59 protein-coding genes (2 of these 59 cut by a window edge) are annotated in these 55,899 nt (G+C 71.4%); 23 read left to right on the forward strand and 36 right to left on the reverse strand.

Annotation, left to right across the window (positions count from 1 at the left end; translation table 11 throughout):
• Positions 1–229 precede the first annotated feature (229 nt).
• Positions 230–466 carry a DUF397 domain-containing protein gene (locus tag BJY16_RS06845; RefSeq protein WP_014695100.1) on the forward strand — a complete coding sequence of 79 codons (237 nt, stop codon included), beginning with the start codon at positions 230–232 and terminating at the stop codon, positions 464–466.
• A 72-nt stretch (positions 467–538) separates the two neighbouring features.
• On the opposite strand, the gene BJY16_RS06850 is transcribed toward BJY16_RS06845, so the two are convergent.
• Complete coding sequence (locus BJY16_RS06850) at positions 539–1,429, reverse strand: Sco1979 family transcriptional regulator (protein ID WP_185038257.1); 891 nt, start codon at positions 1,427–1,429, stop codon at positions 539–541.
• A 301-nt stretch (positions 1,430–1,730) separates the two neighbouring features.
• On the opposite strand from BJY16_RS06850, the gene BJY16_RS06855 reads away from it, so the two are divergent.
• Both BJY16_RS06855 and BJY16_RS06860 read left to right on the forward strand, forming a co-directional pair.
• On the forward strand, positions 1,731–2,018 hold the full coding sequence (locus BJY16_RS06855; RefSeq protein ID WP_229830402.1) for a hypothetical protein: 288 nt from the start codon (positions 1,731–1,733) through the stop codon (positions 2,016–2,018).
• Positions 2,015–2,200, forward strand: coding sequence for a hypothetical protein (locus BJY16_RS06860; RefSeq protein WP_185038259.1), 186 nt, complete (start codon positions 2,015–2,017; stop codon positions 2,198–2,200). The genes BJY16_RS06855 and BJY16_RS06860 overlap by 4 nt, the downstream gene beginning before the upstream one ends.
• An 842-nt stretch (positions 2,201–3,042) precedes the next feature.
• Here the strand turns inward: BJY16_RS06860 and BJY16_RS06865 are convergent.
• The gene (locus BJY16_RS06865) at positions 3,043–5,250 is read right to left on the reverse strand and encodes an LLM class flavin-dependent oxidoreductase (protein ID WP_185038260.1); all 2,208 of its coding nucleotides are present in this window, start codon (positions 5,248–5,250) and stop codon (positions 3,043–3,045) included.
• Between the two features lie 144 nt (positions 5,251–5,394).
• Between BJY16_RS06865 and BJY16_RS06870 the strand changes: the two genes are divergently transcribed.
• Complete coding sequence (locus BJY16_RS06870) at positions 5,395–5,697, forward strand: DUF3040 domain-containing protein (RefSeq protein ID WP_185038261.1); 303 nt, start codon at positions 5,395–5,397, stop codon at positions 5,695–5,697.
• A gap of 4 nt (positions 5,698–5,701) precedes the next feature.
• Here BJY16_RS06870 and BJY16_RS06875 read toward each other — a convergent pair whose 3' ends face one another.
• The gene (locus BJY16_RS06875; RefSeq protein ID WP_185038262.1) at positions 5,702–6,538 is read right to left on the reverse strand and encodes a phosphoribosylaminoimidazolesuccinocarboxamide synthase; all 837 of its coding nucleotides are present in this window, start codon (positions 6,536–6,538) and stop codon (positions 5,702–5,704) included.
• 183 nt (positions 6,539–6,721) lie between these two features.
• Here BJY16_RS06875 and BJY16_RS06880 point away from each other — a divergent pair, with 183 nt between their 5' ends.
• A complete protein-coding gene (locus BJY16_RS06880; RefSeq protein WP_185038263.1) occupies positions 6,722–7,501 on the forward strand; it encodes a hypothetical protein in 780 nt (259 codons plus the stop codon).
• Here BJY16_RS06880 and BJY16_RS06885 read toward each other — a convergent pair.
• The 5 genes from BJY16_RS06885 to BJY16_RS06905 all read right to left on the reverse strand — a co-directional run bounded on the left by BJY16_RS06885 (position 7,492) and on the right by BJY16_RS06905 (position 12,283).
• Positions 7,492–8,616: an outer membrane protein assembly factor BamB family protein gene (locus BJY16_RS06885; protein WP_185038264.1), complete on the reverse strand. Its 1,125-nt coding sequence runs from the start codon at positions 8,614–8,616 to the stop codon at positions 7,492–7,494. The genes BJY16_RS06880 and BJY16_RS06885 overlap by 10 nt on opposite strands.
• 145 nt (positions 8,617–8,761) lie before the next feature.
• Complete coding sequence (locus BJY16_RS06890) at positions 8,762–9,364, reverse strand: DUF305 domain-containing protein (protein ID WP_185038265.1); 603 nt, start codon at positions 9,362–9,364, stop codon at positions 8,762–8,764.
• Positions 9,361–10,179: a lytic polysaccharide monooxygenase gene (locus BJY16_RS06895; RefSeq protein ID WP_185038266.1), complete on the reverse strand. Its 819-nt coding sequence runs from the start codon at positions 10,177–10,179 to the stop codon at positions 9,361–9,363. The genes BJY16_RS06890 and BJY16_RS06895 overlap by 4 nt, the downstream gene beginning before the upstream one ends.
• Positions 10,180–10,283: 104 nt before the next feature.
• Positions 10,284–11,600: a HAMP domain-containing protein gene (locus BJY16_RS06900; RefSeq protein WP_185038267.1), complete on the reverse strand. Its 1,317-nt coding sequence runs from the start codon at positions 11,598–11,600 to the stop codon at positions 10,284–10,286.
• Positions 11,597–12,283, reverse strand: coding sequence for a response regulator transcription factor (locus BJY16_RS06905; protein WP_067690995.1), 687 nt, complete (start codon positions 12,281–12,283; stop codon positions 11,597–11,599). Before BJY16_RS06905 ends, BJY16_RS06900 begins: the two co-directional genes overlap by 4 nt.
• 55 nt (positions 12,284–12,338) lie before the next feature.
• Here BJY16_RS06905 and BJY16_RS06910 point away from each other — a divergent pair, with 55 nt between their 5' ends.
• From BJY16_RS06910 to BJY16_RS06930, 5 genes are all read left to right on the forward strand, one after another.
• Entirely contained in the window at positions 12,339–12,911 is a 573-nt protein-coding gene (locus BJY16_RS06910; protein ID WP_239177426.1) for a DNA mismatch repair protein MutL, read from the forward strand.
• A 174-nt stretch (positions 12,912–13,085) separates the two neighbouring features.
• Positions 13,086–15,020: a M4 family metallopeptidase gene (locus tag BJY16_RS06915; protein ID WP_185038269.1), complete on the forward strand. Its 1,935-nt coding sequence runs from the start codon at positions 13,086–13,088 to the stop codon at positions 15,018–15,020.
• A gap of 152 nt (positions 15,021–15,172) precedes the next feature.
• A complete protein-coding gene (locus BJY16_RS06920; protein ID WP_185038270.1) occupies positions 15,173–15,772 on the forward strand; it encodes a biotin transporter BioY in 600 nt (199 codons plus the stop codon).
• Between the two features lie 123 nt (positions 15,773–15,895).
• On the forward strand, positions 15,896–16,525 hold the full coding sequence (locus tag BJY16_RS06925; protein ID WP_239177424.1) for a hypothetical protein: 630 nt from the start codon (positions 15,896–15,898) through the stop codon (positions 16,523–16,525).
• An 84-nt stretch (positions 16,526–16,609) separates the two neighbouring features.
• Positions 16,610–17,203 (forward strand): GNAT family N-acetyltransferase, encoded by a 594-nt coding sequence (locus BJY16_RS06930; RefSeq protein ID WP_185038272.1) that lies wholly within the window; start codon positions 16,610–16,612, stop codon positions 17,201–17,203.
• On the opposite strand, the gene BJY16_RS06935 is transcribed toward BJY16_RS06930, so the two are convergent.
• Positions 17,172–17,543, reverse strand: coding sequence for a hypothetical protein (locus BJY16_RS06935; RefSeq protein ID WP_185038273.1), 372 nt, complete (start codon positions 17,541–17,543; stop codon positions 17,172–17,174). The two genes, BJY16_RS06930 and BJY16_RS06935, sit on opposite strands and share 32 nt — an antisense overlap.
• A 221-nt stretch (positions 17,544–17,764) precedes the next feature.
• Between BJY16_RS06935 and BJY16_RS06940 the strand changes: the two genes are divergently transcribed.
• A complete protein-coding gene (locus tag BJY16_RS06940) occupies positions 17,765–18,094 on the forward strand; it encodes an ArsR/SmtB family transcription factor (protein ID WP_185038274.1) in 330 nt (109 codons plus the stop codon).
• A 52-nt stretch (positions 18,095–18,146) separates the two neighbouring features.
• Here BJY16_RS06940 and BJY16_RS06945 read toward each other — a convergent pair whose 3' ends face one another.
• Positions 18,147–18,731, reverse strand: a complete 585-nt coding sequence (locus BJY16_RS06945; protein ID WP_203759046.1) for a monooxygenase family protein — start codon at positions 18,729–18,731, stop codon at positions 18,147–18,149.
• Positions 18,732–18,816: 85 nt separating this feature from the next.
• On the opposite strand from BJY16_RS06945, the gene BJY16_RS06950 reads away from it, so the two are divergent.
• A complete protein-coding gene (locus tag BJY16_RS06950) occupies positions 18,817–19,488 on the forward strand; it encodes a MerR family transcriptional regulator (RefSeq protein ID WP_185038275.1) in 672 nt (223 codons plus the stop codon).
• A 183-nt stretch (positions 19,489–19,671) separates the two neighbouring features.
• On the opposite strand, the gene BJY16_RS06955 is transcribed toward BJY16_RS06950, so the two are convergent.
• The 7 genes from BJY16_RS06955 to BJY16_RS06985 form a co-directional block, all read right to left on the reverse strand.
• Complete coding sequence (locus BJY16_RS06955; protein WP_185038276.1) at positions 19,672–20,508, reverse strand: hypothetical protein; 837 nt, start codon at positions 20,506–20,508, stop codon at positions 19,672–19,674.
• Between the two features lie 58 nt (positions 20,509–20,566).
• Positions 20,567–21,556, reverse strand: coding sequence for an L-glyceraldehyde 3-phosphate reductase (gene mgrA, locus BJY16_RS06960; protein WP_221502389.1), 990 nt, complete (start codon positions 21,554–21,556; stop codon positions 20,567–20,569).
• A 282-nt stretch (positions 21,557–21,838) separates the two neighbouring features.
• Positions 21,839–22,441, reverse strand: coding sequence for a hypothetical protein (locus BJY16_RS06965; protein WP_185038278.1), 603 nt, complete (start codon positions 22,439–22,441; stop codon positions 21,839–21,841).
• 58 nt (positions 22,442–22,499) lie between these two features.
• The gene (locus BJY16_RS06970; RefSeq protein WP_185038279.1) at positions 22,500–23,762 is read right to left on the reverse strand and encodes a hypothetical protein; all 1,263 of its coding nucleotides are present in this window, start codon (positions 23,760–23,762) and stop codon (positions 22,500–22,502) included.
• A complete protein-coding gene (locus BJY16_RS06975) occupies positions 23,759–24,559 on the reverse strand; it encodes an ABC transporter ATP-binding protein (protein ID WP_185038280.1) in 801 nt (266 codons plus the stop codon). Before BJY16_RS06975 ends, BJY16_RS06970 begins: the two co-directional genes overlap by 4 nt.
• Before the next feature lie 3 nt (positions 24,560–24,562).
• On the reverse strand, positions 24,563–25,357 hold the full coding sequence (locus BJY16_RS06980; RefSeq protein ID WP_185038281.1) for a cupin domain-containing protein: 795 nt from the start codon (positions 25,355–25,357) through the stop codon (positions 24,563–24,565).
• Entirely contained in the window at positions 25,354–25,902 is a 549-nt protein-coding gene (locus tag BJY16_RS06985) for an RNA polymerase sigma factor (protein WP_185038282.1), read from the reverse strand. The genes BJY16_RS06980 and BJY16_RS06985 overlap by 4 nt, the downstream gene beginning before the upstream one ends.
• Before the next feature lie 96 nt (positions 25,903–25,998).
• On the opposite strand from BJY16_RS06985, the gene BJY16_RS06990 reads away from it, so the two are divergent.
• Positions 25,999–26,325 carry a TfoX/Sxy family protein gene (locus BJY16_RS06990; RefSeq protein ID WP_185038283.1) on the forward strand — a complete coding sequence of 109 codons (327 nt, stop codon included), beginning with the start codon at positions 25,999–26,001 and terminating at the stop codon, positions 26,323–26,325.
• Between the two features lie 47 nt (positions 26,326–26,372).
• On the opposite strand, the gene BJY16_RS06995 is transcribed toward BJY16_RS06990, so the two are convergent.
• The 3 genes from BJY16_RS06995 to BJY16_RS07005 are packed head-to-tail and all read right to left on the reverse strand — an operon-like array spanning position 26,373 to position 29,496.
• Complete coding sequence (locus tag BJY16_RS06995; RefSeq protein ID WP_185038284.1) at positions 26,373–27,221, reverse strand: sugar phosphate isomerase/epimerase family protein; 849 nt, start codon at positions 27,219–27,221, stop codon at positions 26,373–26,375.
• On the reverse strand, positions 27,218–28,348 hold the full coding sequence (locus BJY16_RS07000; RefSeq protein ID WP_185038285.1) for a dihydrodipicolinate synthase family protein: 1,131 nt from the start codon (positions 28,346–28,348) through the stop codon (positions 27,218–27,220). Before BJY16_RS07000 ends, BJY16_RS06995 begins: the two co-directional genes overlap by 4 nt.
• A complete protein-coding gene (locus tag BJY16_RS07005; RefSeq protein ID WP_185038286.1) occupies positions 28,348–29,496 on the reverse strand; it encodes a Gfo/Idh/MocA family protein in 1,149 nt (382 codons plus the stop codon). Before BJY16_RS07005 ends, BJY16_RS07000 begins: the two co-directional genes overlap by 1 nt.
• Before the next feature lie 167 nt (positions 29,497–29,663).
• Between BJY16_RS07005 and BJY16_RS07010 the strand changes: the two genes are divergently transcribed.
• Positions 29,664–30,584, forward strand: coding sequence for an Ig-like domain-containing protein (locus BJY16_RS07010; protein WP_185038287.1), 921 nt, complete (start codon positions 29,664–29,666; stop codon positions 30,582–30,584).
• A 3-nt stretch (positions 30,585–30,587) separates the two neighbouring features.
• Here BJY16_RS07010 and BJY16_RS07015 read toward each other — a convergent pair whose 3' ends face one another.
• The gene (locus BJY16_RS07015) at positions 30,588–31,634 is read right to left on the reverse strand and encodes a hypothetical protein (RefSeq protein WP_185038288.1); all 1,047 of its coding nucleotides are present in this window, start codon (positions 31,632–31,634) and stop codon (positions 30,588–30,590) included.
• A complete protein-coding gene (locus BJY16_RS07020) occupies positions 31,627–31,968 on the reverse strand; it encodes a PadR family transcriptional regulator (protein WP_307835731.1) in 342 nt (113 codons plus the stop codon). The genes BJY16_RS07015 and BJY16_RS07020 overlap by 8 nt, the downstream gene beginning before the upstream one ends.
• Before the next feature lie 541 nt (positions 31,969–32,509).
• Between BJY16_RS07020 and BJY16_RS46940 the strand changes: the two genes are divergently transcribed.
• Entirely contained in the window at positions 32,510–32,614 is a 105-nt protein-coding gene (locus BJY16_RS46940; RefSeq protein ID WP_239177423.1) for a hypothetical protein, read from the forward strand.
• Here BJY16_RS46940 and BJY16_RS07030 read toward each other — a convergent pair.
• The gene (locus BJY16_RS07030) at positions 32,599–33,147 is read right to left on the reverse strand and encodes a hypothetical protein (RefSeq protein ID WP_185038289.1); all 549 of its coding nucleotides are present in this window, start codon (positions 33,145–33,147) and stop codon (positions 32,599–32,601) included. The genes BJY16_RS46940 and BJY16_RS07030 overlap by 16 nt on opposite strands.
• A gap of 71 nt (positions 33,148–33,218) precedes the next feature.
• Here BJY16_RS07030 and BJY16_RS07035 point away from each other — a divergent pair, with 71 nt between their 5' ends.
• Positions 33,219–33,560, forward strand: a complete 342-nt coding sequence (locus BJY16_RS07035) for a gamma-glutamylcyclotransferase family protein (protein ID WP_185038290.1) — start codon at positions 33,219–33,221, stop codon at positions 33,558–33,560.
• A 9-nt stretch (positions 33,561–33,569) separates the two neighbouring features.
• Entirely contained in the window at positions 33,570–34,394 is an 825-nt protein-coding gene (locus BJY16_RS07040) for a hypothetical protein (RefSeq protein ID WP_185038291.1), read from the forward strand.
• An 85-nt stretch (positions 34,395–34,479) separates the two neighbouring features.
• On the opposite strand, the gene BJY16_RS07045 is transcribed toward BJY16_RS07040, so the two are convergent.
• Positions 34,480–35,961, reverse strand: coding sequence for an Ig-like domain-containing protein (locus BJY16_RS07045; protein ID WP_185038292.1), 1,482 nt, complete (start codon positions 35,959–35,961; stop codon positions 34,480–34,482).
• 209 nt (positions 35,962–36,170) lie between these two features.
• Here BJY16_RS07045 and BJY16_RS07050 point away from each other — a divergent pair, with 209 nt between their 5' ends.
• The 5 genes from BJY16_RS07050 (at position 36,171) to BJY16_RS07070 (ending at position 43,376) form a co-directional block, all read left to right on the forward strand.
• The gene (locus tag BJY16_RS07050; RefSeq protein ID WP_185038293.1) at positions 36,171–36,365 is read left to right on the forward strand and encodes a hypothetical protein; all 195 of its coding nucleotides are present in this window, start codon (positions 36,171–36,173) and stop codon (positions 36,363–36,365) included.
• A gap of 254 nt (positions 36,366–36,619) precedes the next feature.
• Positions 36,620–40,567, forward strand: coding sequence for a bifunctional nitrate reductase/sulfite reductase flavoprotein subunit alpha (locus tag BJY16_RS07055; RefSeq protein ID WP_185038294.1), 3,948 nt, complete (start codon positions 36,620–36,622; stop codon positions 40,565–40,567).
• Between the two features lie 85 nt (positions 40,568–40,652).
• Positions 40,653–41,525, forward strand: a complete 873-nt coding sequence (locus tag BJY16_RS07060; RefSeq protein WP_239177430.1) for an Ig-like domain-containing protein — start codon at positions 40,653–40,655, stop codon at positions 41,523–41,525.
• 115 nt (positions 41,526–41,640) lie between these two features.
• Positions 41,641–42,306, forward strand: a complete 666-nt coding sequence (locus tag BJY16_RS07065) for a response regulator transcription factor (RefSeq protein ID WP_185038296.1) — start codon at positions 41,641–41,643, stop codon at positions 42,304–42,306.
• Positions 42,303–43,376, forward strand: coding sequence for a sensor histidine kinase (locus BJY16_RS07070; protein ID WP_185038297.1), 1,074 nt, complete (start codon positions 42,303–42,305; stop codon positions 43,374–43,376). Before BJY16_RS07065 ends, BJY16_RS07070 begins: the two co-directional genes overlap by 4 nt.
• On the opposite strand, the gene alr is transcribed toward BJY16_RS07070, so the two are convergent.
• Both alr and BJY16_RS07080 read right to left on the reverse strand, forming a co-directional pair.
• Positions 43,292–44,467 carry an alanine racemase gene (alr, locus tag BJY16_RS07075; RefSeq protein ID WP_185038298.1) on the reverse strand — a complete coding sequence of 392 codons (1,176 nt, stop codon included), beginning with the start codon at positions 44,465–44,467 and terminating at the stop codon, positions 43,292–43,294. The two genes, BJY16_RS07070 and alr, sit on opposite strands and share 85 nt — an antisense overlap.
• The gene (locus tag BJY16_RS07080) at positions 44,464–45,465 is read right to left on the reverse strand and encodes a D-alanine--D-alanine ligase family protein (protein WP_275408067.1); all 1,002 of its coding nucleotides are present in this window, start codon (positions 45,463–45,465) and stop codon (positions 44,464–44,466) included. Before BJY16_RS07080 ends, alr begins: the two co-directional genes overlap by 4 nt.
• A gap of 71 nt (positions 45,466–45,536) precedes the next feature.
• Between BJY16_RS07080 and BJY16_RS07085 the strand changes: the two genes are divergently transcribed.
• Complete coding sequence (locus BJY16_RS07085; protein WP_239177421.1) at positions 45,537–46,187, forward strand: thymidine kinase; 651 nt, start codon at positions 45,537–45,539, stop codon at positions 46,185–46,187.
• 232 nt (positions 46,188–46,419) lie between these two features.
• On the opposite strand, the gene BJY16_RS46380 is transcribed toward BJY16_RS07085, so the two are convergent.
• Positions 46,420–47,709, reverse strand: coding sequence for a pentapeptide repeat-containing protein (locus BJY16_RS46380; protein WP_203759045.1), 1,290 nt, complete (start codon positions 47,707–47,709; stop codon positions 46,420–46,422).
• A gap of 16 nt (positions 47,710–47,725) precedes the next feature.
• Complete coding sequence (locus tag BJY16_RS07095; protein ID WP_185038300.1) at positions 47,726–49,144, reverse strand: glycosyl hydrolase family 18 protein; 1,419 nt, start codon at positions 49,142–49,144, stop codon at positions 47,726–47,728.
• Between the two features lie 254 nt (positions 49,145–49,398).
• Positions 49,399–50,511 (reverse strand): SPFH domain-containing protein, encoded by a 1,113-nt coding sequence (locus BJY16_RS07100; protein WP_239177419.1) that lies wholly within the window; start codon positions 50,509–50,511, stop codon positions 49,399–49,401.
• Between the two features lie 17 nt (positions 50,512–50,528).
• Positions 50,529–50,780, reverse strand: a complete 252-nt coding sequence (locus BJY16_RS07105; RefSeq protein WP_185038302.1) for an NfeD C-terminal domain-containing protein — start codon at positions 50,778–50,780, stop codon at positions 50,529–50,531.
• A gap of 44 nt (positions 50,781–50,824) precedes the next feature.
• Positions 50,825–51,547 (reverse strand): GbsR/MarR family transcriptional regulator, encoded by a 723-nt coding sequence (locus BJY16_RS07110; RefSeq protein ID WP_185038303.1) that lies wholly within the window; start codon positions 51,545–51,547, stop codon positions 50,825–50,827.
• Between the two features lie 108 nt (positions 51,548–51,655).
• Entirely contained in the window at positions 51,656–53,026 is a 1,371-nt protein-coding gene (locus BJY16_RS07115) for a calcium-binding protein (RefSeq protein ID WP_185038304.1), read from the reverse strand.
• Positions 53,027–53,098: 72 nt separating this feature from the next.
• The gene (locus BJY16_RS07120; RefSeq protein WP_185038305.1) at positions 53,099–53,776 is read right to left on the reverse strand and encodes a DUF4097 family beta strand repeat-containing protein; all 678 of its coding nucleotides are present in this window, start codon (positions 53,774–53,776) and stop codon (positions 53,099–53,101) included.
• An 11-nt stretch (positions 53,777–53,787) separates the two neighbouring features.
• Complete coding sequence (locus BJY16_RS07125) at positions 53,788–55,167, reverse strand: alpha/beta hydrolase family protein (protein WP_185038306.1); 1,380 nt, start codon at positions 55,165–55,167, stop codon at positions 53,788–53,790.
• Positions 55,168–55,225: 58 nt separating this feature from the next.
• Positions 55,226–55,899: the 3' portion of a response regulator gene (locus tag BJY16_RS07130; protein ID WP_185038307.1), read on the reverse strand. Its footprint extends 1 nt past the window's final position; only the last 674 of its 675 coding nucleotides appear in the window; its start codon straddles the right edge of the window (only 2 of its three bases are visible, at positions 55,898–55,899); it ends in the stop codon at positions 55,226–55,228.
• Positions 55,897–55,899, reverse strand: the end of a protein-coding gene (locus tag BJY16_RS07135) for a sensor histidine kinase (RefSeq protein WP_239177417.1). The gene runs 1,131 nt beyond the window's last position; 3 of the gene's 1,134 nt are visible here — the last part of the coding sequence; its start codon lies off the right edge, out of view; it ends in the stop codon at positions 55,897–55,899. Before BJY16_RS07135 ends, BJY16_RS07130 begins: the two co-directional genes overlap by 4 nt.

A 55,899-nucleotide genomic window follows, 5' to 3' on the forward strand; every position in this document is an offset into this window, starting at 1 on the left:
CGCCAGGGAGCCTCGCGTCGAGGCCGCAGACGTCGCTCCGCGACCGACCAGTCACCTAAAGATGTCACCCTGAGTGACACTTCTTCGGATGTCTTGTGCGTTATCATGCTCAGAATCCCGGTACTACGCAAGGCCAGATGCACGTGCATTTGCATCGTCAAGCGATTTGGCACAGGGGGATCACCACCCCGGGTCGAACAGCGATCCGGGCAGACCAAGGGAGCTTGGAATGACCTACGTGGTCAACGGCATGCCAGCCGGTCAGCTGCAGGGCGTGACCTGGCAGAAGAGCCGTCGCAGCAACCCGAGTGGCAACTGTGTGGAGTGTGCCGTCCTGCCCGGCGGCGACGTCGCCGTGCGCAACTCCCGCGACCCGGAGGGTGCCGCGCTCATCTACACCCGCGCCGAGATCGAGGCGTTCCTGGGTGGGGTCCGGGACGGGGACTTCGACAACCTGGTGGCCTGAAGGTCACCGCCATACACGAAAAACGGTCCGGCCGGGACATTCACACCGGCCGGACCATTGGCGTGCCTGGACCTAGATCGGGCGGCCGACCTCGTGCAGCAGCTTCCCGAGGATCTCCTGCGTGTGGTTCGGCGGGTCGGCGTCGATGCAGACGCGCTCCATCGCCATCGCGTACTGATCCACGTCCTCGCGCTTGTCGAGGTAGATCGCACTGGTGAGCTGCTCGACGTAGACCACGTCGGGCAGCTCCGGCTCGGGGAAGCGCAGGATCGAGAACGGACCACCGGCCGCGGCGTGCCCGCCCGCGGTGAACGGGATGATCTGCAACCGCACGCTCGGCAGTTTCGACGCCTCGATCAGCGCCTCGATCTGCGAGCGCATCACCTCGACGCCGCCGATCGGCCGGCGCAGCACCGCCTCGTCGATCACCGCCCACAGCTGCGGCCCACCCGAACGGGTGAGAATCTGCTGCCGCTGCCGACGCACCTCGACCCGCTTGTCGATCTCGTCGGAGCTCGCGCCGGCGTGACCCAGCATGATCACGGCACGCGCGTACTCCGGGGTCTGCAGCAGGCCCGGGACGAACTGGATCTCGTAGGTGCGGATCAGCGTGGCCGCCGCCTCCAGCCCCAGATAGGCCTGGAACCAGTTCGGCAGCACGTCGTTCAGCTGCTGCCACCAGCCGGGGCTGTTCGCCTGGCGGGCGAGGCCGATCAGCGCGTCGCGCTCCGCTTTGTCGCTCACGCCATACAAGGTCAACAGGTCCGCGACGTCGCGTTCCTTGAAACTGACCCGGCCCAGCTCCATCCGGCTGATCTTGGAACCCGAGGCGCGGATCTCATAGCCCGCCGCATCCCGGGTGATCCCTTTCGACTCCCGCAGCTTCCGGAGCTGGGAGCCGAGCAGAATGCGCAGCACGGTTGGGCCGCCGCCCGGCGCCTCCTCCTGCGTACCCGCGCTCACCTGACTCCTCGTCGCCGCGTCGTGACTACCGGAATGCAGTCGTGTGCATCCTAAGGCGGAGATCGTCTACCGCGAAACCTTGTCAAGCCTAGTCCTACCGAAGCGGATGCGCGCACAGATGCACGTGCAGACGGCCTTGCGGACGCACTTGATGACGAGCATGATAGCTGACAGACACGTACCGATTGCTAACGCAGCGTGCCGAAAACTTCGGCTGCTCGGCCGTTGCGCCCCGTTGGTGCTGCCTGTTGGCCACCTGACGCAGCCTCGAGAGCTTGGAGGCACCGTGATGTCGAACTGGATGACATCCACGCCGACCGTCACCCCGCCACAGCGAGACCCGGCCGACGTGGCGCCTGCGGAGAGCTACCGCCCGGCCGACCCGGTGTGGGTCTACCGCGACGGCTGGCGCGCCGGCGTCATCGAGGCCGCCTCCCCGCGGGCCGTCACGGTCACCTACAAGCCAGGCAGCCACCGCGGCACCGGCGTCGACACCTTCACCGCGCCCTACGTGACCTCCCGCGACGACGACGACCCGACCCTCGACAACCGCGGTCTCCGGCTGGTCCGTCGAAAGCCGCTGGCATGACCGGCGCCGTCACCGTCTCCGCCATCGTCGGCCTGCTGAGCCTCTTCTCCGGCGTCGCCCTGGGCTGGTATCTACGGCGCACCAACGACTGGTGCCCCACCTGCGGCGAGCAACTCACCTGCGGCGATTGCAAGATGAGCGTCCACTGGCCGGACCAGCAGCCCGCCGCCAGCCCCCGCTGATCCCGGCCGGTCGAGCCCACTCACTTCCGGCCGGTTCACCACTATCCGGCCCGCCGACGTCTTGGCCGCCCCACCACGGACCACTCTCCGGCCAGCACCATCACCACCGGCCCGCGGACCACTTCCGGCCGCTTCAACCTCAGGATCGCCCTCTCCGGTACGACCGGCACCCACCCCAACCGCGCTGCCCGGTCACGCCGTCGACGCGAGGCCGCCCGGACCTCACGACCGCGAGGCCGCATCCGGGCCGAATTGCCCGCCTTGCGGTGATCCGCCCAAACCCCAGGTGCGCCCGGCACGCCCACCCGGCACGCGCGCCCCGCCGTGTGGGGCACGCGCGCGCCGCACCGTGTTGGGCAGGCGCTCCAAACCCTGACCCGGCCCAACTCCGACCCGGCACCAGGCCCAGGAGCAGCCCGGCTTCAGGCTCGGAGCACCAGCCGGGCCCGCGAGGCAGCGGGGGCTTGTATCGCCCTTCATTCCTCAGCACCCGTCTTCGTCCCTGAACACCAGCCAGTGCCTCGCAAGCCCGCTAAGGGCCAGACAGCAGGCGGCCGCCGCAGCAGCCAGACCGGACCGCAAGGGGCGGCCGAGCCGCGCGGCTGGGCCGAGCCAGGCGGCCGAGCAGGGCTTTCGTCTGGGTTTGGGTTTGGCGGGTCGTGGCCACCCGCGGGCGTCGCCCTGGAGGGCCGGGCGTTTTGGACGCGCAGCGGCCAGCCCGGCCCGGAAGGGTCCCTGGCGGGAGCGACGATCAGTGATCAGCGCGGATCCGAGTCAGCACGCATTTGATCTTGAAGGTCTTGAAGGTCTTAAAGGTCCGGATCTCTGCGGCGACATATCCGTTATGGAGTGATATTGAAGTTGTCGCGGAAGACGTTGTCCGGGTCGTAGCGGCGCTTCAGCTCGCGCAACCGCTCCAGCGTCGCTGGCGGCCAGGCCTCCGCGATCCGCTCCGGCCGCTGATCGGTCTCGAACGACAGGTACAGCCCGCGGAAGTGCGGCGCCAGCTCCGCCCAGGCCGCGTCCAGCCGCTCCCGGGACGAGCCGAACGCCACCACCGAGAAGTTCGCGTCGCGGTGCGCGTAGGCGGTCGCCTCGGCCGGCACGTCGGCGACCGCGCCGCCCACCGAACGCACCTGGAAGAAGTAGGCCGCCCCGGACGCGATCAGCCGGGCCGCGGCCGCGCAGAACGCCGGGGTGAGATGGTCGATCAGGCCGGACCGGGCGGTCGGATCGCCCTGCCCGTCGTGCGGGGCGTCCGGCACGTTCATCACCTCGGCGTACGGCACCAGCTGCACCTGCTGATCGAGCAGCGGCCCGACCGTGGCGATCGGCGTGAACCGGTCGATGATGGTGTCCGGCACGTCGGAGTCGACCACGCCGTAGATCTGCGCGAGCGACTGCCCGCGCCGTGGCGCCCCCATGATCAGGTTGGTGGTGACGTCCCGGGGCGCGGCCTCCATCGCGGCGCCCCAGCGTTCCAGCAGCCCGGCGCCGTCGGTGGCGTCCAGCACGAACTGCCCGAAACCGACCGGCCCCACCTCGTCCACCTGGAACTCGAACGCGGTGACGATGCCGAAGTTCGCCCCGGCGCCGCGGACCGCCCAGAACAGGTCCGGGTTCTCCGTCGCGCCGGCCCGGACCAGCGTGCCGTCGGCCAGGATCAGCTCGGCGGCGCGCATCCGGTCGATGGTCAGCCCGTGCTCCCGGGCCAGCCAGCCGATCCCGCCGGCGGTGGCCAGCCCGCCGACGCCGACCCCGCCGTAGTCGCCGCTGCTCAGCGCCCAGCCGTGCGGGGCGAGTGCGGCGGCCACCTCCTTCCAGCGGGCGCCGGGACCGACTCTGATCAGCCGGTCGGCGGTCGACAGGATCTCGATGGTGTTCAGCCGGCCGACGTCGATCACGATCCCGCCGTCGTTGGTGGAACGCCCGCTGATCCCGTGGCCGCCGCTGCGCACCGCGAGCGGCACCTCCTGGTCGCGGGCGAAGGCCAGCGCGGTCACCGCCTGCTCGACGTCGCGCGGCTGCAGCACCAGGCCGGGGGCGCCGGCACGCATGTAGGTGGAACGGACCCGGCCGTACCCGAAATCGCCCGGCTCGATCGCGACTGCCGCAAGCGAATCCGGCAACCCGTCGTAGTCGATCCCGTCCCGGCGGCGCGCCAGCGCCGCGGCGGCGCGCACCGGACCGGTCGGCGCGCCGCTCCCCGCGCGCTCCCGGTCCACCGCCTCGCGCAGCGCCGGGATCACCTCGGCGGCGAACCGTTCCAGCTCGGCGGGCTGGTCGGTGCCGACGATGAAGGTGCTGACGCCGTGGTCCCGCACGTAGCCGAGCAGTTCCTCGACGTCCTGCTGGGGCCCGACGTTGAGCAGCCGCCGGATCTCGCGCGGGTCCCGGCCGGCCGCGGCCGCCGCCTCGTCGATGATCGTGTTGCCCCGCGCCAGCGCGCCGGGTTTCAGGTAGGACAGCGACGGCAGCCATCCGTCCGCCTTGGTCCCGGTCAGCTTCAGCATCCGCGGGCCGTAGGCGCCCAGCCAGATCGGCACCCGATGGGCCGGCGCGGGACCCCGCTTCGTGCCGTTGAGCTGGTAGTACTCACCGTTGTAGCGGACCGGCCGGCGGGACTCGGTGTCCCACAGCTCGCGGATCACGTCGATCGCCTCGCCGAGCTGATCGACCGATTCGCCGGGCGTGCGCCGGGTGACGCCCATCGCCACCATCGGGTCCCAGAAGCCGCCGGCGCCCAGCCCGAGCGCGAGCCGGCCGCCGGAGAGCAGGTCCAGGCTGGCCGCCGCGCGGGCCAGCACCGGGGCCGGCCGCATCGGGACGTTGAGCACGTTGCCGGCCAGCTCGATCCGCTCGGTGCGGGCCGCGACCCAGCTCAGCAGCGTCCAGGTGTCCAGGAAGCCGGGCTGGTACGGGTGGTCCTGGAAAGTCACCAGGTCGTAGCCGAGCTGCTCGCTGAGCACCGCCCGGACGACCACGCCGTCCGGATCGTCGTTGGCCGGCGTCAGAAACGTCCCGAACCGCAGCGGAAGCCCGTAGTCCACCTGAAGATCGTATGCCGCGCCCGGGCCGGGTGACCGCGGCTCGTCTCGGGCCGGTTGCTGTGCCGGTGTGCCGACAAACGCGGTTGACACGCCCTCGGAAGGGGTAGTTTCGAGCAGTCGATCCGCGCAACGGAGGTGACCGGCGTGCTCGAGCCGCGGGATGAGCGGGAGTTCGACAGCTTGGTGTCCCGGCTGCGGGACACCGACCCAGCCTTCACCCGGCGGTGCGACCGCCTGCAGGCCCGCCAACGCCGGCGCTGGCTGATCATGGCGGTTCTGCTGTGGACGGTCGCCCCGCTCTGCCTGTTCTTCGGCGGCTGGACCGGCGTGCTGGAGGCGGTGCTGGCAGTCGTTTACGGCGCGTGGCTGCTGCGCAAACGCAGCCGGGCGACGGAGGCCCCGGCCTGGCCGTCACCGACCGACCGCCGCCCGACCGCGGAAGCGTGAGCGCTCAGCTCCAGCGGTCGCCGGTCAGCCGCTCGTAGACCTCGACGTACCGGTTGCGGGTCGCCTCGACCACGTGCTCGGGCAGCTCCGGGCCCGGCTCGGTCCGGTCCCAGTCGGTCTCCTTGGTCGCCCAGTCGCGCAGCACCTGCTTGTCCAGGTACCGCTGCACACTCCCCGGCTGCCACTCGTCCGCCGCCCAGAACCGCGACGAGTCCGGCGTCAGCAGCTCGTCCCCGAGCTTCAGCTCCCCGTCCTTCAGCCCCAGCTCGATCTTGGTGTCCGCGATCAGGATCCCCTTGCCGGCCGCGATCTCCGACCCCCGCCGGTAGATCTCCAGCGTGATCCGCCGCAGCTCGTCCGCCTGGTCCTGCCCCTCCTGAGCCACCACCTCGGCGAAGGTCATCGGCGCGTCATGCCCGGCACCCACCGCCTCCTTGGTGGTCGGCGTGAAGATCGCCTCCGGCAGCCGCGACCCCTCGACCAGCCCGGGCGGCAGCGGAACCCCGGAGATCGCCCCGTCCCGCTGGTAGTCCTTGAGCCCGGACCCGGCCAGGTAGCCCCGGGCGATGCACTCGACCTTCACCATCTCCAGCCGCTCGCACCGGATGGCCCGCCCCTGCCACTCCTCCGGCACGTCGGTCGAGGAGATGATGTGGTTCGGCACCACGTCACTGAGCTGGTCGAACCACCACAGCGACAGCTGGGTCAGGATCTTCCCTTTGTCGGGGATCGGCGTGGGAAGAATGACGTCAAAGATCGACATCCGGTCCGAGGCCACCAGGACAAGGTCGTCCCCGTCGGCATAGACGTCCCGAACCTTGCCGGAGTGCAGCAGCTCCACGTGTTCCCCTCAGCTATGACCGGTCAGCGTGCACTTTCACGCTATCGAACCGAGCCGCGACAGACCCGGCCGGTCAAGGAACCCCCTAGCCCCGACGCAAGCGAGGCCCATGATCCGATGCCGAGGTCCGATGGGCTGGTCAGGCGACCAGACGAGAACACCGGCCGAACTCAGGGGTTGGAAGTGGGCGCTCGCGACGGTACGCCGTGGCTGCAGGACGAGTACGTCATCGTTGGCGACCTCTGGCAGCGTCGAGGTCGAACGGTGGGAATCGGAGACGCGGAAGTACGAGAGATCGCCGAACTGTTTGGGCGCAGCCCGGCCTCGATCAGTAGGCGCGTGGGCAATTTCGCCGGGACTGACAAGCCCGGCACTGGCCTGAAACCGATCACCGGCGAGCCCCTCGACCTTTGGACCAACATCCGCGGAAACCGCGCTGCTCTGGAACGTGCGGTGTCACAAGCTCGCGCGCGCTTGTCTCTCTTGACCAACGGAATGGTGCTGAACCAGGTCGACGCCACGGGCATTCGTATCGTCGCTCCCGAGCTGCCGAGCGTGGAACCGGTTGCCGTGGTCACCAAAGAGGCCGCGAGACAGGCAGAGCAAACCGAGGCTCTCCTTCGTGAGGAATTCCGGTCCTGGCGAGACCGCAAGGGTGACCGGCTTCGCGGAATCTCGATAGAGACCCCGACCTCAAGGCTCCGTGTCGACCTGTACGACCAGGTCACCAATGTGCTGATCGAGGTGAAGGCCAGGGCTGAGCGCGATTACTTGAGGTTCGCCGTCGGCCAACTCTATGACTACCGGCGCTATCTCGACTTCGAGGTCAATCTCGCGGTCCTGGTTCCCCGCCGGCCCACCGATGACCTGATGGGCTTGCTGAAGACGGCCGGGGTTGCAGCGATCTGGAAGGCAGAGACCTCTTTCGCCGACTCGGAGAACGGACGCCTACTTCATTCCTGACGGGCGGCCACCCCTTGATCGGAGTCATGACCGTCTCGCGCGGAGGTGTAGGCGGTGAGGCGGGCGTCGTTGACCTGGTAGAGGTGGGAGCCGGCGGGGACTACCGCGCCTGGGAGGGTAGTGCCGGTGGGCTTGCCGGTGGTGGCGGTGAGGACCTGCGCGCCGGTGTAGACGAGGCTGGCGGCCAGCACCGGCTGGGTGGGCGGGGTAGGCAGGCGGCGGGACCAGACGGGACGGCCGGTCAGGGCGTTCACCGCGGCAAGTGTGGGGCCGGACGCCAAGTAGAGGCGGGGGCCGTCGGTGGCCAGCAAGGACGTCGCCTTGCCGGGGGTGGACCAGAGGACGGCGCCGGTGGCAGCGTTCAGGGCGGCCAGGGCGCCGGCGCGGTTGGTGGCGTAGAAGCGGCCGAACGTGGGGCTGGCCGCTTCGACCTGCCATGCGGCCGGGCGGGTCCAGCGGGGTTTGCCGGTGACGATGTCGACGGTGGTGGTTTCGCCGGAGGGGACTCCGTAGCCGTCGGTTCTCTGGAGCGGGACCAGGCCGTCGGCGGAGACGCCGCTGGACGCGTAGTTCTCGCGAGTCCAGATCAGATGGCCGTCGCGGACCCGGTAGGCCGCGACCGTCTCGGCGTCGGACTGGGACCACCCGGACACCAGGACCACGCCCTTGTCGACGACGACCGTGTCGATCGGTGGGTCCAGGCGAAGCTTCCAGCGGGTTCTGCCGTAGAAGTCGAGGGCGGTGAGCTGGCCGTCCGGGTCGCTCTGCGAGTTGCAGCCGCCGTTGGCGAGGATCAGCAGGTCGCCGGCGACGGCCATCCGCGGGGTGCCGTTGTCCAGGGCGTCGTCCCAGGTGAAGCGCAGCCTGAGGTCGCCGGAGTCCAGGCCATAGCTGGAGACGCCCTCGGTGTCGGTGACGAAGACCTGGTCGGCGGCGACGAGCGGGGCGGAGAAGCCCGAGCAGCTCTCGTCGACCTGGCGCAGCTTCGCCGACCAGACCTGGCGCAGCTGCGCGACGTCGCTCACGGACGCGTGCGGGTTGAAATGGCTGTCCTCGGCGTCGTAACCGGGGTGATCCCACAGGGGCAGCGGCAAGCCCAGGACCAGGGAGGACAACGCCGCTACGGTACGCCGCAAGGTGCGCATATCGGGAAAATAGCGCACCTGTCGTCGTACCGAAGGAAAAAGCGGATGGCCCGCCCGCCAGGAACCGAGCCATCCGCCTGAAGCCGAAGCGGCCGGAAGCCGAAGCGACCGGAAGCTAGCCGTTGAGGAGACGGAGCATCTGCTGGACCTGGTCCGCGCGCGACTGCTTCACCCGCTCCGCGAACTGCTTGGTCTGCTCGTTCGCGCCCTTGTCCAGTTCGAGCTGGGCCATCTCCACCGCGTTGTGCTGGTGCGCCAGGAAGAGGTTCAGGAAGGCCGTCTCGAAGTCCTTCTTCTTCGCCGTCTTCAACGAGTTGATCTCGGCGTCGGTGGTGCTCGGCAGGCCGCCGTGATCGGCGTGGACGCTGACCCGCTTGTCGACCGTGGTCGGCTTGCCCCACTCGGTCAGCCAGTTCTTCATCATGGTCAGCTCGTCGGTCTCGGTCAGCGAGACCGCCTTGGCCAGGTCGGCCACGTCGGCCCGGGTGGCCCGCTGAGCGCCGATCGCGGCCATCTCCAGACCCTGCTGCTGGTGGTCGGCCAGCATCTGGAGGAACATCACGTCCCGATCGTTGAAGGTCGAGCCGGCGGTGATCTCCGCGACGTTCTTGACGGCGGGCGCCGCGGTCGACGCGGACGGCGCCGGTGACGTCGCGGTGCCGCACGCGCCGAGCAGGAACGGCGCCACCAGGAGACCCGCTACCAGCCGGCGCTTCACCGCGGGAGCCAGAGCGCGAGGGTGAACACGGACGGCTCCCAGCTGCGGATCGAGGTGTGCGCCTGCCGGCACTGGTAGGAGGCGCCGTTGTAGGTCACCACGTCACCGGTGCGGTAGCTCACGCCCGGCGCCCACGCGGTGCCGCCGGTCGAGGAGGCGGCGGAGCTGGTCGCGGTCGCGGTCGGCGCCGCGGTGGTGGCGGTCGCGGTCGGCGCGGTGGTGGTCGGCGCGGTCGTGGGCGCGGTCGTCGGCGCCTTGGTCGGGGCCGCGGTGGTCGGCGCCGTGGTGGGCGTCGCGGAGCCGCTGCCACCAACGTTCACGTCGACGCAGTTGTAGAAGGCGTTCGCCGTGTCCCCGATGTTCCAGACCGCGAGGACCGTGTGGTTGCCCGGGAACTTGCTGAGGTCGACCTTGTGGCTGACGCTGGCCGCGGGGATCGCGTTGCCGTCATTGAACGTGGCGACCTCGGTACCGTCGACGTAGTAGACCCAGGTCGCGGTCCGGTGCCGGGCGGTCAGCACCCAGTTGAAGGTGACCGAGGTACCGACGGCAGTGCGCTTCCAGCTCTTGGAGTTGTCGTTCAAGACCGGGTAGGCGGCGTTTCCACCGTTGCATTGCTTGGAGCCCTTCGGTGCCTCGACGCTCTGCGGCTCGAACTGGATCGCGCCGCAGTCGGCGACGGTGCCGGCGGCGCACTGCGCCTGCCGGCTCGGCGGCGATGAGACGTAGCCGTGTGCCAGGGCCGGTGAGGCGATCACCAAGGTCGATCCGACCATCCCGAGGGTGGCCAGCGGGTAGGCGATCTTCCTGCGCATGTCAGTCTCCAGACATCTCGTCCTGGCTTCCTTACGGACCGGAACGTTATGAGGAGCTGCCATAACGCAGCCTTAAGGCGACCGAAAACCCGCCTGAAACCCGATCATGAGACCGCGCGGCGCCGCCGGCGCGGCTCCTCCGCGGGGACATCCGCGGGCGAGGTGAGCAGGAAACCCACGCGAGCCCCACCCAGCGGGCTCCGCCCGACGACCAATTGCCCCTGTACGGTATCCGCCGCCCGCCGCACGATGTCCAGCCCGAGCCCGGTCGACCCGGCGCCGCTGAACCCACGTTGCACGGCAGCCGCCGGATCGGCGATGCCCGGCCCCGCGTCGTCCACCAGCAGCCCGGTCGACGAGACGCTGACCCGGAACGCGACGCCCTCCGGGGTGTGCGAGAAGACGTTGCCCAGCATCGCGTCGACCACCAGGATCACCTCGCTCTGCGGCATCGCCACCATCACCGGCTCGTGCCCGCCGACCACCTCCCAGGGCCGCTCCTGGTCCTCGGCCAGCACCGACCAGAAGGCGAGCCGGTCGGCCAGCACCTCGACCAGGTCGCACTGCTCGGTGCCGCGCACCTCGACGCCCAGCCGGGCGCCGTTGATGATCGCGTCGAGCTCCTCGTCGAGCAGGTCGCAGGCGTCCCGCATCCGGTCGGCGATCGGACCCGGCGGGATGGTCTCGGCGTCCAGGCGGAGCGCGGTCAGCGGCGTACGCAAGCGGTGGGAGAGGTCAGCGGCCAGTTCCCGCTCGCGGTCCAGCAGGCGCCGCAGATCCCCGGCCATCGTGTTGAACGCCTGCGCGGCGTCGCGCAGCTCGCGCGGCCCGGTCGGCTCGATCCGCTCGTTGAGCTCGCCGCCGCCGAGCCGGCGGGTGGCCGCCGCCAGGTTCCGGGTGGCCCGCACCAGCTGGGCGCCGAGCCGGTCGGCGAGCAGCGTCGAGCCGCCGACCAGCACCACGGCCAGCCCGCCGAGGGCCAGCCAGGCGGACCAGACGCCACGCCGCATCTCCTCGTCGGTGACGAAGACCTCGACCACCACGGTCCGGCCGTCGGTCAGCACGGTCGGCTGCAGGTAGGCGAGGCCGCCGTCGGCGTCCGCGGTCGCCGACCGGCGCTGTTTCGCGGCCCGTTCCACGGTCTCCGGCGCCAGGTGCGAGGTGCCGATCGGGTCCAGGCCCGGCAGGTGGACGGCGAGCAGCCCGGCGCTGCCGGCCGAGGTGCTGGCCACCGCGTTGGTCAGCGCGGTCGGGTCGGCGTTCACGCCGAGCACGGTGACCATCGAGGTGGCCTGCTGGCGCGCCTCGGAGACGGCCTTGTCGTGGGCGATCTGCCAGATCGCCACGGCGAGCGGGACCAGGAAGGCCAGCGCCACCATCGAGGTGATCGCCAGGGCCAGCCGGTTGAGCGCCCACCTCACTGCGGGTCGACCATCATCACGCCGACACCGCGGACGGTGTGCAGGAAGCGCGGCTTCGCGGCGGTCTCCCCGAGCTTGCGGCGCAGCCAGGAGATGTGCACGTCGATGGTCTGCTCCTCGCCGATCCGGGCCTGGTTCCACACCTGGTTCATCAGCTCCCGCCGGCTGATCACCTGGCCGACCCGCTCGGCCAGGTAGGCCAGCACGTCGAACTCGCGGCGGGTCAGCTGCAGCGGCTCCCCACGCAGCTCGGCCCGGCGCTGCCGCGGCTTGATCACCAGCTCACCCACGGTGATCGCGTTCGGCGCCTGCTCGGTGGTGGTCCGCGCCCGGCGCAGCACCGCGGAGATCCGGGCCAGGATGTGCCCGCCGGAGAACGGCTTGGTCACGTAGTCGTCGGCGCCGGCGCTGAGCAGTGCGATGATGTCCGCCTCCGAGCGCCGGGCGGTCGCCACGATCACCGGCACGTCGGAGACGGTACGCATCATCCGCAGCGCGTCGGTGCCGTCGATGTCGGGCAGCCCGAGGTCGAGGATGACCAGGTCGGGCCGCTCCTGAGTGACGATCTTCAGAGCTTGGGCAGCCTGGCCCACCGGGCGCACCACGTGCCCGGCATCGGTCAGCGCACGGGTGAGTGCGGCCGCGATGTTGCGGTCGTCCTCGACCAACAGGATCAACGCCATGGCGTACACCATAGGACCAGGTGAGAGGATGGGCCTCGTGCGATCTTCCAGGTGGGTGCCAATAGCCGGATGGTTCGCGGCGACCGCGACCAGCATCGTGCTCTCCTGGGTGGCCCTGCTTCCGGTGCTCAACGCGGCCCGGGCGGACGTCGGCACGCTGCCGGATGTCGACCAGGTGCCGGCCGCGGACGTCGCCTCGGTGCCGCCGGTGACCACGACCGTGCCCGCCCGGCCCGCGCCGCCCGCCAAGTCCCCCGCTCCGGACCAGACGCCGAAGGTCACCAAGAAGCCGACCAGAAAGCCGACGTCCGCACCGCCGCCGGCCACGACGACGACGCCGCCCCCGACCGTGGAGAACGGCTGGACCGTCACCACCGATCAGAACGGGACGAAGAACTACGTCCGCTCGTTCACCGTCGAGGGCGGCCAGGCGGTGATCAAGATGACCGGCGAGGGCGTGGTCTCCCTGGTCACCGCCACCCCGGCGGACGGTTACGCGGTGGAGAAGACGCAGAGCGCGCCGGCCGACATGGCGGTCTACTTCAACGAGACCGGGCACAGCTTCATCATCCGCGCGATCTGGTGGAACGATGCGCCGTTCACCGAGGTCAGCGAGATCGGCTCATAGAAGTTTCTTAATAGAGCACGCTCCCAGAAACCGTCCAGGGGACCGCAAGGGTTTTCCCTGATTCGGTGACGACCGTCGATGCATAACGTCACACCTCAAGTCATCCAGGTGTGACCCATCGTCCACGGACGGTCGAACCCGCCCGCCACCCCCCGGGCGGGAAAGGAGCAGTGCGTGAAATCCCGTACCCCTGTCGTCGCCGCCACGGTCGCCGCAACCGCGGTCGCCGCGGTCGCCGTGGCCGTCGCCCAACCGGCGACCGCTCAAACTCCGCCGCCCTCGCCTCAGGCCGCCGCCCAGGCCGCGTCCAACCTGCTCGCAGCGCCGCCCGCGGCACTGCACGCCTCCGCGGGTGAGGCGTTCGTCCAGCACGATGTGATCTCCACCGACAAGCTGCAGTACGTCCCGTTCGACCGCACCTACCAGGGCATTCCGGTGATCGGCGGGGACGGCGTGGTCGTCACCGACGCGACCGGCCAGATCACCTTCACCTCGGTGGCGCAGGACGCGCCGCTCGGCACGGTCGACACCACCCCCACCCTGAGCGCCGCCGACTCCCTCAAGGTCGCCAAGAGCGAGCTGAAGTCGGTGACCACCGTCGAGGGCACCAAGCTGGTCATCCTGGCCACCACCGGGACCCCGGCGCTGGCCTGGGAGTCGACCATCCGGGGCACCAGCGCGGAGGGCCCGAGCCGGCTCACCGTCGACGTGGACGCCGACTCCGGCAAGGTGCTGCGCACCTACGAGCACGTCACCGACGTGGCCGGCACCGGCACCGGCTGGATCAACGGCTCGGTCAGCCTGGACACCACCCAGTCGGGCAGCAACTACCTGCTGCGTGACCCGAGCATCGCCACGCTGCAGTGCCAGGACGCGGCGAACAACACGACGTTCAGCGGCACCGACAACGTGTGGGGCAACGGCACCGGGACCAACAAGGAGACCGGCTGCGTCGACGCCTTCTACTCGGCGCAGAAGGAGAAGGGGATGCTGTCCAGCTGGCTGGGCCGCACCGGCTTCACCAGCAGCGGCGGCGCCTGGCCGATCCGGGTCGGGCTGAACGACCAGAACGCGTACTACGACGGCACCCAGGTCCAGATCGGCAAGAACACCGCCGGTCAGTGGATCGCCTCGGCCGACGTGGTGGGCCACGAGATCGGCCACGGCATCGACGACAACACCCCGGGTGGCATCTCGCGCAGCGGCACCCAGGAGTTCGTCGGCGACGTGTTCGGCGCGGCCACCGAGGCGTACGCGAACAACCCGAACGACCCGGCCGACTACCAGGTCGGCGAGGAGGTCAACCTGGTCGGCAGCGGCCCGATCCGGTACATGTACAACCCGTCGCTGGCCGGTGACGACAACTGCTACTCCAGCAGCACCCCGAGCCAGGAGGTGCACGCCGCGGCCGGCCCCGGCAACCACTGGTTCTACCTGCTCGCCGAGGGCACCAACCCGACCAACGGGCAGCCGTCCAGCACCCGGTGCTCCGGCTCCGGCGCGATCACCGGTGTCGGCATCCAGACCGCCACCAAGATCATGTACAACGCGATGCTGATGAAGACCTCCAGCTCGTCCTACCTGAAGTACCGCACCTGGACGCTGACCGCGGCCAAGGCCCTGGACAGCACCTGCGGGCTCTTCAACACCACCAAGGCCGCCTGGGACGCGGTGAGCGTGCCGGCCCAGTCCGCCGACCCGACCTGCACCGGCGGCACCACCTCGCCGACCCCGTCGCAGAGCACCTCGAACCCGCCGGCCGGATGCACCGGCACCAACGGCACCGACGTCTCGATCCCGGACGCCGGCTCGGCGGTCTACAGCGACATCGCGATCAGCGGCTGCGCCCGCAACGCGTCGTCGACCGCGACGGTCGCCGTCAACATCGTCCACACCTACCGGGGTGACCTGCGGGTCGACCTGGTCGCGCCGGACGGCACGGTCTACAACCTGAAGGCCACGTCGAGCTCGGACAGCGCGGACAACGTCAGCACCACGTACACCAAGAACCTGTCCAGCGAGGCGGCGAACGGCACCTGGCGACTGAAGGTGCAGGACGTCTACTCGGCGGACACCGGCTACATCAACAGCTGGACGCTCACCCTCTGATGTCTCCGGAGTGAGCACGGGGGCGCTGCCGGCGGCAGCGCCCCCGCCCGGCGTACCGAAGGAAGGTCCGATGTGGTGCGAGACACAGTGACGCCGGACTGTGATCTTCGGCGCTTACGGTCTCCGACAACGCTGGACGGGAGGTCGCGACGGTGACTGACGTATTCGGGGTGGTGGTGCCCGGACGCCCGACCGGTGTGCTCGCTGACGTGTGGGGCCGATCCGTGGTCCGTGACGTGGCCCTGACCGCGGGCGCCGCGGCGGCCGTCGGCCTGGCCGCCCAGATCGCCATCCCGGTGCCCGGCTCGCCGGTCCCGATCACCGGGCAGACCTTCGCGGTGCTGCTGGCCGGCGCGGTGCTCGGCCCCGGTCGCGGCGCGGCCGGCATGCTCCTCTACGCGGTGGCCGGCATCCTCGGCGTCCCCTGGTTCGCCGGCGGCGGTGCCGGGTGGCCCGCCGCGACCGGCGGTTACCTGCTCGGCTTCGTCGTCGCCGCGGCGCTGGTCGGCCAGCTCGCCACGCTCGGCGCGGACCGCCGCCCGGGCCACACGATCGGCCTGATGGCGATCGGCAACCTGCTGATCTACCTGATCGGGGTGCCCTGGCTGGCGCTCGGCAGCACCCTGGACGTGCCCCAGGCGATCGCCCAGGGCCTGTATCCGTACCTGATCGGTGATCTCCTGAAAATCGCCCTGGCGACCGCTCTGCTGCCCGGCGCCTGGCTCCTGCTGAACCGCAAACGCGCTGGTTGAGCCACTTTCTCTGGATACCTCGGCGAAGCTGGAAGGTGAGCGAGACCGAGGAAGTCAGGGAGGCCAGACATGCGATTGAATCTGCTCCGACCACTGTACGAACGGCCCGGACCATGGGCTTCGGTGTATCTCGACACGTCACAGGACACCGCGGGCGCCGCGCGTGCGGTCGAGGCGCGCTGGTTCGCCGCCCGGGACGCGCTGGCCGACGCCGGTTGTGATCCGCTGACCGTGCACGCGCTCGACGACGCCGTCCACGATCACCATCCGCCGGTGCCGGGACGGCACGGGCTCGCCCTGTTCGCCACGGCCGGCGAGGTGATCATGCGGCAGGCGCTGCCCGAGCCGCCCGCGGCGATCGTCGCGTACGACCCGCTGCCGCACGCGATGCCGATGATCGTGCAGCTGGCCCGGGACGCCGAGGACGACGCGGCGCCCGATCAGTTCGAGGACGGCCTCGCCGAGGTGGTCGGCCATCTGTCCCGGGGCGAGGTGGAGACGCTGCTGCTGATCGACGACCCGTCCTCGACCGAGCGGCTGTGGATCGGCCCGGACCCGCTGCAGCTCAGCGACGACCCGGAGGTGCTGAACCGGGCCGGGATCCGGCATCCGCCGCTGGTGCGCGCGGACGCCGCGATCCTCCGGGCGCTGACCGCCGCCGAGGGCTCGATCCGGCTGGTCGATCCGGCCGGGCACCACCACCTGCGCGGCGGGGTGGCCGCGCTGCTGCGGTACGCGGACGTGCGCCGCTGAGCGCAACCCACAGGCTGTGCGCACAGCCTGTGGATAACTCGAACGGGTGTGCTAACCGGCGACACGGGATGGCAGGATGATCACGTGTCGCCGACCGAGTTGCGCCCGACGTACCCGATCCGGACCGGACGCCTGCTGCTGCGCCCGCTGACCGAGGCCGACGCCGGGGCGCTGCTGGCCTATCGCAACCGTCCCGAGGTCTGCCGCTACGTGCCGTTCGAGCCGATGACGCCCGAGGTGATCGCCGAGCGGCTGCGGACCTACTGGGCGGCCACCGCGCTCACCGACGAGGGGCAGTCACTGACCCTCGGCGTCGAGGTGGCCGGGACCGGGCAGCTGGCCGGGGACGTGGTCCTGTTCTGGCACAGCCGCCAGCACCGCGGCGGCGAGATCGGTTACGTGCTGCACCCGGACTTCGCCGGCCGGGGGTACGCCACCGAGGCCGCCGAGGCGATGCTCCGGCTCGGCTTCGAGGAACTGGGCCTGCACCGGATCATCGGCCGGATCGACGAGCGCAACGAGCCGTCCGCCCGGGTGCTGCGCCGGCTCGGCATGCGACAGGAGGCCCGGCTCGTGCACAACGAGCTGTTCAAGGGCGAGTGGAGCACCGAGCTCGACTTCGCCATGCTCTCCGACGAGTGGTTCGCTAGATGTCCAGGTTCGCCTCGATCCGCTTGAGCTGGTGCCGGGCCAGCGCCAGGTTGGCCCGCTCCTTGTAGAGCGCCAGGTAGAGGAACAATCCCTGCCCGGCGCGCCCGGTCAGCGGGCGGATCAGGTGGTACTGCGAGTCGAGGGTGATCAGCACGTCCTCGATGCTCTCGCGCAGGCCGAGCATCTCCATGGTGCGCAGCTTGGCCCGCACCACCTCGGTGTTCGCGGCGGCCGCGACGGTCAGGTCGAAGTTCCGGTCACCCCCGGCGACGCCGAGCGCCATCCCGCTGCTGCGGTCGACCAGAGCGACGCCGATGGCGCCGTCGATCTGCATCGCGTCCTTCAGGGCCACATCCATGTCCGGCATTTCGGGTTCCTCCGATGTCTCGCTCCGGTCGACATCGACTGTCACCGACCCGGGCCGGAACCCGTCGCACATGATGTCCGGCTTGGACAGTCGACCAGTCCGCATGCTGATGACGGCATCGAAGGAGTTGCGGATTTTCGCAACTGAAGAAACGGCGCAGCCGCGTAACCGGACCGCTCCACGCCTCGTTGGCCGGTGCGAATGACTGGAGGGGATCCGCCGTGTCAGTGCCGCTGTATCAGGCGAAGGCCGAGATGTTCCGGACCCTCGGCCACCCGGTCCGCATCCGCGTCCTGGAGCTGCTGCAGGACGGCCCCCGGCCGGTCCGCGACCTGCTGTCCGAAATAGACGTCGAGGCGTCGAATCTCTCGCAGCAGCTCGCGGTGCTCCGCCGAGCCGGCATCGTGACCTCGTTCCGGGACGGCGCCCTGGTGATGTACGCCCTGAGCACCCGGGACGTGGCCGACCTGCTCGCGGCCGGCCGCCGGATCCTCGGCGCGGTCCTCACGGACCGCGACGGCCTGCTGGTCCAGCTCCGCGCCCAGGACTGAGGTCAGAACCAGTTTTCGGTACGGCCGTCCGTACTGAAGAAGCGGTGGTGGATCAGGGCTGCAACTGGGAGTGGAAGATCGGCTCCGTGGTCGGCTGGTAGCCGCCGTGCTCACCTTTCGGCACGACCGGCTGCAGGCCGCGCACCGCACCCACCCCGGTGGCCGGCATGTCGCCGTAAAGGCACTGGTAGGCACCCTTCTGCACGGAGAACATCTCGTGCCAGATGCCGACCGCCCCGTTCCCGGCGAAGTACCGCTTCCAGAACCGGTCCTGCGCCGGGCGGTGCAGCCGGCCGCTGTCGTGCGCGAAGGCGCGGATGTCGCCGGCCCGCCGCCAGTACTGGATCAGGGTGACCTGGCGCAGGCCCGGACCGCCGAGCAACTGGTAGCCGAGCAGGCCGCTCTCCGGGTCGGCGGCCAGCTCGCGGAGCATCCCGGGCATCGCGAACATCACCGGCAGCCAGCTGCGCAGCGACCGCCACCGGTTGATCCGCATGCCGACCAGGAAGAGCGCGATCGGCTCCTCGTTCTCCGCCATGAACCGGCCGCGGCGCACCTGGTCCTCGACCGGGCCGGTGCGCTGCCAGCGCGGGTGCATGAGCAGTTGCGATCCGTGGAACAGCGCCGACCCGGCCATCGCGGGCTCCCTCCGCCTGTAGGATAGTTCCACTATCCTAGTGACGACGGTCTCTGTCCAGACCGTTCCGGGAGAATGGCTCAGCGTGCGCCTGTCCGAGCTCAGCACCGCGAGCGGTGTGCCCATCGCGACCATCAAGTTCTACCTGCGTGAGGGCCTGCTGGAGCCGGGGACGCCGGTCACCGCGCGGCAGTCGTCCTACGACGACGGGCACCTGCGGCGGCTCCGGCTGGTCCGGGCCATGCAGCAGATCGGCGGGATGAGCATCGACCAGGTGCGCAACGTGCTCTTCGCCGCCGGGGAGAGCACCCTGAGCCGGCACGAACGGCTCGGCGTCGCGCAGTACATGCTGCCGCCGCTCGTCGAAGCGCCCACCGACGACCCGCTCTGGGACGAGGTGCACGGCGAAGTGCTCGCGCTGATGACCGGACTCGGCTGGCTGATCAACGACTTCAGCCCCTCACTGAACGCGCTGACCAGGTCGATCGTGGCGCTGCGCCGGCTCGGCTACCGGGACGGGATCGAGCACGTGCGGCGGTACGCGGCGGCCGTGCACCCGCTGGCCGAGGGCGAATACCGGTTCATCGACGGGCACCGGGATCTGGACGAGGCGATCGAGGCGACGGTGGCCTACACGGTCCTCTACGAGCCGATCCTGCTCGCGATCCGGCGGTTGGCGCACGAGGACGTCTCGGCGCGGCTGCACCACCGGCGGCCGATCAGCCCGCTCGACGGCGTCGACCTGCCTCCCGCCTAGCCGCGGCACGCGAGGCGGTCCCACCCCAGGGCCGCGACGCGGTGTCCGATCCCGGCTGGGCCTCAGGGGTGCCTCGGGGGTGCCGAGACACCCGTGCGGACCAGCCGGGGCCCTGCGGCTGACCCGCTGCGGCCCGCACCGGCGGGCGGGTGGTGGCGGGACGGAGGCGTACGAAAATATGGTTCAGTCGGTCAGCACGGCGGACCGCCAGCGCTCGGCCGGGCCGGCCATCAGCCAGCCGATCGCGCCGGTGAGGGACAGCAGGATCATCAGGAGCAGGTAGATCCAGCTCAGGCTGTTGTCCCAGCGGACCTCGCCGGCGTAGCGGAGGAAGGCGATCACGCTGGCCACCCCCGCGACCAGGTAGTTGATCGCACCGGCCCGCTGGCGCTCCGGGTCGCCCTCCCGGATGGCGAGGATCGAGCCGACGCCGAAGACCAGGGCCCAGACGCCCAGCGCCGACACGTCCAGCTCGGTCACCGGCCACGGCCAGCGGTCCGCCGCGGTGGCCGGGAAGAGCAGGGCGAACAGGCCGACGCCGGTGCCGATCAGGGCGACCACCGCGATCGGCAGCACGGTGAGCCAGAGCCGGGGGAACTCGCGCGGCGGATTCTGCCCGGGCGCGCGCAGTTGCAGCACCAGCAGGATCACCCCGACGACCGGGGCGAGCAGGTGCACGATCAGCCAGCCCCAGGCGTTGCCGAAGGCGATGAGGTCGCCGCCGCCGAGGTGCGTCCGGCCCGCGTAGCGCAGCGTGACCAGCAGCATCAGGATCATCAACAGCAGGGTGCTGAGGTACGCCACCCGGACGTCCACCCACCGCCGCAGCCGCAGCGAACAGACCAGCATGGCCAGGCCGCCGCAATATCCGGCGCCCATCGTGGCCGCGGACAGTGGTGAGTGGAACGTCCAGGCGAACCCCCGGCCGCCGAGCACGAAGAGCAGCAGCACCTGGAGGCCGGCGCAGAGCGTCAGCGGGATGAGGAATCCGGCACGGATCGCGGGCGTGACGTCCTTCATTCCGCGACGCTACAGCGAACCTCGTCGATTGGATAGTGGTCCTATCCTTCAAACCGCCTCAGTACGCGCTCGACCGCGCCCAGAGGTTGATCCCCGACTCGGTCGCGTGCTGATCGATCTCGGCCAGCTCCGCCTCGGTGAACGAGGTGTTGCCGAGCGCCGCCAGATTGTTCTCCAGCTGGGCGACGCTGCTCGCGCCGAGCACCACCGAGGTCATCCGCGGGTCCCGCACCGCCCAGGCGATCGCCATCTGGGCCAGGCTCTGCCCGCGCCGCCCGGCGATCGCGTTCAGCGCCCGGATCTTGCCGAGGTTCTCCTCGGTCAACCACTCCGTGGTCAGCGACTTCTGCTCGTCGGCCCGGGAACCCTGCGGCACCCCGTCCAGGTAGCGGTCGGTGAGCATGCCCTGGGCCAGCGGCGAGAAGCCGATGCATCCGGCGCCGGCCTGCTCCAGCACGCCGAGCAGCTCGTCCTCCACCCAGCGGTTCAGCATCGAGTAGGACGGCTGGTGGATCAGCAGCGGCGTGCCGAGATCACGCAGGATCGCGGCGGCCTCCGCGGTCTTCGCCGGGGAGTAGGACGAAATGCCGACATACAGCGCCTTGCCCGCCCGGACCGCGGCGTCCAGCGCCCCCATCGTCTCCTCGAGCGGCGTCTCCGGGTCGAACCGGTGCGAGTAGAAGATGTCCACATAGTCCAGGTTCATCCGCCGCAGCGACTGGTCCAGCGAGGCCGTCAGATACTTCCGCGACCCCCACTCGCCGTAGGGTCCCGGCCACATGTCATAGCCGGCCTTGGTCGAGATGATCAGCTCATCCCGGTACGGCGCGAAGTCCTCGGCCAGCAGGCGACCGAAATTGATCTCGGCGGAGCCGTACGGCGGGCCGTAGTTGTTGGCCAGGTCGAAGTGCGTGACCCCGAGGTCGAACGCGCGCCGCAGCACCGCGCGCTGCGTCTCGATCGGCTTGTCATCGCCGAAGTTGTGCCACAACCCCAGCGAGATCACGGGCAGTTTCAGGCCGCTGCGCCCACAGCGGCGGTATTCCATGGCGTCATAACGGGCCGACGAAGCCGCATAGGAACTCACCGTTGATTCCTACCGCACCCGGCACACTCCCGCCCCCGAATCCCCATCCCCGCCGGGCCGCTCCCGCACCGGACCATCCCCGCTGCCGCGACGCCGCCCGCCGGCTTCCGGTTCCTTTTCCGGTACGACTCGGAGCCCCGTGACAATCGGCACGCGAGGCCCGGCCCGCCGCACGACCGCGACGCGTGTCGTGCGGAGAGCCGGCCCTCACGGACCGTCCCCGGGAGGTCGGCGAGCGCCGGGCTACGCGGGCAGGTCGGCGGTGGCCCGGCGGGACGGGCCGGCCAGGGCGTAGGTGACCAGGCCGGCCAACGCCAGGAGCAGGGCGAGCAGGACGGCCGGCCGGTTGTCGGGGGCCTGGGACTGCCAGGTGAGGAGCTGGTCGGCGACCGTCTCGGTGCGGGGGAACAGGACGGCGATCAAGGTCCAGCCCAGGGGCAGGAACCAGGAGCGGGCCGGGGTGAGCAGGCTGGCGCCCAGAGCGGTCAGGCCCAGCAGGCCCGCCGCGTCGCGGAGCAGCACCGACGCCGGGCCGAAGTGGGCCGCGGTGTACCGGGTGAGCACCAACGAGCCGACCACGATCAGCAGCGCGGCCAGCAGGTGCGCGGCCCGGCGCGGCGGCCAGGACAGCGCGGCCGTCCGGTCCAGCGCGTAGTCCGGGCTGCTGAGGGTGAGGGTCAGGATCGACACCAGCAGCAACACCGTCAGCACCACCATCTGCGGTGCCACCTGCCGGTCCTTCGAGAAGATCGCCCACAGCGACCACATCAGGCCCGCGCAGCCAGCCGCCACGGCCAGCGCCATCGGCGCCCGTCGCGACCGCAGATAGAGCGTCAGCCACCTCATGCCGCACCACCCGACCGGACGACGGAACGCCGGCCCCGGGACGGGATCGAGTAGCGCTTCATCGGCACGTCAGGGCGGACTGGCGGATGGCGGCGACCTCGGCCTTCGCCTGGGCGGCGGGGAGCGCTCGCAACTGCTGCCAGCGGAGCCGGGCCCCGGCGGTGGTGTCCGGGTCCTCGTGGACCGGTGGTTCGCCGATCAGCCAGAAACCGGCCGCCAGCGAGTCCTCGAAGTCGGGGCCGTTGTCGCAATCGTAGGGCCGTTCGAAGGCGGCGACGACGATCTGCGCGGTCAGGTCGGCGGTCCGGCCGGTGCGGATGCGGACCAGGGCCACGTCCGGGCTGCGGGGCGCCGGCACGTCGGACAGGTAGGTGCTGTTGTCCTCGTTCACCCGGGTCGGGGCGCCGGGAAGCCTGGTGAGGACGGTCAGCGCCTCCCGGGCCTGGGGCACCACGTCCGGGAGCAGCCCCTGGTGCACCCGGCTGACGCACACGCGGGGCTCGTCCGCCGCGCAGACCAGCGCTTTCGCGACCGGGTCGACCGAGTCGACGACCTGCCGGTTCCGGTGCGGCATGACGGTGACGGCCAGGATGACGCCGACGGTCACGGCCAGCAGCGCGGTGACCCGGCTCCGCCAGCCGCGGGAGGCGAACAGCAGCATCCCGGTGACCGCCAGCGCGCCGAGCCAGATCGCCTGGGCGGCGCTGATCCGGCCGGGCACGGTGGTGTAGGCGTCCGGCATGTTCATCTCGTAGATCGGCGAGAAGACCAGCGCCAGCCAGCCCCGCGGCCGGGTCGCCCCGGGGATGGTCAGCAGCAGGCCGAGACCGGCCACGGCCAGAGCCGGCGCGGTCACCAGCCAGGGCAGCGCCCGGCCGGCGGCGAGACCGATCCAGGCCGCCGCGACCAGGGACAGCAGGCCGACCGCGACGACGGTCAGGGCCTGCGGCGGCAGATAGTGCGCGGTGCCGAGCAGCGACACCCCGCCCGCGACGGTCATCAGCAGGTACGCCCCGGCGACCGCGACGGCCAGCGCCAGCATGGTCGGCACGGTCCGGTGCGACCGGGGCCGGGCGGTGCTGGCGAACAGCTCGGTCACCTTCGCCTGGTGCTCGCGGCGGCCCTGCCAGGCGCCGGCGGCCAGCGCGAGGGGCCAGAGCAACCCCAGGTAGAGCCGCTGGGTCATGGCCAGCTGCATCCAGCCGGTCGACCAGTCCCCCTCGTCGAAGAGGTAGAGCAGCGCGACGCCGACGGCCAGCAGGATCAGGGCGGCGCCGATCGCGGTGGAGCGGCGGAGCTCGATGCCGAGGACGCGGGTCACCGGCCGGCCTCCGCCCGGTGGCGGCGCAGCAGGGCGGAATAGCCGCGCTCGGCGGGGCTGTCGCCGGCGTCGCCGGCGGCGCCCTGGGCCACCAGCGTGTCCGGTGTGCCCTGGAAGACCAGCCGGCCCTGGTTCATCATCACCACGTCGGAGCAGGCGGCGACCACGTCCTCGACCAGGTGGGTGGAGACCAGCACGCAGCTGTCCGCGCCGAGGCCCCGCAGCAGCTCGCGGAAGTCGAGGCGCTGCTCCGGGTCGAGGCCGACGGTCGGCTCGTCGAGCAGCAGGATCGCCGGGTCGTTGACGATCGCCTGGGCGATGCCGACCCGGCGCAGCATGCCGCCGGAGAGGGTCTTCAGCTTGGCGCCGGCCCGGTCGGCGAGCCCGACCCGGTCGATGGCCCGCTGCACCGCGCCGGGCACCGCGGGTTTCGGCATCTCCTTGAGCCAGGCCATGTACTCGACGAACTCGCGCACGGTGAAGCGCGGGTAGAACCCGAACGCCTGCGGCAGGTAGCCCAGTCCGCGGCGGACCCGGCGCAGGTCGGCCCGCCCGTCCACCGGCTCGCCGAGCAGGCTCAGCTTGCCGCCGGCCGGCTCGATCACGGTGGCCAGCGCGCGCATCAGGGTGGTCTTGCCGGCGCCGTTCGGCCCGAGCAGCCCGTGCACTCCGGTGCCGAGGCTCAGGTCGAGCCCGTCGACGGCCAGGTGCCGGCCGGCCCGGACCCGCAGGCCCTCGGCGTGCACCGCCCAGGGATGGGTGGTGGGGGCGGTCTCCGCCGCGCTCACCGATCGCATGAGTCAACTCCTCCTGAGAAAGCGGTCGGCGCGGGCCATCACGAAGGCTGCCGAGGCAACCGCGATGAACGCCCAGACGCCGAGACTGCCCGGCTGAAGCACAACCGGGAGGTGGGCGGTGAGCACCGCCGGCAGGGCCACCGCGGACGCCCAGCCGGCGATCAGCCCGAGGGCGGCCCGGCGCACTCCGATGAGCGCGCCGAGCGCGATGGCGGTGGTGGTGAAGGCCAGGCACGGCAGCAGCGTCAGGGCCAGCGAGACACCGGCCCGGTCGCTGGCCAGCAGCAGCATCGGCACGATCACGGCGAGCACCGTGGCGGTGCGCCGCAGCAGCAGCGGCAGGCCGGCCGCCGGGGTGCTGGCGATCAGCTCCCCGGCCGGGTCGCTGCCCCGGCTCCAGGCGACCGCCACCCCGGGCAGCGGCGCGATCGGGGCCAGCAGCAGCACCAGCGACGGCAGGGCCGGCTGCAGCGCCTGGAGCAGCACCGCGCAGAACAGGATGGCGCCGGTCATGGTCAGCCACGGGACCAGTTGCCAGACCAGCCAGCGGTTGCGGGCCGCCGACCAGCGCCGCCGGACCGGGACCGGAGCCGGCCCGCCGGCGACGCCCCGCTCCACCCCGGCGGTCACCCGGTCGAGCAGGGTCAGCACGTCCTCCGGGGCGCTGCCGGCCAGCCGGGCCCGGCAGTCGGCGCACTCCTCCAGGTGCACCTCGACCGTCCAGACGGTGGCCTCGTCGAGGTCCACGTCGCCGCCGGCATAGCGGGAGATCACCGAAGGGTGGGGGTGTCCGGTCATGACAGCGCCTCCCGCAGCGCGAGCCGGGCCCGGCGGGCCCGGGTTTTCACGGTGCCCTCCGGCACCCCGAGCAGCAGCGACGTCTCCCGGACCGAGAGACCGTCGAGGACCATGGCGCGCAGCACCTGGCGGACGTCCGCCGGGAGGGTGAGCAGCGCCTGCTCCAGCTCATGGCCGACCCGGCCGGCCATCACCTCGTCCTCGGCGGCCGGGACGGTGGTGGCGGCGTGGGCGACCGGCACCTTCTCCTGGCGGGCACGCCGGCGGAACGCGTCGACCAGCCGGTTGGCCGCGATCGTCCAGAGCCAGCCGACCGCGCTGCCGTCGGTGGCCGAGCCGGCGAAGTCACCGGCGGCCCGCCAGACGGCCAGATAGGTCTCCTGCATCACGTCGGCGACCACGTCGTCGTCGGCGCACCGGCGGCGCAGCCGCACGGCGAGCCACGGCGAGGTGCGCCGGTAGAGCTCGTCGAACGCGCGCCGGTCACCGGTGGCGGTGCGGCGCACCAGCTCCGCCTCGTCGGCCGCGTCCAGGCTTCGTCTCACAACCAGCAAGACGACGGCAGGCCGCCCACGGTTCTCCAGTCGGAGTGACGTGAGTCACACAACCTCGCTGCGCCCGCGCAACAGCTAGGTTGAGGCATGGCCTTCGACGAGGCACTCGCGGAACGGATCCGGGACGCGCTCGGAGACGTCGACGGGGTGAGCGACAAGCGGATGTTCGGCGGGATCACCTTCATGGTGCACGGCAACATGGCCGTCGGCGTGATGGGTGACGACCTGATCGTGCGGCTCGGCGCGGCCGCCGGGGAGGCGGCGCTGGCCGAGCCGGGCACCCGGGTCTTCGACTTCACCGGCCGCCCGATGAAGAACTGGGTGGTGGTCGACGGCGACCGCCTCGACGACGACGACCTGGCCCGCTGGCTCCGGGCCGGCGTCGACTTCGCCTGCTCGCTGCCACCCAAATAGCAGGGCCCGGCGCGGACGTCGCTGGCCGCCGCCGGACCCCGGTCCTTTCAGAAGACGCTGTCGTACGCGGTGAGCGTCACGTCCAGCACCTCGCGCCCGGGCCGTTCCCAGAGGCCGGCGTTCATCACCTCGACCTCGATCGGCCCGGCGTACCCGGCCTTGTCCACCGCGTCGTGGAACGCCCGCATGTCCACGCACCCGTCCCCGGGCAGCCCGCGCCCGGTCAGCACGCCGGCCGGCAGCGGGGTGATCCAGTCCGCGAGCTGGTAGATCGCGATCCGCTCGCCGGCCCGGGCGATCTTCTCCAGCACGGTGTCGTCCCACCACAGGTGGTAGGTGTCGACGGTGACCCCGACCTGCCCGGCCGGGTGCTGCTCGGCGATCGCCATCGCCTGGTCCCAGGTGCTGATCACGCACCGGTCGGCGGCGTACATCGGGTGCAGCGGCTCGATCGCCAGGGTCACCCCGGCGGCGGCCGCGTACGGGGCCAGCCGTCCGATCGCGTCGGCGACGTGCCGCCGGGCGCCGGCGAGGTCCCGCGATCCGTCCGGCAGCCCGCCGGAGACCAGGACCAGCACCTTCGTGCCGAGCGCGGCGGCCTCGTCGATCGCCCGGCGGTTGTCGTCGAACCAGTCCGGCAGCTGGAAGAAGCCGCTGCGGCAGAGCGTGGTGACGGTCAGGCCGGCGTCCCGGACCAGGGCGGCGGAGCGGGCCAGACCGTATTCGGCGACCGGCTCACGCCAGAGCGCGACCTGGTCCACCCCGGCCGCCACGCAGCCGGCGACCATCTCCTCCAGGCCCCAGAGCTTGGCGGTGATCTGGTTGAACGAGAACCTGCTCCGGCGTAGCCCTGAGTTGACGGCGGTGCCAGCCGATTCGCTCGCCGGCTCGCTCATCCCGCCATCACCTCGAAGAAGCGGTTCGCGCGGTGGGCCGCCAGATCCGGGTCGGGCAGCAGGCCGGCCGCGTCGGCCAGCTCGACCAGCCGGGCGAAGTGCGGCACCGACCGGCCGGACTGGAGCCCGCCGACCATGGTGAAGTGCGACTGGTGGCCGGCCAGCCAGGCGAGGAAAACGATGCCGGTCTTGTAGTAGAAGGTCGGCTTCTGGAAGATGTGCCGGGACAGCGGCACGGTCGGCGCGAAGATCCGGTCGTACTCGTCCAGGTCGCCGCGGTCCAGGGCGGCGAAGGCGGCCGCCGCGGCCGGGGCGATCGCGGCGAAGATGCCGAGCAGCGCGTCCGAGTGTCCCCGCTCGTCGCCGCGGATCAGCTCCGGATAGTTGAAGTCGTCGCCGGTGTAGAGCCGGACCCCGGCCGGGAGCCGGCGGCGCAGCCGGACCTCGTGGTCGGCGTCGAGCAGCGAGATCTTGATCCCGTCCACCTTGGCCGGGTTCGCGGCGATCAGCTCGAGGACGGTCTCGGTGGCCTTGTCCACGTCGGACGAACCCCAGTAGCCCTCCAGGGCCGGGTCGAAGGCGGTGCCGAGCCAGTGCAGCACCACCGGCTTGTCCGAGATATCAAGCAACGAACGATAAATCGTCAGATAGTCCTCGGCGTCCCGGGCGGCGGCGGCGAGGTGGCGGCTGCACATCAGCACCGGCGCGGCCCCGGCGGTCAGCACGTCGGCGAGCTGCTCCTGATAGGCCCGCTGGATCCGGTCCAGGGTCACCGGGCCGGGTGCGAGCTGGTCGGTGGCGACGCCGGCCACGATCGGCCCCTCGGCCGCCGCCGCGCTGCGCCGGATCAGCTCCCGGGTCGCGGCGTAGTCCAGACCCATCCCGCGCTGGGCGGTGTCCATCGCCTCGGCCACCCCGAGGCCGTGTGACCAGAGGTGCTGCCGGAAGGCGAGGGTCGCCGCCCAGTCCAGGGCGGCTGGTGCGCCGGGCGAGTTCTCCGCACGCGGGTCCGCGACCACGTGCGCGGCGGCGTACGCCAATCGGGTCTGGAATGGGGTGGCGGGTTTGTCCCAGACCCGCCGGTCGGCGAGGGTCAGCGGCCCGGACGGCAGGCGGACCGTGGCCATCAGGCGGTCCCGAGCTCGATGCGGCGGCCCTCGCGGGCGGACTGCAGGCCGGCCTCGGCGAGCCGGACGCCGCGGGCGCCGGAGGCGAAGTCCCAGGGGAACGCCTCGCCGGCCACGACGTGCCGGAGGAACGCCTCCCACTGGACCTTGAAGCCGTTGTCGAACTCCTCGTTGTCCGGCACCTCGGACCACTGGTCGCGGAAGGAGAAGGTGACCGGCAGGTCCGGGTTCCACACCGGTTTGGGCGTGGTCGCCCGGTGCTGGATCTTGCAACCGCGCAGGCCGGCGACCGCGCTGCCGTGCGTGCCGTCGACCTGGAACTCGACCAGCTCGTCGCGGTTGACCCGGACCGCCCAGGAGGAGTTGATCTGGGCGACGATGCCGCCCTCCAGCTCGAAGATCGCGTAGGCGGCGTCGTCGGCGTCCGCGGTGTACTCCTCGCCGCGCTCGTCGACCCGCTTCTCGACGTGCGTGGCGATCGTCGTCTGCACCCCGCGGACCGCGCCGAACAGCTCCTCGAGCACGTAGTTCCAGTGCGGGAACATGTCCATCACGATGCCGCCGCCGTCGGCCAGCCGGTAGTTCCAGCTGGGGCGCTGGGCGGCCTGCCAGTCCCCCTCGAAGACCCAGTAGCCGAACTCGCCGCGCACCGACAGGATCCGGCCGAAGAAGCCGCCGTCGATCAGCCGCTTCAGCTTGCGCAGGCCGGGCAGGAAGAGCTTGTCCTGGACCACGCCGCTGCGGATGCCGGCCTCGGCGGCCAGCTCGGCCAGCTCCTCGGCGGCCGGCGAGCTCTCGGCGAGCGGCTTCTCGGTGTAGACGTGCTTGCCGGCCGCGATCGCCTGCCGGATCGCCTTCTCCCGCTGCTGGGTGACCTGCGCGTCGAAGTAGATCTCCACGTCCGGACGGGCGAGCGCGGCGTCCAGGTCGGTGGTCCACTCGGTGAGGCCGTGCCGCGCGGCGATCGCGGCGAGCTTGTCCGGATCGCGGCCGACCAGGATCGGCTCCGGCCAGATGTGCCCGCCGCCGGGCAGGGCGACGCCGCCCTGCTCCCGGATGGCGAGCAGCGAGCGGACCAGGTGCTGCCGGTAACCCATCCGGCCGGTCACTCCGTTGATCACAATGCCGATCGATCTGCGCGCTGCCATGTGCGGTTACCTCCGGATGCTTAAGGAAAGCGCTTTCCTGCTGCTGGCAGCGTAGGACTTCGAAGCCGTTCGAACAAGGGGCGCGACGATGTCCACATCGGTTGGCACCCCTTCCGCAGGCCGCGGCGGAACGCTAATCTGGCCGGAAGTTGATCACGGGGGAAACCATGCGCCGTCGCACCGCCGCCCTGTCCACCATCACCGCCCTGGCCACCGGGCTGACCCTGACCGCACCGGCCCAGGCCGCCGAGCCCGCCGCCACCGATGTGGACGGTCCGGCGATCAGCATGTCGTTCCCGCAGGCCGACGGCTACGTCAGCGTCCACCGGCCGTTCTCGATCCACGCGACCGACCCGGACGACATCGACCGGATCGAGCTGTCCCTGAACGGCCAGCCGGCCGGCACGGTGCCGCTCACCGGCTGGGACCGCAACCAGGTCGTTCTCGACCCGGCCACCCCGAACGGGCCGCTGGCCGTGACCGTCCAGGCCTACGACCGGCTCGGCAACGTCAGCGAGCTGACCCGCACCGTGGTGGTCGACAACGACCAGCCGGTCTTCACCGGCACCCCGGGCGGATACTTCCTCCGCGGCACCGTCACCGTGAGCGTCACCGGCCTCCGCGACGCGACCGGCCCGGCCTACCTCAGCGCCTACTTCGGCAATCACCTGGCGGTCGCCGGCACCCCGGAGAGCCCCTGGACGGTCCAGCTCAACACCACCGAGGTCCAGGACGGCGGCAAGATCCTGACCTGGGAGGTGACCGACAAGGCCGGCAACCTCACCCAGCTGCAGCGGCAGGTCTGCGTGGACAACACCGCGCCGGCCAAGGTGACCTGGCTCAAGGCCCCGAAGAACAAGGCGAAGCTGCGCGGCAAGGTGACCATCAAGGCGGACGCCGCCGACCCGTTCGGCATCTCGCGGGTGCAGTTGCTGGTCAACGGCAAGGTCGCGGCCACCGACGCGCAGCGGCGCTACTCCTTCACGCTGAACCCGAAGAAGTACGGCAAGAAGTTCACCGTGCAGCTGCGCGCCTACGACCAGGCGGGGAACGTCAAGTACTCGACCAAGCGGACCTACCGCCGCTGACCCTCACCCCGCCATTGGCTGGTTGACCGGCGCCAGCCGGTCGACCGCCCTCGCCTCGGCGACCAGGATGACCGCGGCCAGCAGTGACAGCCCGATGATCGCCGGGGCCAGCGGGTTCGCGATCTGGTTGCCGAGCGGGTACATCAACTCGGTGCGGAGCAGCACCGCCGAGCTGGACGCCGGCCACATGCTGGCCACGCAGTCGAAGCTGTTCACCACGGCGGCGGTCAACGCCGGCAGGCTGATCAGCAGCGCCCGCCGCCGGGTGCCGGGCGCGGTCCGGGACACCCGGTGCGCCAGCCAGGTCAGGCCCTGGCCGGCCAGCAGGCCGCCGATCAGGAAACCGGCGATCGCCCCGGCCAGCAGGCCGGGCGGCTCGACCGGGTACCAGAAGATGGTCATCCCGGTCCGGTCGTAGGTGCCGCTGACCCGGACCAGGGCGCCGTCCCGCTCGGCCCAGAACACCCCGTCCGGCGCGTTCTCGTCGCCGCGCACCAGGTCGCCCATGGTCCAGCCGTCGTTCCGCAGCGTCCGGTACGCCTCCGTCACCACCACCGAAGCGTCCGGCACCCGGTCGTAGCCGCGCGACTGCTCGTCCGGCACCGGGCGGGACCCGGCCCAGCCCTCTCCGCCGTAGCCGTACAGCGTCCCGGACGTCCCGGCGAGATAGGCCAGCTCCACCGGGAGGTAACCGGACGCGTCCGACGTGGTGGCCGGTGGCTGCCCGGCCAGCCGGTCGGCGAGCGCGGCCAGCCGGGGCGGCTCCGGGCTCCGCGCGGCGTAGACGGCGAGCGCGCCGGCCCCGCTCATCACCAGCGCCACCCAGAGCGCCACGAACCCGACCAGCACGCCGCTGATCCGGCCCGGCGGCACGAATCGGTAGCGCAGGCCGACCAGCAGCAGGTACATCGCCTCGCCGCGGGACGGCCGGGTCTGACCCGGCTCGGCCGCGTCCAGCAGCGTGGTCAGGATCTCCAGGCCACGCTCACGACGGTAGAAGCGCGGGTAGGCCCAGAGCAGGCGGCGGTAGGAGAGCTCCAGCTCAGGCATGCTGAACTCCCCCGATGAAGCCGAACGCCTCGCGCAGCCGGGTGGCGGCCACCTTCGCGTTCGACTGGAGCCTCGCCACCGCCTCCTCGAGCGCCGCGCGCCCGTCGTCGGAGAGGACGTAGTAGCGGCGCAGCCGGCCGCCCACCGCCTCCTCCCGATCCACGACGATCAGGCCGTCCGAGCTGAGCCGGTCGAGCGCGGCGTAGAGGGTCCCGGCCTTGAGCCGCACCCGGCCGCCGGAGAGTTGCTCGACCGCCTGCATGATCCCGTAACCGTGCAGGGGCGTACGCACCAGCGCGGTCAGGATGAAGAAGGTCGGCTCCTGCATCGTCATGGCCGTCACTATAGACGATCTTTATATACAGTCAATCTGCATATGAGCCCCGGGCCGCCCGCGCCTCGACCGCGTCCAGCAGCAGGCCCAGGGCCAGCTCGAGCTGGTCCTCGCGGTTCACCTCGCTCAGGCGATGGGTGGTTCAACCTGGCCGCGCCGGCGCTGATCGTGCTGCTCGGTGTCGCGGCCGCCGCGGTCGCCAAGTGGCGCCGCCGCTCGTCCTACTTCGTCAAGCCCGCCGTCGAGGAGACCGCATGACCACCGCTGACCTGCTCTTCACCGGTGGACCGGGCAGTGCGCGAGGCGCTGGACGCGATCCAAGCGGCCCGGGTCCGGAACGGCTTCCGGGACACCCGGCCGCACCTGGCCCACCTCCAGGTGGTCGACCCGGCCGACGTGCCGCGGCTCCGGCAGCTGGGCGCGACCGCGAACCTGCAGCCGCTGTGGGCGGCGCACGAACCGCAGATGGACGAGCTGACCATCCCGTTCCTGGACCCGGGACGACAGCGGCTGCCTTCGTACCGGAAACGTCGCGGACCTGGTGGTCCTCGACCGCGACCCGTTCGACGGACCGGTCGCCGAGATCGCCGCGACGAAGGTCGCGATGACCTTCGTCGGCGGCGAGCTGGTTTATTCGAGGGTGTGAAGGGCGGCGAGGAGGCAGGAGCGGCACATGTCCCGGCTCGTCCACTCGGCGAAGATGTCCACGGACGGCGGCTGCTCCTCCTCGCGCCACTCCGGATTCCCCATCCCGCAGACCTCGCGGCGGTAGCGCAACGGGGCGTCGGTGATCGGCGCCCCGCACAGCGCGTGAGTATTCACTTGTGACAAATGCCGCACCGTGTCGCGGGCCCCGAAGACCAGTTCGTACGTCTCCTGGACCCGCCACTGCAGGTACGGCGAGTGCGGACCGAGCACCATGGACCGTCGCGGACAGTAGACGGCATGCCATCCGTGATCATCGGGTGCGTACCTGATCACCACGGGTATCAGCTCGTCAACCGGGGCGTGCGGCCGGTCCGGGAATCTCGGCAGCGGGTCACCGGAAACTCGCGCTCGGTAGTGTTCCACGTGGAACGTGGCGTGCAGGGAATCGACCATCGCGGCGACAACCGTGCTGTATTCGGCATACCGCACGCTGCCGTCCGGGAAACGGACCGTGGCCATCCAGGTACCCACCGCGACCTCCTCGGTCCTAAAACCCGGGACGCACGCTAATCCGCCGCGGCAAGACCAGGCAGGATCAGGGCATGCCTCTGCTCTTCTCGTACGGCACCCTGCAGGATCCCGCTGTCCAACGAGCCAACTTCGGAAGGGAGCTGGAGGGCCGGGCGGACAGCCTGCCCGGGTACGCGGAACGACTCCTGGAGATCACCGACCCGGAGGTGGTGGCGACCAGCGGCAAGACGCACCACCCGATCGTCGTGGAGACCGGCGAGGACGGCGACCGGGTGCCCGGCACGGTGTTCGAGGTGACCGAGGACGAGCTGATCACCGCGGACAAGTACGAAGTGGACGACTACCACCGGGTCCTGGTCTCGCTCGGCTCCGGGGTCCGGGCCTGGGTGTACGTGAGCGCCGCCGCCTACTGACAGCACACCGTGGTCCTGCTCCTCAAGTTCCTGCTCGCCCCGCTGCTCGTCGTCGCCTCCACGCTGGCCGGCCGCCGCTGGGGTCCGCGGGTGGCCGGCCTGCTGGTCACCTTCCCGATCGTGGCCGGCCCGATCCTGCTGATCACCTGCCTGGACCACGGCACGGCTTTCGGCGCCCGGGCGGCGTCGGCGTCGCTGCTGGGTCTGATCACGCTGGCCCTCTTCGCGGTGGTCTACGCCTACGCCGGCCGCCGGTACGGGTGGTTCCCGGCGCTGGCCGTCGCCTGGCTCGCGAACCTCGCCGGCGACGCCCTGCTGGCCCAGCTCACGCTCTCCGCGTGGGCGGCGTTCCCGCTGGTCGCCGTCGCGATCTGGCTGGCCTACCGGGCGGTCACGGCGATCGACCGGCCGGAGACCGCGCCGCGGCCGGCGGCGCCGCCGTGGTGGGACCTGCCGGCCCGGGCGGTGACCACCGCCGCGCTGGTCGTCACGGTCACCAGCGCCGCGGACGCGCTCGGACCGACGATCACCGGGATCCTGGCGCCGTTCCCGATCGCGACCAGCGTGGTCACCGCGTTCGTCCGGGCCCAGCAAGGGCCGGCGGCGACCATCCGGACGCTGACCGGGGTGACGCGCGGGCTGACCGGCTTCGCGGTCTTCTGCTTCCTGGTCGCGGTGCTGCTCGGCCCGCTCGGCACCGCCCCGGCGTTCGGCCTGGCACTGCTCGGCGCCGTGGCGACCCCGCTGCTCCTCGGCGCCCGGCGACCCGGGCGCCCGCCGACGGCACCGGCTCCCTCTGATGCGGCACTGTCGACGAACCCCGGCGATCGATGACACCGCTCGGCGGGAGACGACACGGGTCGCATGCGAGATCCCGCAGACCCGGTGACCTGCGGTCCTTGGGTCGTTGATGCGGCGGTCAGCGGCGGTAGGTGCGCTTGGTCGAGTACTTGACGTTGCCCGCCTTGTCGTAGGCGCGCAGCTGCACGGTGAACTTCTTGCCGTACTTCTTCGGGTTCAGCGTGAAGCGGTAGCCTGCGGTGTAGTCGGTGGCCACCACCTTGCCGTTGACCAGCAGCTGGACCTTCGCGACGCCGTTGCGGTCGCTCGCCGCGGCGGCGAGCGTGGTCTTCTTGGTGACCCTCGCGTTGTTCTTCGGCCGCTTGGTGACCGACAGGGCGGGCGCGGTGTTGTCGACGATGACGGTCCGGCTCACCGTCCCGCGATTGCCCAGCTTGTCGACGGCCCACCAGGTCACCGTCTTGATGCCGTCCGCGCCGGCGCGGACCCATTGCGAGCTGGTGTACTGGTACTCGATGCCGGTGTAGGCGACTCCGTTCGCGTCGCTCGCGCGGACCGTGGTGAGGAACGACGTCCCGCGGATCAGGGCCCGCTCAGCGGGGTACACCACCATGACCGGAGCGGTCTTGTCGATGGTGACCGCGAACGACTTCGACGAGGTGTGGCCCGCCGCATCCCAGACGCTGAGTTCCACGGTTGCGGTCGGCGCCGGGAATTCGCCGGCCGCCCAGCTGAAAGTCGGATCGGACGACAGCAGCTCGCCGTTCACCCGCCACTCGAACCGGGTGATCGGTGACTCGTCGTCGATCACCGGCGTCAGTCCGGTGCTGCCACCGACCACGCCGGTGCCGGTGTCCACCCGGCTGGTCGTCCACATGCTCGCCGCTTCGACCTGCTGGATGACCGGCGCGGTGTCGTCCACGATGTACTCGGTGCATGTGACGGTGACATTGCCGGCCCGGTCGGTCACCTGGACACACGGCGGGTTGCCCTCGACCGTGGCGTTCCAGACGAAGGACCAGGGCGCCGCGGTCAGGGTGGCGAGCGCGGAACCGTTCGGCCCATCGAGAACCCGGACCGTCGTGGTGTCGGCCGGCACCTCGGTGAACTCCATGGTGACCGGTCCGGAGCGCATCGACGAGCGGTTGGCCGGCGACGTGGTCACCACCGGCTGCACGTTGTCCACGTGCACCCGGACGGCGACCGGCTCACTACCGTTGCCGGCCGCGTCGAACGCCTGCACGGTGAAGGTGCTGTCGAACTCGTTGCCGAGGCGGAACGTGGTGATCGCCTTGCAGGCCCAGAGTCCCGCGGTGGGCGAGGTCTGACAGGTGCCGTAGGCAGCGGGCTCGCCGGGCGTGTCCACCGCGAGCGCGACGCGGGTGACCTGGACGTCGTCGGTCGCTGTCACCCGGAACAGCGGCACCGCCCGGACCGCTTGACCGTCGGTCAGGCCGATGCTGGTGATGACCGGCTTGGTGGTGTCCGCGGCCGGGTCGTCGGCAGCCGCCGGCAGCGCGCCGGCGAGCACCAGACCGCCCGCGAGAGACGCCGCCGTCGTGGCGCGCAAGGCCCAGCCGCGGCGCGATGTCGTATCCATCAGCATGCGTCCCCCATGATCGACTGCGCCGAGGTTAGAGACTTCGGCGACGGTCGATCAAGAGGTTTCCCGCACCGGGCCGAAACGGTACCGTCCCGTTACCGGACGACCGGCCGGCAAGACCGAGAACGTGGCCGGACGGCGGTTGTCCGGGCTCGGGGCGGTAGGGAAGGCTTTCGGCTCGTTCGCTGCCGAGTCCTGGAGTTCGCATGCCTGACCGCACCCTGCGTCGCACGGTGGCCGTTGCCGCGCTCGTCTTCATCGGCGCCGCCCTGCTGATCCTGAGCGGTCTGCTGCCGGGAAGTGTCAAGGACGCGGTCTACCTGCTCCTCCCGGTCACCTGGCTGACCATCTGCTGCGGCCTGGCCAGCCTGGCCCTGTCCCGCACCCGCCGCGCCGGCTGAGCCCGGCCCGAGCAAGGCCCGGCCCGAGCAAGGCCCGGCCCGAGCAAGGCCCGGCCTGAGCAAGGGCCGGCCCGGGCAAGGGCCGGCCCGAGGCCCGGGCGGGATCAGGCGCCGCGGCGCGGGCTCACAACCCGGCCCCGGTGATCGTGAGGATCGGGTAACCCTCGCAGCACCTTCCGGGTGACAGCCTGGTAATCGCCGCTTCCTAGCGTGACCCTTCGAGGACGACGCGTCGGACGGAAGGAACCCTGCCTGTGGCCGCCGATGTCACCCAGGTGCGCACCGTGTGCGGCTACTGCGGCGTCGGCTGCGGGATGGTGCTGGACGTCGCCCGGGACGCCGACGGCCGCCGCCGGGTGCTCAGGGCGAGTGGCGACAAGGAGCACCCGGCCAACCGCGGCCGGCTCTGCACCAAGGGCGCGACCAGCGCCGACCTGCTCACCGTGGGCGGCCGGCTGGGGCACGCGATGGTCCGCGCCGAGCGCGGCGCCGAGCCTCAGCGGCAGCCGCTGGACCGGGCGATCGCGGAGACCGCGCGGCGGCTGCGGGCGATCGTCGACGAGCACGGCCCGGACGCGTTCGCCATGTACGTCTCCGGCCAGCTGACCCTGGAAGCCCAGTACCTGGCGAACAAGCTGGTCAAGGGCTTCATCGGGACCAACAACATCGAGTCGAACTCGCGGCTCTGCATGGCCAGCGCCGGCACCGGCTACAAGCTGTCGCTGGGCGCGGACGGGCCGCCCGGCTCCTACGACGACCTGGATCACGCCGACGTCTTCTTCGTGATCGGCGCGAACATGGCGGACTGCCACCCGATCCTGTTCCTGCGGATGATGGAGCGGGTCAAGGCCGGCGCCAAGCTGATCGTGGTCGACCCGCGGCGCACCGCCACCGCCGACAAGGCCGACCTCTTCCTGCAGATCCGCCCGGGCGCCGACCTGGCGCTGCTCAACGGCCTGCTGCACCTGGTGGACAAGGACGAGGAGTTCATCGCGGCGCACACCGAGGGCTGGGCCGCGATGCCGGAGCTGCTCGCCGACTACCCGCCCGCCGCGGTCGCCGCGCTGACCGGGCTGGCCGAGGAGGACATCCGGACCGCCGCCGAGTGGATCAGCGGGGCGGCGAACTGGGTGACGCTCTGGACGATGGGGCTGAACCAGAGCACCCACGGCACCTGGAACACCAACGCGATCTGCAATCTGCACCTGGCCACCGGCGCGATCTGCCGGACCGGGAGCGGCCCGTTCTCGCTGACCGGCCAGCCGAACGCGATGGGCGGCCGGGAGATGGGCTACATGGGCCCGGGCCTGCCCGGCCAGCGGTCGGTGCTGGTCCCGGCCGACCGGGAGTTCACCGAGCGGGTCTGGGGGCTGCCCGGCGGCACCCTGCGCACCGACGTCGGCCGGGGCACCGTCGAGATGTTCGAGCAGATGGCGGCCGGGCGGATCAAGGCCTGCTGGATCATCTGCACCAACCCGGTCGCCTCGGTCGGCAACCGGAAGACGGTGATCGCCGGCCTGGAGGCCGCCGAGCTGGTGATCACCCAGGACGCCTTCGGCGAGACCGAGACCAACGCGTACGCCGACATCGCGCTGCCGGCCGCGATGTGGTCGGAGACCGACGGCATCATGATCAATTCCGAGCGGAACCTGACCCTGGTGCACCCGGTGGTGGACGCGCCCGGCGACGCCCTGCCGGACTGGCTGCTGATCTGCCGGGTCGCGGCCGAGATGGGCTTCGCGGAGGCGTTCTCGTACGACAGCGCCGCCGAGATCCTCGACGAGATCAAGCGGTTCGCCAATCCACAGACCGGTTACGACCTGCGCGGAGTGTCGTACGAAAGGCTGCTCGACGGCCCGGTCCAGTGGCCGGCCGCGCCCGGTGGGCCGGACCGCAACCCGATCCGGTACCGCGAAGCCGACGGTGGTCTCCGGTTCGCCACCGCGAGCGGCAAGGCGGTCTTCCACCCGCGCCCGCACCTGGACCCGGCCGAGCTGCCCGACGACGACTATCCGTTCGTGCTGAACACCGGCCGGTTGCAGCATCAGTGGCACACCATGACCAAGACCGGCAAGCTGGCCAAGCTCACCAAGCTCAACCCGGCCCCGTTCGTCGAGATCAACCCGGCCGACGCGCGCGCCCGGGGGATCGCCGAGGGCGACCAGGTGGAGATCGAGTCCCGGCGCGGGCGCGCGGTGCTGCCCGCGGTGCTCACCGACCGGGTGCTGCCGGGCAGCTGTTTCGCCCCGTTCCACTGGAACGACCTGTTCGGCGAGTACGTCAGCGTCAACGCGGTGACCAGCGACGCGGTCGACCCGCTGAGCTTCCAGCCGGAGCTGAAGGTGTGTGCGGTGGCCTTGTCCAAGGTCGCTGCGCCGGTTGCCGAACCCGCCGTCGCGCCCACCTCGATTCATGAACTGCTCGGTCTCGACCCGGTGCCACCCGTGCTCACCGACGGGCAGCGCCGCTACCTGGCCGGTTTCCTGGCCGGGCTGCCGCCGGTGCGCCCGGACGCGCCGACGCTGCCGGCCAACGCGCCGTTCGACCCGGACACCACGATGTGGGTCAACGGGCTGCTGGCCGGGATCTTCCACGCCGTACCGGAAAAGGCTCGTGATCTGCAGCCGGCCGGGCCGCGCCTGCAGATCCTCTGGGCGTCACAGACCGGCAATGCCGAGGAGTTCGCCCGCGGCCTGGGCGCACGGCTCGCCGGGACAGGGCGGCAGATTTCGGTACGAGGTATGGACGGCGCCGCCGGTGACCTCCTCGACCCCGATGCCGATCTGCTGGTGGTGACCAGCACGTTCGGCGATGGCGACGCACCGGACAACGGCGCCGAGTTCTGGCAGTCGATCGCCGGGGACGGGGCGCCCCGGCTGGACGGGCGCAAGTTCGCGGTGCTGGCCTTCGGCGACTCGACCTACGACGACTTCTGCGGGCACGGCCGCCGCCTCGACGAACGCCTTGCCGAGCTGGGCGCGGAACGGCTCACGCCGCGCGCCGACTGCGAGCCGGACTTCGAGGACACCGCCGACCGCTGGCTGCAGTCGGTGATCACCGCGCTGACCACCAAGCCGGCCGCGCAGCCCACCAAGGCCGCGCCGCTGAGGTCCGCGCTGATCGGGAACCGGCTGCTCAGCGGGCCCGGCTCGGCCAAGGAGGTACGCCGGTTCACCTTCCACACCGGCGGCCTGCTGGACTACAGCGCGGGCGACGCGCTCGGCGTCTGGCCGGTGAACTGCCCGGACCTGGTCGACGAGTGGCTGTCGGTGACCGGCCTGGCCCCGGACACCGCGGTGGAGCTGGACCGGGTCGGCATGATCCCGCTGTCCGAGGCGCTCACCCGGCACCTGGACATCACGAAGATCACCACGGATCTGCTCCGGTTCACCGCCGAGCGGGGCGGGGACGGGCAGCTCAAGACGCTGCTCCGGCCGGACAACAAGGGTGAGCTGGCGAAGTGGGCGTGGGGCCGGCAGGCCGTCGACCTGATCGCCGAGCAGGGCGTGCGGGCGTCCGCGCAGGAGTGGACCGGGGTGCTGAAACGGCTCCAGCCGCGGCTGTACTCGATCAGCTCGACGCCGCTGGTCGACCCGGACCAGATCAGCCTGACCGTGTCGGTGGTCCGGTTCGACGGCCTGCTCGGCCGGCCCCGCAAGGGGGTCTGCTCGACGCACCTGGCCGATGCCACGGACGACCTCGAGGTGCCGCTGTTCGTGCAGAAGGCGCCGCACTTCCGCCCACCAGCCGACCCGGCCACCCCGATGATCATGGTGGGGCCGGGTACCGGGGTGGCGCCGTTCCTCGGCTTCCTGCAGGAACGCCAGGCGACCGGTGCGTCCGGGGCGAACTGGCTGTTCTTCGGCGAGCAGCGGCGGGCCACCGACTTCTACTACCGCGAGGAACTCGCGGCACTCTCCGCGGCCGGCACGCTGACCCGGCTCGACCTGGCATTCTCCCGGGACCAGCGGGCCAAGGTCTACGTCCAGGACCGGATGCGGGAGCAGGGCGCGCAGCTCTGGGCGTGGCTCCGGGACGGCGCGCACCTCTACGTCTGCGGCGACGCCAGCCGGATGGCCAAGGACGTGGACCGGGCGCTGCACGAGATCGCGGTCAACCACGGCCGGCTGTCCCCGGAGGCGGCCACCGCGTACCTGAAACAGCTGGCCGCGGAGAAACGCTACGTCCGCGACGTCTATTGACGGTTTTCGTGGGCGAACTGTGAAGATCCGGTGGAGGCGGCACTGTGGATTGATCGACACGCCTAGGCTGCCCCGGGTGAAGAGAATGTTGGCTGCCGTCCTGGCCACCACCCTGATCTCCGGGTGGTTCGCCGCACCGGCACAGGCGAACGACGGGGTCGGACCGACGATCCACGTCTTCTACGAGGAGACCGACGGCTACGTGAGCTGGTTCCCCAGCCCGTCGATCTACCTGTTCGACGACGACGGGGTACGCAAGGGCGAGGTGATCCTCAACGGCGAGGTGGTGAACACCTTCGTCAACAACGACCCGATGTTCCCCAAGGACTACCCGCAGGGCCCGGTCGACATGACGATCCGCGCCTACGACATGGCCGGCAACATCTCGGAGTACCACCGCCGGGTCGTCGTCGACCAGGACACCCCGACGGTGACCCTGGCCCCGGCCAACAACACCGTCGTCCGCGGCTGGATCTACGCCTCGGTCACCTCGATCCGGGACTACTCCGGCATGGGCTCGCTGACCTCGGCGATCGTCAAGGGCGACTACAACGTCACGACCCGCAAGGCGCCGTGGCGGATCGCGCTGAACACCCGCAAGGTCGCCGACGGCAAGCACGCGATCTTCTACGCGGTCGACGACAAGGCGGGCCATTCGGTCTACGCCGAGCGGGCCATCTGGGTGGACAACACCGCTCCGACGATCTCGCTGGCCAAGGCCCCTCGCGCCGGGAAGGTCAGCAAGACCTTCGCCGTCACCGCGAAGGCCGCCGACCGCTGGGGCGTCGCCAAGGTCCAGCTGCTGGTCAACGGCAAGGTGGTGAAGACCGACACCAAGGCCGGTTACACCTTCAAGATCAACCCCAAGAAGTACGGCAAGAAGTTCACCGTCCGCCTCCGCGCCTACGACCGGGCGGGCAACGTGACGTACACGGTCACCCGCACCTACCGCCGCTGACCCCTGCTCTCCGGGTGCCCGGCTCGCGCACGGCGAGCCGGGCTGTCCGGTGGCCCGGGGGCCGGATGAACGGATGTCACCGAGGGACTGGGCAGCGGTGGCTAGGGTGCGACACGTGCGCATCTTGATGGCCGACGACGAGCGGACCCTGGCCGACACGGTCGCCGACGGGCTGCGGCAGTTCGCCATGGCGGTGGACGTCGTCTACGACGGCGCGGAGGCGCTGGAGCGGATCAACACGCATCGGTACGACGTCGCGATCCTGGACCGGGACATGCCCCGGCTGACCGGGGACGAGGTCTGCGTCCGGGTCGTCGAGCAGGGCATCGACACCCGGTTGCTGCTGCTCACCGCGGCCGCCGGGATCCGCGACCGGGTCGAGGGGCTCGGCCTGGGCGCCGACGACTACCTGACCAAGCCGTTCGCCTTCGCCGAGCTGGTGGCCCGGGTGCAGGCGCTGGCCCGGCGCTCGGCGGCGCCGCTCAAGCCGGTGCTGGAGCAGGACGGCGTGCTGCTCGACACGGTCCGGCACTTCGCCTCCCGGGACGGGCTGACGCTGAACCTGACGCCCAAGGAGTTCGCCGTGCTGCGCGTGCTGCTGCGCGCCGGCGGCCAGGTGGTCAGCGCCGAGGACCTGCTGGAACAGGCCTGGGACGAGAACGCCGACCCGTTCACCAACTCGGTCCGGGTGACCATCATGACGCTGCGCAAGAAACTCGGCGAGCCCGCGGTGATCCACACCGTGCCGCGGGTGGGATACCGGCTCGGAGCCGCGTCGTGAGGGCCCGGTCGCCGGGACGCCGGGTCACCCTGGTCTGCACCGCGGCGTTCGTCCTCGGCGTCACGGTCTTCTGGCTGGCCGACTTCCTGCTCTTCTGGCTGCGGCTGGCGGGCAGCCAGCTCTGCGGGCCGGTGGAGAGCCGCGGCGAGCTCTGCCGAACCCTGGCGCAGCGCCCCGACCTGCAGCATTTCGCGCTCGTCGTGCTGGTCTCGGCGGCCGCGCTGGGCAGCGCCCGGTGGACCGTGCGCTGGTGCCTGCAGCCGATCCGGGAGCTGGAGCCGGTGATCGCCAGCGTCGGCCCGCAGAACTTGGGCTACCGGATCAACCCGGACGACGGCGACGCCGAGATCGCGGTGCTGGCCCGGGCGATCGACGCGATGATGGACCGGATCGCGATGGGCTACGAGGCGCAGCGGCACTTCGCCGCGAACGCCGCACACGAGCTGCGGACCCCGCTCGCCGTGCAGCGCACCCTGATCGAGGTCGGCCTGGCCCGGGCCACCAGCCCGGACAAGCTCGAACTGGTCACCGCGCAGCTGCTGGAGACCAACGAGCGCAACGAACGGCTGATCGAGGGTCTGCTGGTGCTCAGCGAGAGCGACCGCGGCCTGGTCACCAAGATCCCGTTACGGCTCGACGAGATCGTCGCCGGGGTGCTCGACGACCACGAGACGCAGGCCCGGGAGGCCGGCCTGACGATCACCCGCACGCTCGCGCCCCGGGTGGTGCTCGGCGAGCGGGTGCTGCTCGAACGGCTGGTCACCAACCTGGTGCAGAACGCCATCAAGTACAACCGGCCGGACGGGACCATCGAGGTCGAGGTGGGCGGCGAGCCGGCGCTGACCGTCACCAACACCGGCGACGACGTGCCGCCCGGGGTGGTGAGCGGGCTGTTCGAGCCGTTCCGCCGGCTGTCCGGCACCCGGATCGACCACAGCGGCGGCGCCGGCCTGGGCCTGACCATCGCCCGGTCGATCTGCCGGGCTCACGACGGGGTCATCGCCGCGCACTCGTCCGGCCGCGACGGGCTGCGGGTGGAGATCGCGTTCCCGGCGCAACGGCCGCGGTAGGACCGCCGGACCCGCGGGCCGATCCCGGTCAGGATCTCGTGCGGGTTGGTCTCCGCCCAGCCCGCCCACTCGGCGACGGTCGGCTCACCCCGGTCACCCGGGCCGAACAGGACCACCCGGTCACCGGCCCGGACCGGCAGGTCACCGACGTCCAGCACGATCTGGTCCATGGCGATCCGGCCGACGACCGGCACCCGGCGGCCGTGGACGGCGACCTCGGCACGGCCGGCCACCCGGCGCGGGACGCCGTCCGCGTATCCGGCCGGGACCAGGGCGAGGGTGGTCTCCCGGGCGACCACGTGGTCCGGGCCGTAGGAGACGCCGGTGCCCGGGCCGACCCGCTTGGTGAGGATGACGGTGGACTCCAAGGTCATCGCCGGACGCAGGCCGAAACTACGGCCCGGGACCGGCTCCACGCCGTACACCGCGATGCCCGGCCGGACCAGGTCGAACCGGGCCTGCGGCAGCTGAAGGACGGCGGCCGAGTTGGCCAGGTGGACCAGGTGCCCGGCCAGGCCGGCCGCGGCGGCTTCGGCACGGGCGTGGCCGAAGGCGATCAGCTGCCGGGGCAGCCCCGGGTCGTCCGGGTCCTCGGCGTTCGCCAGGTGCGACCACACCCCGCGGACCGTGATCAGACCGGCCGCCCGGAGCTTCGCGGCGACCGTGAGCAGGTGCGGCCAGTCGCCGGCGGTCGCCCCGCCGCGGGACAGCCCGGTGTCCGCCTTCAGGTGCACGGCCGCCGGGCGACCGAGCCGCCCGGCCGCCCGGGCCAGCGACTCCAGGGTGCGGACCGCGCTGACCGACAGGTCCAGATCGGACACCAGAGCGGTTTCCAGTACGTCGTCCGGCGTGTGCAGCCACGCCAGGATCGGCGCCCGGATCCCGGCGGTCCGCAGCTCGATCGCCTCGGCCAGCGAGGTCACGCCCAGCCAGGAAGCCCCGGCGGCCAGCGCGGCGCCGGCCACCTCGACGCTTCCGTGACCGAAACCGTTCGCCTTGACCACGGCCATCACCCGGGCCCCCGCGGCGGCCCGGCGCAGCAGCCGGATGTTGTGCCGGACCGCGTCCAGGTCGACGACGGCCGTGGTCATCGAGCGGCACGCAACAGCAGGTCGAGCAGCTCCGGATAGGTGCGCCCGGCGGCCCGCCAGATCTGCGGGAACTGCGACAGCTCGGTCAGGCCGGGCAGCGTGTTCACCTCGTTCAGCACCACGCCGTCGTCGGTGAGGAAGAAGTCCACCCGGAGCAGGCCGCCGCAGCCCAGCGCCCGGAAGGCCCGGATCGCCGTCTCGGCCAGCAGCTCCCGCTGGTCCGGCCGCAACTCGGCCGGGATGACGAACTCGGCGGCGCCCGGCGTGTACTTGGCGTCGAAGTCGAAGAACGCGGCGCCGTGCCGGATCTCCAGCGCCGGACCGGCCTCCAGGGTCCCGTCCGGGTGCTCCAGCACCGCCATGTCCACCTCGCGGCCCAGCACCGCCGCCTCCACCAGCACCTTGGTGTCGTGCTTGCGGGCCAGCACGATGGCCTGCTCCAGGTCGGCCCAGTCGTCGACCCGGGTGACGCCGACGCTGGAGCCGCTGCGGGCCGGCTTCACGAAGACCGGCAGGCCGAGCCGGGCCCGGTCGGCCGCGGACACGTCGTCGTCACCGGCGCGCAGCACCACGCCGTCGGCCACCGCGATCCCCTCGGCCGCCACGATCGTCTTGGTGAACTGCTTGTCCATCGAGGTGGCGCTGGCCAGCACGCCGCTGCCGACGTAGCGCACCCCGGCCGTCTCCAGGACCGCCTGCAGGGTGCCGTCCTCACCGAACGGGCCGTGCATCACCGGGAACGCCACGTCCACCGAGCGCAGCGCGCCGAGCGCGGCGATCAGGCTGCCGGACCGGGCCGGCCGCGCCGGGAACTCGGCGCCGGTCCCGGTGTCCGTGCCGATCTCCCACACCCCGGCGCGCGAGATCCGGATCGGCAGCACGTCGTAGCGCCCCCGATCGAGGAACCGGAAGACCGAGGCGGCGGAGCGGCAGGAGACGTCGTGTTCCGCGCTCTGCCCGCCGAAGATGACCGCGACCCGGGTCCTGGAGTTCTGCATGGCGGACATCCTCGGGATCGGCCCGTCCGGCCAGCGTCAGCGATCTCCTTAGGCGATCTTTATTCCGGAAGATGCCGACTTCCCGGATTTCCCGGGTCAATCAGGCAGCATCCGCCGGTGGAGTCGGGGTGCTGCCCGCCGCCGACCTGCGTGGTGGCACGCTCTGCGTCATGGACCTGACCGTGATCCTCGGCCCGATGAAGGGCGGCAAGTCACTCGAGATGATCAGCTTGCTGTCCCCGCTGCAGCACACCGGCATCCCGCACCGGATCTACCAGTCGGCGCGGCACGGCCGGGACACCGCGGTGATGTCCCGCTCCGGCGGCTCCCTGGAGACGCTGAAGGTGCACACGCTGGCCGGGGCCACCGAGGGCGACGTCGAGGTGATCGGCGTCGACGAGATCCACATGTTCACCGTCGACGACATCGCGGTGCTCGGGATGGCCGTCCGGGCCGGGATCAAGGTGGTCGTGGCCGGGATCGATCTGGACCACCGGGGGCAGCTGTTCGCGCCGGTGCGGGCGCTGTTCGAGCTGGCGCCGGAAAAGGTGATCTACCGCCGCGCGGTCTGCGACGTCTGCCGCTCCCTGGACGCCACCCACACCCAGGTCCTGGAGCACGGCAAGCCGTTCATCCGCGAACTCGCCCCGTCGACGCCGCTCCCGGACGATGGCACTTATACCTATGAGGCGCGCTGCCGCAGGTGCGTGGTCCTCCCTTAGACCCCTCCCCGGCCCGGGCGTGACGGGTGATCACAGTTCCGCGGGTCGTTGCGGCATGTCAGTTCGAAGCCAATCGCCCCGCTACGTTCCACTCCCCACCCACCCAGGGGGGCCTGCCCGAAAGCAGTGTCGCGCGGATTCGCGGCCCCGGTGGCGCGGGTTGTGGACAGCGCGCCTGTGTGGATAACTCGTCAGCGCGTCGGCGGCGACCACGATCGATTGAGGATCACGGTCAGATGTCCGTGGATGGCCGAAGCGGGCGGAACCAAGAACCTCGGTCCCAGGCGACGCAGACCAGGGTGGCAGTGGCCGCGAAAAGGCCGGCGGCCAGGAGCAACGCCATCTCGGAGTGGGCGTTGCGGACGGCCAGCGCCGGGGTCGCGGCGATCCCCGCGGTGACCGCGGTGACGGCCAGGCCGAGCAGCCAGCGCGGGGTGTCGCCGGCCGGGACCCGGGCGTGGACCTCGTGGAGCGCAGTCGCCGTGGCTACGACGATGATCAGCAGGCCGGCTCCGGCGGCTAGCAGGCGGGAGCCGAAGCCCAGCTCGTAGCGGATGGCCAGGGCCGGGACCAGGAACAGGGCGGCCCACCAGGAAAGGCCGGTGACCAGGAGGTCGAGCCCGGGGCCTGGCGGCGGGGCGGCGGTCAGCCGGGTGCCGGTCAGCCGGGTGCCGGTCAGCCGGGCGCCGGTCAGCCGGGCGCCGGTCAGCCGGCCGGCGGTCAGGCGGCCGGCGGTCAGGCGGGTGTGGCGAGCGGTCAGGCGGGCGGCGGTCAGGGCCGCGGTGGACAGGGTGATGCCGAGCCAGTGGTCGCCGAGTTTGCCCAGGCTGTAGAGGAGGACGCTGTCGTAGAGAGCCAAGATCAAGAAGCCCAGAGCGGCGGTCGAGGCGGCGAAGGCCAGGAGATCGACGGCGGTTCGGGGGGCTCGGCCGGCCGGGACCTGGAGGCGGCGGAGAGCCAGGACGGTGAGCACCGCGGAGACGGCTCGGAGGGCCAGGTTCTGGTTGGTGTACGGGGTGTGCAGCGCCCACTCGATCAGGCCGAAGGTGATCGAGTAGGACATCGCGGTCAGCGTGAGCACCGGGACGCTGAGCAGGCGGCGGCACAGGCCCGGGTTGAGCCAGGCCAGCACGGTCAGGTAGGCGAGCATGCCGAACGGCAGCTCCAGCAGGGCCGGGATCCGCAGCGCGCAAACCGCGAAGAGCTGCGGGTACGGCGTGTGCCCGGCCAGCCACGTCATGATCGGGCCGTCCGCGAGCACGAACCAGCCGTCCGGGACATACCGCTGCAGGTAGGACATGTCACCGTGCCGGACGCGGACCGCGTAGACGGTGAACAGCACCTGGTTGAGCAGGAGCAGCGCGGTCACGGCGGCCAGCCACCAGCCGGGACTGCGACGACGGCGGGTGCGCTCCGGCCGTACCGCAAACCGGTCTTGATCTTGATGGGCGGCGCGTGCCGCACGCCAGGTGACCGGGAGTCCGATCAGGATCGACATGATCACCGTGGCGTGCAGCAGCACTGCTCTCCCTCGCGGGTCAGGGCAGGGCGTTCAGGAACGGCTCGTGGCTGTTCTTGAACTCCCAGCTGTAGAACTTGTCCCAGTTGATCGACCAGGTCATCAGGCCACGGAAGTCCGGGTTGAGGCCGCTGCGCGGGGTGTAGCCGCCGCAGTTGGAGCCCTTCACCAGACAGGTGACCGCCTGCTGCACCCCGGTCGGGGCAACATACCCGTTGCCGGCGCTGGTCGAGCTCGGGGCGCCGAAGGCGACCTGGTCCTCACGCAGCGCCGGGAACATGTTCGCGGTGTTGCCGGCCACCGGGAAGCCGGCCAGCATCATGTCGGTCATCGCGACGTGGAAGTCGGCGCCGCCCATCGAGTGGTACTGGTTGTCCAGGCCCATGATCGAGCCGGAGTTGTAGTCCTGCACGTGCAGCACGGTGAGGAAGTCCCGGACCGCGTAGATCACCGGGAGGTAGGAGCCGGCGCGCGGGTCCTGGCCACCCCACGGGCCGGAGCCGTAGTACTGGTAGCCGAGCTGGACGAAGAACGTCTCCGGGGCCATGGTCAGCACGAAGCCGGCGCCGTACCGGGCCTTGAGGCTCTTCAGCGCGCTGATCAGGTTCACGATGACCGGGGTGGTCGGGTTCTTGAAGTCGGTGTCGCCGGTGTTCAGCGACAGCGAGTGACCCTCGAAGTCGATGTCGACGCCGTCCAGGCCGTACTTGTCGATGATCGCGCTGACCGAGCTGACGAACTTGTCCCGGGCCGTGGTGGTGGTCAGCTGCACCTGGCCGTTGGCGCCACCGATGGAGAGCAGCACCTTCTTGCCGGCCGCCCGCTTCGCCTTGATCGCCGCGATGAACTGCGCCTCGGTCTCCACACCGGGGCACTCGGTGGCCGGGCAGAGGGTGAACCGGATGTCGCCGGAGGTGACGCTGGTCGGCTCGCCGAAGGACAGGTTGATGATGTCCCACTCGGCCGGTACGTCGGCCATCTTCAGGTAGCCGGCGCCGTTGGCGAAGCTGGCGTGCAGATAGCCGATGAGCGCGTGCTTGGGCAGGCCGCCGACCGGGATCGGGGTGGTCGGGCTCGGGCTGGTCGGCGTCGGGCTCGCGGTCGGGCTGGTCGTCGGGCTCGTCGTCGGGCTGGGGCTGGTGGTCGGGCTCGTCGTCGGCGTCGGGCTGGTGGTCGGGGGTGTGGTCCCGCCGCACGCGCCGTTGTTTATCCAGACGTCCCACTGCCCGCTCTTCAGGGTGGGGTCCTCACCCTGGGTCCACCACTTGGCGGTGTAGTTGTTGCCGCCCTTGGAGGCGACGTTGTCCTTGACGTAGGTCGCGGAGGCGCTCCAGGCCGGAGCGCACGCCGCGGCGGCGCTCGCGGTGGAGGCGACATAGACACTTGAGCATGCGGCGGCCAGCACTGCCGCCGTGGCGAGGGTCACGGATCGACGCATGGGCAATTATTAGGACTGTTAACTGAAGATGTAAAGAGCCTGGCCAAAGTGTTGCCAACCGGGGATGGCGCGAACGACCGCTCCTCGGCGGCCTGCAGCTCATCACCGGCGAGTTCACCGGCGGCCCGTTCGAGGACTACCTCGGATCAGCGGTCTCTCGCCGACCGGGACCGCGAGCTCAAGCACCAGCCGACCACCCACGGGTGCTCGGCGGTTCCCGGGCCCGGCCGCTCAGGCAGCCGGGCCCGGGCTGCTCAGGCGGCTGATTTCGGGGTGATCGGGGCGACCGTGGTGGCCGGCTCGGTGCGGATACCGGAGCGGAGCGTCTCCAGCATCGTCATGCCCTGCGCGGCCAGCGACGCGACCACGCTGTTCAGACCCTCGGCACCGTCCAGGACGGTGACGTTGGCGCCGCGCAGGCCCTCGGCGGCGGCCCGCAGCATCTCCGGCAGGCGATCGATGATGGCCTGGTCCAGGGCGATCCGGCCCTGCGCCGCGGCGGCCTCGGCGGAGAGTTTGGTGGCATCCGCCTCGGCCCGGGCCAGCGCCCGGATCCGCTCCGCCTCCGCCTCGGCCGGCCGGATCACCTCGGCGATCAGCTGGGCCTGGCGCAGCTCGGCGTTCTTCTGCGCGACCAGTGCCTGCTCGGCGAGCACCTCCTGGGCGGCGCGGGCGGCAGCCAGCGGGCCCGCCTGCGACGCGGTCTGTTGCGCCTGGTCGATCTCCGCTTGGTACTGCGCGCGGGCGATCGCCGTCTGCCGGGCGTACTCGGCCTGGTGCCGGATGCTCTCCTGCTCGGACATCGCACTCTCCCGGTCGGCGGCGGCCTGCGCGACCTTCGCCTCCTGGTTGACCCGGGCCTGGTGCGGCGCGGCGAGCGCCTTGATGTAGCCGACGCCCTTGTCGTCGATGCTGCTGATCTGCAGCGAGTCGACGGCCAGGCCGATCCGGGCCATCTCGGTCTTGCTGGCGTCGACGATCGCGTCGGCCAGCGTCTGCTGCTCCCGGATGATCGACTCGACGGTCATGCTGCCGATGATGCTGCGCAGGTGACCGGAGAAGATCCGGCCGACCAGCGTCGGCATCTGGCCCTGGTTGCCCTGGAAGCGGCGGGCCGCCGCGGCGATCGACTCGTGGTCGTCGCCGACCTTGAACGCGATCACCGCCTGTACGGCCAGCGTCAGGCCCTGCTTGGTGTAACAGTCCTCGATCACCTCGGCCTCCTGCATGGCCAGGGTGAGCCGGGTGGCCTTGGAGAAGACGGGCATGACGAAGACGCCGTGCCCAGTGACGATCTTGAACGGCAACGCGTCCGCACCCCGTTGTCTCCGGCCGCTGATCAGCAACGCCTCGTTGGGGGCGGGCACCCGATAACCGAACACTTCTACAGCCCTTCGTCGACGCCGCGGGCGATCCCGTCCGGCGGCACAGTGGGCCATGGCTCGACGTCGACCTGGCGCGCGCCACGGTTGTGGATGACGAGCGCCTCTGCCCCGATCGGCAGGGGCACCAGCGAGTACGCGAGGTAGTAGTGCGGCAGGCCGCCGACCAGGAGACGGATCTCCCCGGCGCGCTCGCCGCCGCGGATCGCGGTGATCACCGTGCCGATCCGGCCGACCAGCGTCTCACTCGTCACGCCTGCATTGTGCTCCCGTCCCACGAGTCCCGGAGGCCCCGAGGTCACCCGCTCGCGGGCGGCGTCGGGCCGAGCACCTCGCGGGCCTGCTCGGCGGCGCGGATGATGGCCTCCGCGACGAAGTCGACGAACCGGGCGACATTCTCCAGCCGGTCGGCGGCCGGGGTGCCGGCGCCGAGGACCTGGACGCCCTCCCGGGCGATCCGGGCCAGCTCCGCGTTGGCCCGGGCGCTGGCGATCATCGACTGGTAGAGCGCGGCGTTGTCGACGACGTACCGCTCGCGGCGCCGCTCGTCCCGCTCCCGGCGGATCAGGCCCAGGCTCTCCAGCACGGTCACCGCCTTGGACACCGACGCCTTGCTGACCTGCAGGTGCTGGACCAGCTCGGCGGCGGTGAGGCTGCCCGCGTCGGTGGTGTAGAGGCAGGTCAGCAGGCGAGCCATCATCTTCGGCAGGCCGGAGGCCATCATGTTCGTGGTGAGCGCCTCCTCGAACTCGCGCACCGCCTCCGGGTCGCGGCCGTGCGCGGTCAGCCGGGTCTCCGGGCCGCGCGGGACGGCCCGGCGCCGCTGGTGGGCGCGGCGCTCGGTGGCCCGGTGCGCCAGGTCGGCGCGGTAGCCGGTGGGTCCGCCGTTGCGCATCACCTCGCGGGTGACCGTCGAGGTGGGCCGGTCGAGCCGCCGGGCGATCTCCGCATAGGCCAGCCCGTCGGCCACCCCCAGCGCGATCTGCTGACGCTCCTGCTGGGTGAGCCTGCCTCCCGGCATCGAAGATCTCCTTCCGTACGCCTCCGGCCCGCCCAGCGTAGCGTTTCTCGGATCGGAAACAACGAAGGACCGCCCGGCAACCGGGGCGGTCCTTCGCGCTCGCGTGGTCTAGCGCTCGCAGTTCACCAGCTTGTCGCCCTCGCTGTTGGGCAGGCAGCGGTCGCCGGCCGGGCCGTTGTCGCCGCCGTCCAGGGCGTCGATCTTCCCGTCCTGGGCGCCGTCCAGGTAGTCGTCGCCGGCCTCGCCGTAGAGCTGGTCGACGCCGTCGCTCTCGCCACCGAGCAGCACGTCGTCGCCGGCCCCGCCGCGGATCACGTCGTCGCCGTCGCCGCCGTCCAGCTTGTTGGCCCCGTCGTTGCCGGTCAGCACGTCAGCGGCCTGGCTGCCGCGGATGTTCTCGATCTCGGCGACGGTGTCCCGCTCGCCCGGCCGCCCGTCGTCGCCGGTCGCGTCGTCCAGGTCCACGGTCACCGGCTCGAACCGCCACCGGTAGTCGACGGTGTCCACGCCGGCCCCGCCGAGCAGCAGGTCGGCGCCGGAACCGGACTCCAGCACGTCGTTGCCGTCGCCGCCGTAGAGCTTGTTGACGCCGGCGTAGTCCTGGAGTGAGTCGTCCCCGCCGTTGCCGACGATCGTGTCGTTGCCGGCCAGGCCGGAGAGGGTGTCCGGACCGCCGGTGCCGTAGAGGTGGTCGTCGCCGAGGCCGCCGATGATGGTCTCGGCGCTGAGGATGGTGTCGCCCTCGCCCGCGCGGCCGTCGTCGCCGGTGACCCCGTCGGAGTCCGCGGTGATCGGCTTGGTCCGGGCGTAGTAGGAGATCTGGTCGGTCCCGGCGCCACCGGAGATCAGGTCGGCGTCCGCCCCGGCCTCCTCCTTGCCCTGCGCGTGGCTGTCGTTGCCGGCCTCGCCGTACTCCCGGTCGTTGCCCCGGCCGCCGGTCAGGTTGTCGTTGCCGGTGCCGCCGACCAGCAGGTCGGCGCCGGTCTCGCCGTACAGGTAGTCGTTGCCGGCCAGGCCGTGGAGGCGGTCCGCGCCGGTGCCGCCGAACAGGTAGTCCTGCCCGGAGCCGCCGATCAGGGCGTCCGAGCCGGAGCCGCCGGTGGCGAGCAGCGACAGGTTGCTCCGATTGGTGACCTTGTCGTTGCCCGAGCCCAGGCTCACGTTGACCGAGCCGATCTCGGCCTTCACCGTGCAGCGGACCTTGGTCTTGTCCCGCTTGACCGGCTTGCAGCCCTTGCCGGCCCGCACGGTGACCCGGTCGTCGATGGTGACCGTCCGGCCGGACCGGGTGACCACGACCGCGTTCCGCTTCCCGGAGCCGGCCTTGAAGACGACGTTGACCGGATCGCCCGGCTCGATGGGCGCGCCCACGTACACATATCCGGTGCTGGCGGCTTGCGCGGGTGCGGCGGACACCCCGACAGCCGCGGTGGTGGCGAGCAGCGCCACGCCGGCTCTGGTCAACCAATTCCTGGACATCGATCCCCCGTTGACAGAATGTTCATCAATTTCCGCGGATCATAGATCAACGCGACAGCGATACGGGGGGCGTCACGACGCAGCCGGCGTGAGCACGATGTCGCCGCCACCGGAGTCGACCCCGATCCGGTGCGTCGCGGCGGCGTCGGACGGGACGCCGATGCTGGTCGTGCCGCCACCACCGTGCGCCTCGACGCGGTAGCTGTCGTCCGGCAGCCGGAGCGTGACGTCGCCACCGCCGCTCTCCACCCGCACCGACGCGGGCGCCTCCGCGAAGGCGAGCTGGACCGCGCCGCCGCCGGTCCGCGCGGTGACCGGGCCGAGATCGCTGCCGTTGACCGCGCCGCCGCCGGAGCTGACGGTCAGCTCGCCGGACAGGCCGGTGACCGAGACCGCGCCGCCGTCGCTGTCCAGCGTGGCCCGGAACCGGGCCGGCACCTCGATGCGGTAGTCGACGCCGCAGGTGCCCCGGTGCCCCTGGCAGCCCGAGGTGAAGGTGAGGTCGGTGCCGACCACCCGGTGCTCCGGGGACGGCTTCGCGCCGGCGTAGACGAGGGTCTCGACGACCCGCACCGTGTCGCCGGTGCCGGCCGTGACGATGATCGTGCCGCCCAGGCTGCTGACGGTCACCGCGTCGGCCCGGTCGGTCAGGTCGTACGAACGGGTCTCGGTCTGCTGGTGCTCGTCGCAGGCGGTGAGCGGGCCGAGGGCCAGGAGCAGGCCGGTCAGGACGGTGCGGCGGATACGCATGACGGTGCCTTTCAGGGCAGGAGGAGGCCCCAGTACAGGGCCCAGGGGAGGAAGAGGGCGCCGGCCGCGATCAGCAGGCTCTGCCGCGGGCGGTCGGCCGCCGAGGTGCGCCACGCGTGGACGGTCAGCGCCGTGCAGATCACCGTGATCAGCGCGACGGCCTGCAGCGCCAGCCAGAGGACCGGCCGGCCGGCCAGCATCGGGCCGGGCGAGATGCCCTTCCAGTTCGCGCTGTCGGCGACCGTGACGAAGTAACCCACGAAGCCGAGCACCGCGACCGGGCCGACGACGGCGAGCAGCCGGGCCGGGCGGGCCACCGGGACCGGACGGCGCCGGATCCGCCGGACCAGCGCCACCACCGGGTACGACAGGAAGCCCAGCAGCAGCACGGCCAGCGCGCCGAGCTGGACCGGCCAGGACTCCCACCACGCCGACCGGGCCAGCGCGACACTGGTCGCCTGCTGCGCCGGGGACGGGTCGATCCGCGGCGCCGGGACCCGGCCGGCGCCGACCGCGCGCACCCACTCGCCGACCAGGTCCGGATAGGACGGGACCAGCTGGGCGGTGTACATCCCGCTGTCGTCCAGGACGCGCAGGGTGTGCCCGGCGCCCGGGAGGAACCGGACGGTGAGCGGGGCGCGGACCGTCTGCCGCAGCACGGCGGCGCTCTCCGCGGGCGGCACCTGGGTGTCCGCGGCGCCGTAGACGGCCAGGACCGGCTGGGTCACCCCGGACAGCGCCGGCCGCGGGTCGTGCCCGGCCTCGGCGAACAGGCCGGCGTCGTCGGCCAGCCGGTAGAACCGGTTGGACAGGGTGTCCCGGAGCGCGCCGGAGACACCGGCGGCGGCCAGCTTGTTGCGCATGTTCCAGTTCTGCACGCGCAGCGGGGTGAGACCCGGTGCCGAGGCCAGGACCAGGAAGGCGATGTCCGGCGACCGGCCGGCGGCGATCGGCATGACCCAGCCGCCCTCACTGATCCCCCACAGGCCGACCGCGTCCGGCCGTACCCCGGGGTGCCGCCGCAGGACGCCGGCCGCGGCCACCACGTCGTCGGCGAGCAGCGAGTAGTCCGGCTGGTCGAGCCGGCGCTTGTCGTAGGTGAGGACCGCGATGCCCTGCCGGGCGAAGGCGATCGCCTCCGGGGTGACGCTGCTCCGCGTGCTGTTGCCCGAGCCGTGGACCAGCACCAGGCCGGGTAGCGGGGCGGCGGCGGTGCGGGGCGCGATGACCGTACCGTCAAGCGTCTGTCCGGTTTTGGTGGTGATCTGGACGTCGGTGGTGGTCAGGTCGGCGGGGATCGGCGGCGCCGGGAGGGCCGCGCCGGCCGGGACGCCGGTCAGCGCGACGGCGACCAGCGCCAGGATCAGGATGCGGAGGCTGCGTGCGATCACGTAATGAGCATCGATGAATCCGGGCGCGAGCGAATCGCCGCCGCGAGCGGTTCCGATCTCACTCCGCAGAGGGAGACGGCTCCCCGGCGACGACCAGACCGGACTCGTAAGCGGCCACCACGGCCTGCGCCCGGTCGCGCAGCCCGAGCTTGGCCAGCACGCTGCTGACGTGGGTTTTCACCGTGTGCTCGCTGACCACCAGGGTGGCCGCCATCTCGGCGTTGGTCAGGCCGCGGCCGAGCAGCCGCAGCGCCTCGTGCTCGCGCGGGGTGAGCCGGTCCAGCCCGGTCCAGCCGGCGGTGGCCGGCGCCGGCTGCCGGCGGACCGCGGTCTCGATCAGCCGGGTGGTGACCGCCGGGGCCAGCAGCGACTCGCCGGCCGCCACCACCCGGACCGCGTGCACCAGCTCGGCGCGGCGCACATCCTTGAGCAGGAAGCCGCTCGCGCCGGCTCGGAGCGCGTCATAGACGTAGTCGTCCTGCCCGAAAGTGGTCAGCATGAGCACGCGCACCGGCTCGTCGCGCAGCCGCCGGGTCGCCTCGATGCCGTCCATCCCGGGCATCCGGATGTCGAGCACCAGCACGTTCGGGGCGTGCTCGCGGACCGCGGCGACCGCCTCGGCGCCGTCCGCCGCCTCGGCCACCACGGTCATGTCCGGCTCGTTGTCCAGGATCATCGCGAAGGCGCCGCGGACCAGTTCCTGATCATCCGCGACCACGATCCGGATGCTCA

Origin of the sequence: Actinoplanes octamycinicus (assembly GCF_014205225.1) — a bacterium.
GTDB classification, from domain to species: domain Bacteria; phylum Actinomycetota; class Actinomycetes; order Mycobacteriales; family Micromonosporaceae; genus Actinoplanes; species Actinoplanes octamycinicus.

Bases quoted from the DNA above. Each gene is read 5' to 3' on its own strand.
- BJY16_RS06845 (WP_014695100.1), top strand. From the start codon at position 230: ATGACCTACGTGGTCAACGGCATGCCAGCCGGTCAGCTGCAGGGCGTG.
- BJY16_RS06855 (WP_229830402.1), top strand. From the start codon at position 1,731: ATGACATCCACGCCGACCGTCACCCCGCCACAGCGAGACCCGGCCGAC.
- BJY16_RS06860 (WP_185038259.1), top strand. From the start codon at position 2,015: ATGACCGGCGCCGTCACCGTCTCCGCCATCGTCGGCCTGCTGAGCCTC.
- BJY16_RS06895 (WP_185038266.1), bottom strand. From the start codon at position 10,179: ATGCGCAGGAAGATCGCCTACCCGCTGGCCACCCTCGGGATGGTCGGA.
- BJY16_RS06905 (WP_067690995.1), bottom strand. From the start codon at position 12,283: ATGGCGTTGATCCTGTTGGTCGAGGACGACCGCAACATCGCGGCCGCA.
- BJY16_RS06935 (WP_185038273.1), bottom strand. From the start codon at position 17,543: ATGCCGGACATGGATGTGGCCCTGAAGGACGCGATGCAGATCGACGGC.
- BJY16_RS06945 (WP_203759046.1), bottom strand. From the start codon at position 18,731: ATGGCCGGGTCGGCGCTGTTCCACGGATCGCAACTGCTCATGCACCCG.
- BJY16_RS06955 (WP_185038276.1), bottom strand. From the start codon at position 20,508: ATGAAGGACGTCACGCCCGCGATCCGTGCCGGATTCCTCATCCCGCTG.
- mgrA (WP_221502389.1), bottom strand. From the start codon at position 21,556: ATGGAATACCGCCGCTGTGGGCGCAGCGGCCTGAAACTGCCCGTGATC.
- BJY16_RS06965 (WP_185038278.1), bottom strand. From the start codon at position 22,441: ATGAGGTGGCTGACGCTCTATCTGCGGTCGCGACGGGCGCCGATGGCG.
- BJY16_RS06975 (WP_185038280.1), bottom strand. From the start codon at position 24,559: ATGCGATCGGTGAGCGCGGCGGAGACCGCCCCCACCACCCATCCCTGG.
- BJY16_RS06980 (WP_185038281.1), bottom strand. From the start codon at position 25,357: ATGACCGGACACCCCCACCCTTCGGTGATCTCCCGCTATGCCGGCGGC.
- BJY16_RS06990 (WP_185038283.1), top strand. From the start codon at position 25,999: ATGGCCTTCGACGAGGCACTCGCGGAACGGATCCGGGACGCGCTCGGA.
- BJY16_RS06995 (WP_185038284.1), bottom strand. From the start codon at position 27,221: ATGAGCGAGCCGGCGAGCGAATCGGCTGGCACCGCCGTCAACTCAGGG.
- BJY16_RS07000 (WP_185038285.1), bottom strand. From the start codon at position 28,348: ATGGCCACGGTCCGCCTGCCGTCCGGGCCGCTGACCCTCGCCGACCGG.
- BJY16_RS07005 (WP_185038286.1), bottom strand. From the start codon at position 29,496: ATGGCAGCGCGCAGATCGATCGGCATTGTGATCAACGGAGTGACCGGC.
- BJY16_RS07010 (WP_185038287.1), top strand. From the start codon at position 29,664: ATGCGCCGTCGCACCGCCGCCCTGTCCACCATCACCGCCCTGGCCACC.
- BJY16_RS07015 (WP_185038288.1), bottom strand. From the start codon at position 31,634: ATGCCTGAGCTGGAGCTCTCCTACCGCCGCCTGCTCTGGGCCTACCCG.
- BJY16_RS07020 (WP_307835731.1), bottom strand. From the start codon at position 31,968: ATGACGATGCAGGAGCCGACCTTCTTCATCCTGACCGCGCTGGTGCGT.
- BJY16_RS07035 (WP_185038290.1), top strand. From the start codon at position 33,219: ATGCCTCTGCTCTTCTCGTACGGCACCCTGCAGGATCCCGCTGTCCAA.
- BJY16_RS07045 (WP_185038292.1), bottom strand. From the start codon at position 35,961: ATGGATACGACATCGCGCCGCGGCTGGGCCTTGCGCGCCACGACGGCG.
- BJY16_RS07050 (WP_185038293.1), top strand. From the start codon at position 36,171: ATGCCTGACCGCACCCTGCGTCGCACGGTGGCCGTTGCCGCGCTCGTC.
- BJY16_RS07060 (WP_239177430.1), top strand. From the start codon at position 40,653: ATGTTGGCTGCCGTCCTGGCCACCACCCTGATCTCCGGGTGGTTCGCC.
- alr (WP_185038298.1), bottom strand. From the start codon at position 44,467: ATGACCACGGCCGTCGTCGACCTGGACGCGGTCCGGCACAACATCCGG.
- BJY16_RS07080 (WP_275408067.1), bottom strand. From the start codon at position 45,465: ATGCAGAACTCCAGGACCCGGGTCGCGGTCATCTTCGGCGGGCAGAGC.
- BJY16_RS07085 (WP_239177421.1), top strand. From the start codon at position 45,537: ATGCCGACTTCCCGGATTTCCCGGGTCAATCAGGCAGCATCCGCCGGT.
- BJY16_RS07095 (WP_185038300.1), bottom strand. From the start codon at position 49,144: ATGCGTCGATCCGTGACCCTCGCCACGGCGGCAGTGCTGGCCGCCGCA.
- BJY16_RS07110 (WP_185038303.1), bottom strand. From the start codon at position 51,547: ATGCCGGGAGGCAGGCTCACCCAGCAGGAGCGTCAGCAGATCGCGCTG.
- BJY16_RS07115 (WP_185038304.1), bottom strand. From the start codon at position 53,026: ATGTCCAGGAATTGGTTGACCAGAGCCGGCGTGGCGCTGCTCGCCACC.
- BJY16_RS07120 (WP_185038305.1), bottom strand. From the start codon at position 53,776: ATGCGTATCCGCCGCACCGTCCTGACCGGCCTGCTCCTGGCCCTCGGC.